Here is a 57,671-nt window from a genome sequence, read left to right on the forward strand (position 1 = left end):
TTTATCAACTACCCCGATATTGATTCCCCACTCGTGCATTGCCTCGTAGCAGAACCAATACACATTTATCACTACAAATAAAATAGAGAGCGCACGCATAAAGTCCATCACTTTAGCCAAGCCCCTCAAATCATCTTCATTTTGCATAATCGTAAAAATTAAATTGTTATTATTTCAAATCTTATAGCTGCCTGCCATACCTACGCTTTTTCTTTTTCTTGCGCTTTATGGTCGGCTGCTGATTGTCCTGCCCTCCGGTTTCGGGGGTAAGGACAGAGAACAGGCTGCTTGCTGCATCGTCCACCGTAGAGTGGCCGGACTGCGGTTCAGGTTGTTTGTTAGTAGGCGGTTGATTGTTGGGGCGTACATCATCAGACGGTTTCGGCTGCCGGGTTTGCAGATCCTCGCGGGGCGAATCATCTGCGAACCGTTCGTTAAGAACATTTGCCGAAAACTCCTTACCCAGACGCGAACCGTTCAATACCGCCCGCTCGTTATGGTCGATAAACGTAACCCCGAATATGCGTCCTTCATCGTTGCGGCGAAGCACCAAGTCAATGCCTTTCTTTTGCAATGCCTCCCGGAACTCGCTTTCGGTGCGGGCAGTTGCAAGTGAGGCGGCAACCACAATACGGGTACGGGCTGGTATGCCGTCCGCCTTGATTGTTTCTTTCGATGTACCGAACTGTTTTTCCAACACCTCGATGCCGAGAGCCTTGCCGAACAGGGAGGATTTTAAGGGCTTACCGACACGGTTGCCCTCACTATCCAATGCCGAGTAAACCAATCCCCGGTAAGGCTTGCCCTTATTCTCCCCTTTGATTTCCTCTACTCCTATATTATATAAAGAAAGCAGGGCGCGATATTCTCCGAGCGTTTGGAAACGGTACATTTCCGAAAGTGGCTTGATAACGTTTGCCACTTGTTTTTTTAAGTTCCCCTGGCTAACGTTTACCGGAGCAAACTGCCACGCCTCGCCCTGCTTCTGACCGTTGGCGGGAATCAGGTTATATTCCTTTTCCAACTCCCGCCGGATTTTGTTACTGCGGTCTTTTTCGAAGCTGTCGGGAACAAGCGTACCATCGGGACGAACACGGGTCGAAACGATGTGGATGTGCTGGCGGTCTATGTCCTCATGTTTGAAAATCATGTAAGGCTGCGAGCCATATCCCAACCGCTCCATATACTTTTGCCCGATCTCGGCAAGCTGGCTGTCGGTCAGCTTATCGTCCGGGTGCGGGTTCAGTGAAATATGGATAACAGGTTTTTTAGTAGTGATATGCGAAGGCATAAAACGCTCAAAATCCTGCATACAGGCGGTGGCATTGAACGCTCCATCGGTAGGTTCAATCACTAAATTAGTTGCCAAAACCTTACCCAAACCCCCGTCCACTTTCTCCTGATTGTAGGAAAGTGCGCCGTACAGATTACTCCCGTGCGAGATTTTTGCCACCATTTTTTAGAGGTATTTCGCCTTAAACTGCTCGCATAGCTGCATCACTTCGCGCCCGATTCCCGCCAGCTCTACGGTCGCTTTCTCCAATTTATAGAGCAAAGCGAGGGCTTTTTTCTCCCCGAAATTACTGTGGAGTTCCTTTACAATCTGGTTGTAATTCACGCCAACGCTTCGGAATTGACTGTGTAATGCGGTCAGCTTTGCAGTAAACTCGACAGCCGATGCGTCCGTTTTTACCACCCGGAACTCATCGCCAAAGATGCGGGCACAGATAAAAGCAGACAGCGAACTTATGCCCGACTGCTCGAACATGGCAAGAAATCCGGCGTGCTGTGTGTCCGTCAGGTTCACTGTCAGCCGATGTTTCGCCGGGTCGTTCTTCGGGGGTCTGCCCCCCTTTCCCCGTTTGCGGGGTTCTCTTTTTTCTTCGTTCATAACATTAATCTTTTAGTGGTTATATGAACGCTACGGACGGTTCAGACCGTCTTCATTTTTCCCGACTTCGGAGAGGAAAAACCCCTCTGGAAGAGCAAGAGGGTTGTGTTGCAAAAAACGAAGTTTGCCGCAAACAACACATCTTGCTATTTGCCAAAATGCAAATACGTTTTGCCCGCAGGGGGCATCTTCCAATCCCGAACTTTCGGGATATAAGACTGCCCTTCGCCGGGCAATTTATGAGTGCCGAGCCTGTCTTAAAAATCGGCATGAATACCCCGTAGCATTTCATGCTGCAAAGTTACGTTGATTAAATAATACGCTGTATATCAGCAGGTATAGACAATCCCGGACAGAAGCTACCACCCCTCGAAAATATAGTTCAAGTATGAAAAAGAAGGCGTTTATTTGCCCCCGGAAAGTGATTTGGAAAGAATAAACAGAGGTAAAAAATCAGGTGTGTTCCAAAGATTAAATGCAGATATGTATAAATGAAAAATTGTCTGTTTGAACAAAGGAACAAGTACACAGGATTTCCAAAACGCACGATTTTATTTGAAAATATAAAAGCATAAAAATCTGAAAGCGTGTTTGTGTTTTTAAGATTTTGAAAGCATACGATTTCAAACAGGAAGATAAACAAATATGTATGCAGGATAAGGCTTGCAGAAATAAATACAGGTATGAACAAACATTATCATAATCAAATAAATGTCTAATTAAAAAATTGTGAACATGAAAAAAGAACCGAAGTATGTAGCGTTCAGTACGCAAAAAGGGGGAGCAGGTAAAACCACCCTGACCGTTTTGGTCGCAAGCTACCTGCACTATGTGAAAGGCTACAACGTAGCGGTGATCGACTGCGATTTTCCGCAACACTCAATCGCCGACCTGCGCGAGCGGGATTTTAAGATGGTGGACGATGACGAGTATTACAAGGGAATGGCTTACGAACAGATTACCCGCTTGGATGGTAAGAAGTTTTACCCGGTCGTAGAGAGCAGTACGGAAGAGGCGTTGAATGATGCCGAGGCGTTATGCGAGGAAGAAGAATATGATTTTATCTTCTTCGACCTACCCGGAACGCTTAATAACAAGGATTTGGTAGTAGCCCTTGCCAATATGGATTACATCATTGCCCCGATCGCTGCTGACCGCTTCGTATTGGAAAGCACACTTAACTACCTGATCGCTGTGCGGGACACAATCGTTAATCCCGGAAAATCCAATATCAAAGGGATGCACCTGCTTTGGAATCTTGTCGATGGGCGCGAAAAGTCCGACCTCTACGAAGTTTATGAGGCTGTAATAAAAGATTTAAGTTTTCCGGTTATGAAAACCTTTGTCCCCAACAGCCTTCGTTTCCGAAAGGAACAATCCATCAGCCACAAAGCCCTGTTCCGTTCAACGATATTCCCGGCGGATAAAGCTCTGGTCAAAGGCAGCAACATTGATGCTCTTACGGATGAATTACTGGAAATCCTAAAGTAATCGGGCTATGGCAAAAAGAGCAGATACAAGCGGGTTAGACAAAGGTGCTGTAATCAGTTATGCCAAACCCAGCGTCCGGGAAAAGGTTTTGAAGCCTTACGATCCGTCATCCAGTGAACCTGTGCCGGAAACGGAGCAAGTGCCGGAGTTGCCGCAGGAAACAGAGGTAGAAACCGAACCAGTGAAAGAGAAAGAGCAGCCCCGCGAGGAACCGAAACGGCGGGAGAATAAGGTGCAGGAATACGAAAGCCTGTTTTTCAAGGAAGCCGCCATAAAAACCCGGAACGGAAAAGTCGTGTATATCCGCAAGGAACACCACGACCGGATAATGAAAATTGTCCGTGTGATCGGCGAGAATGAATTTTCCCTGTTCAATTATCTGGATAACATACTGGAGCATCATTTCGCCACCTATCAAGATGAGATTACCAAATTATACCGTAAGAAAAATACGGATGTATTTTAAGTTATTACTATGGAACGATATATCATTTCAGCAATCATGCTATACGCATTGGTTGTCGCTATTTACCTGCTTCGGGAACGGATGCAAAAACGAAAAAAGAATGCAGCGAAAAATTCCGGTTTCAATCCGTTTCGCTCCTCCCCGAAAGAAGATATAGTCGGTAAAAGCAAATTTGACCTTAGACAATCCCGGACAGAAGCTACCACGCTGATTAATAACGAAAAAGGGATTGAAAATGAGCCTATATTTGCTGACGAAAACAAAAAAGATACTCCGGTAACACCCCCTTTGGTTGAATCGGAAATAGTCTTATCAGCAGAGAATATGACGGATGAAAATTCAAACGAAATCAATTTAGTTATTGAGAACACAGCCCCCGAATTTGAGCCGGAATATAACAATGAGGATATAGACAAAGAAGAAACAGAGGACGAAGATACCGAAGGGGTTGCCGGGGTTTCGATAGCTCTCGGACTTGGCTTCGATGAACTGGCGGGGATGGTGCGGACGGTAGAAACTGCTGATGCTGCAACATCCGAAGAAAAAGAAGAAGCCGGGCGGGTACTGGTCGAGATACGAAAGACCGAAATGTTCGATCAGGTAGTTGGCGATGAACCGAAGAAAAAAGTAGTGTCCGCACTAATGGACGATTACTTCTCCGCTTTCCACCGAAAGAAACGGGAAGCGGGAGAAACGGACGAACCAATAGTAAAAGCACCGAAAGATTTTAATGTACGCGGGTTTGCGTAAGATGTAAAACAAGTAAAAGAACAAAGCAAGATGAAAGAAAGGGATTACGGTTAGCTACACTGCCAACCACTAAAAGATCAAGTTAAACAAATTATTCATTTCCGGTACAGGGAACTATTCCACCCCCTGTACCATTAATCAAAAAATCGTATGACAAAGAAAAAAATTCTTATGTCGGCAGCATTCATTTTCGCTGCCGTATCATCCGCCTTTGCACAAGGTAACGGTATCGGGGGTATTACCGAAGCTACCAATATGGTGACTTCGTATTTCGATCCCGGCACAAAATTGATATACGCCATCGGAGCCGTTGTCGGCTTGATTGGCGGTATCAAAGTGTATAACAAGTTCTCTTCGGGCGACCCCGATACATCGAAAACCGCCGCCTCATGGTTCGGTGCGTGTATCTTCCTGATTGTCGCCGCCACCATCCTTCGCTCCTTCTTCCTTTAAGGGTCGCAGACCCTTTATTATTCAACAAATAAGAATAAAGAAATGGAGCATAATATTAATAAAGGCATAGGCAAGAGCGTGGAATTTAAGGGCTTGAAAAGTCAGTATCTATTCATCTTTGCGGGCGGTCTGCTGGCTGTATTCGTGGTTTTTGTGATTATGTATATGGCAGGTGTCGATCAGTGGGTCTGCATCGGCTTCGGCGTTATCGCCGCCTCTGTGTTGGTGTGGCTGACTTTCAACCTGAATGCTAAATACGGGGAACACGGGCTTATGAAGATGCTGGCAAAACGCCAGCATCCCCGCTACCTGATAAACCGCAAAAATTCCCGCCGCTTGTTCAGCCGACCTAAAAAGAAGGAGGTGCGCGATGCGTAATATAATGAAAGCGGCTACTATTGAGAGCAAGTTCCCACTCTTGGCAGTGGAACACGATTGTATCATCAGTAAAGACGCGGATATAACGTTAGCCTTCCGTGTCGATCTGCCGGAACTGTTCACCGTTACCAGTACGGAGTATGAAGCCATACACTCGGCTTGGGCGAAAGCCATTAAGGTTTTGCCCGATTATTCGGTTATCCATAAACAAGACTGGTTCGTAAAAGAAACGTATAAACCCGAAACAGATAAGGAAGATATGAGCTTCCTGTCCCGCTCATTTGAACGCCATTTCAACGAACGACCCTACCTGAACCATAGCTGTTTCCTGTACCTGACAAAGACGACAAAGGACAGAATGCGTATGCAGTCGAATTTCTCATCGCTTTGTCGTGGGAACATTATCCCCAAAGAGGTAAACAAGGACACAGCCACACGGTTTTTGGAGGCGGTCGGACAGTTCGAGCGTATTGTAAACGATTCGGGATTTGTAAGTCTTACCCGCCTATCTTCGGATGAGATTACGGGAACGGAAAACGAACCCGGACTGGTAGAAAAATACTTTGCCCTCTCGCTGGACGATACAACCTGTCTGGAGGATATGGAACTCGGAGCGGACGGGCTTCGCATCGGAGCAAAGAAAGTATGCCTGCATACGATTTCCGATGTGGAGGACTTACCCGGAACGGTCGGGACGGATATGCGGTATGAAAAGCTATCCACCGACCGGAGCGACTGTCGGTTGTCGTTTGCAGCACCGGTAGGGTTGCTGCTCTCGTGCGACCATGTATATAACCAGTACATTTTTCTGGACGATTCGGCAGAGAACCTGCGGAAATTTGAAAAGAGTGCAAGAAATATGCAGTCGCTTTCAAGGTACAGTCGTGGAAACCAAATCAATAAAGAATGGATCGACAAGTATTTGAACGAAGCGCACAGTTTCGGGCTTACTTCTGTCCGGGCGCATTTCAATGTGATGGCGTGGAGTGAAGATGCGGAGGAGTTGAAACATATCCGAAACGATGTCGGTAGCCAGCTTGCCCTTATGGAGTGCAAGCCGCGCCATAATACAACGGATGCGGCAACACTCTATTGGGCAGCGATGCCCGGCAATGCGGGGGATTTTCCTTCGGAGGAAAGTTTCTATACATTCATCGAACCCGCCTTGTGTTTCTTCACCGGGGAAACCAACTACAAAAGTTCGCTTTCTCCTTTCGGCATCAAGATGTGCGACCGGGTAAGCGGTAAACCCCTCCATGTGGATATATCGGATTTACCAATGAAACAAGGGATAACCACCAACCGGAATAAATTCGTGTTGGGGCCATCCGGTAGCGGTAAATCCTTTTTTATGAACCATATGGTGCGCCAATATTGGGAACAAGGTACTCATGTTGTGTTGGTCGATACGGGTAACTCCTATCAGGGTCTTTGTGAAATGGTACGCCGGAAAACCAAAGGTGAGGACGGCATCTATTTTACCTACACCGAAGAAAACCCTATCTCTTTTAATCCATTTTACACAGACGATTACAAGTTTGATGTAGAGAAAAAGGACAGCATCAAAACCTTGCTTTTGACCCTGTGGAAATCCGAAGATGATAAGGTAACAAAGACCGAAAGCGGGGAACTCGGCAGCGCGGTATCGGCGTATATCGAGCGCATCCGCTCTGACCGGAGTATCGTACCCTCATTCAATACATTCTACGAATATATGCTGGGCGACTACCGCCGGGAACTGGAAGAAAGGGAAATCAAGGTCAGCAAAGAGGATTTTAACCTCGACAATATGCTTACCACCCTTCGCCAGTATTACCGGGGCGGACGTTTTGACTTCCTGCTCAACTCCGAACAGAATATCGACCTTTTGAATAAGAGCTTTATCGTCTTTGAAATTGATTCGATTAAGGAAAATAAGGAACTTTTTCCTGTGGTAACAATCATCATAATGGACGCATTTATTCAGAAAATGAGGCGGTTAAAGGGTGTGAGAAAACAACTTATTGTTGAGGAAGCATGGAAGGCTCTTTCTTCGGCAAACATGGCTGAATATCTAAAATATATGTACAAAACTGTCAGAAAATATTTTGGGGAAGCCATTGTCGTAACGCAGGAGGTGGACGATATTATCGCTTCGCCCATTGTGAAAGAGGCGATCATCAATAACTCCGACTGCAAAATCCTTTTAGACCAGCGAAAATTCATGAACCGCTTTGATGTGATCCAATCGCTTCTCGGTCTGACCGACAAAGAGAAAGGGCAAATCCTGTCTATCAATATGGCAAATCATCCGAACCGGATGTATAAGGAAGTCTGGTTCGGGCTGGGTGGCGTTCAGTCGTCGGTCTATGCGACAGAGGTTAGCGGCGAAGAGTATCTGACGTACACAACGGAGGAAACCGAGAAAATGGAAGTGTTCAAAAAGACGGACGAACTCGGCGGGGACTATGAACTGGCGATTAAGCAGATTGCAGAAAGTAAACGCAATTAAAATGAAAAGCCATGTTCAGCAAATGTAATCCAACTGACCCTTGCGCCGTACATCAGGATTTTAACCTGTGGGAGATTACGGGACGTTGGGTAAGCCCGGACGGTGCGCCTGCGGTAACTATTTACCGCAACACTTCCCGCAAGCGGGGAGGCATCCGCCTCTGTCTTACTTACAACAACCCGCAGGTAGTCTGTGATTGCACGGTGTACTGTGTGTTCGGTCTGTATTACATAGACCTGTACGGGCGTATCGGGCTTGCCTATGACCGGGAGCGGGAGGTACTCTTGCTTTCCGCTTTCGGTGAATATGTCCGGGTAGAGGATTAGCCTTTCGGGCTACTCCTTAAACCCAAGTAAATAACAATTAAAAAATTATAGCAATGAAAAAGATTCTTTTAAGCCTTGTATTAGCCGTTAGTTTCTTCGGCTTTGAGGCAAAAGCACAGTGGGCGGTTATCGACCCCTCGAACCTTGCTCAAAATATACTGACGGTTTCCAAAACAGCGAACACGGCAACCAATGTAATCAACTCATTCAAGGAAATGCAGAAGATTTACAATCAGGGTAAGGAGTATTACGACAAATTACAATCGGTGCATAACCTTATCAAAGATGCCCGGAAAGTAAAGGAAACGGTAGAGTTGGTCAGTGAAATATCGCAGATATATTCGACCAACTTCAATAAGATGCTGACGGATAAAAATTTCACTCATAAAGAGCTGGAAGCCATATCCAACGGCTATTCCAAGCTATTGAAAGAAAGCGGGAACCTATTGTCGGATATAAAGAATATCGTTTCGACTTCCAACGGTCTTTCCATGACCGATGCCGAGCGTATGGCTATTATAGACGAGATACATTCGCAAATGATTGAGCATCGCAACCTGACGCGGTACTTTTCCAAGAAAAGTATCTCCGTGTCTTTTATCCGCAGTCAGGAGAAGGGTGATATGGAGCATGTACGCGCCCTGTATGGTGATCCATCCGAAAGATACTGGTAAGCCATGATGTTGTTAGCAATAGATTTTGAGAACCTGCACCAGATTTTACGGAATCTGTATCAGGAAATGATGCCCCTGTGCGGTGATATGATCGGCGTTGCCAAAGGGATAGCCGGCTTAGGAGCGTTGTTCTATGTGGCTTCCCGCGTATGGCAAGCCCTTTCACGGGCAGAACCGATAGATGTATATCCGCTGCTTCGTCCTTTTGTGATTGGCTTGTGCATTATGTTTTTTCCCACAATCGTACTGGGTACGATCAATGCCGTTATGTCGCCTGTGGTAAAAGGAACACATACCATACTGGAATCGCAGATAGAGGATGTAACGGCATTACAGGCGGAGAAAGACGGGCTGGAATATGATGCGAGGGTACGTGAAGGCAAAGCATGGCTTGTCGATGACGAGGTGTACGACCGGAAAATGGAAGAGTTGGGAATATGGGAAATGGGCGAGATTATCAGTATGTGGGGTGAACGCAAATGGTATGATATGAAAATGTGGTTCCGACAGTTAGTCCGGGATTTCTTCGAACTGCTGTTCAATGCCGCTGCCCTTACGATTGACACTTTACGCACCTTTTTCTTAGTGGTGCTGTCAATCTTAGGGCCGCTGGCATTTGCCCTCTCTGTTTACGATGGTTTCCAATCTACACTCACCAACTGGCTTTCCCGCTATATCAGCGTGTATTTATGGCTGCCTGTTGCCGACCTGTTTTCGGCGGTGCTTTCCAAAATACAGGCACTCATGCTGCAAATGGATATAGGACTGTTGAAAGACCCGTCCTACGTGCCGGATGGCAGTAACGGGGTTTACATCATCTTCCTTATCATCGGCATAATCGGGTACTTCTCGATACCGACCGTTGCGGGATGGGTGATTCAAGCCGGAGGCGGTAACGCTACACGCGGGGTAAACTCGGCTGCAAGTAAAGGGGCTGCCCTTGCCGGAGGTGTAGCCGGAGCCGCTGCGGGCAACGTAGCCGGAAGATTACTCGGTAAAAAATAGACACACAGTGTCTTTTATTAATTCAAAAACGAACAAATAAAATGGAGTTCAAAAGTTTAAAAAATATAGAAACATCATTCAAACAGATACGCCTTTTCGGGATTGTGTTTCTGGTGTTGTGCGCCGCAGTTACGGGTTATTCCGTATGGTCGTCGTACAGCTTCGCCGAAGCGCAACGCCAGCGTATCTATGTATTGGACGGGGGCAAGTCTTTAATGCTTGCCCTCTCGCAAGACCTTTCGCAGAACCGACCTGTCGAGGCACGGGAACACGTTAAGCGGTTTCATGAATTGTTCTTCACGCTCTCACCCGACAAAAAAGCCATCGAAAGTAATGTAAACAGGGCGTTGTTCCTTGTAGATAAAAGTGCTTTCAAATACTATCAGGATATGGCTGAAAAAGGGTACTACAACCGTATCGTTTCGGGTAATATCAACCAGATTGTACAGGTGGACAGTATCGCCTGCAATTTCGATGTGTACCCCTATACGGCGGTAACATACGCCCGGCAGATGATTCTCCGGCAGTCGAACATGACCGAACGAAGCCTTATCACCCGCTGTAACCTGATTAACTCGGTCAGAAGTGATAATAACCCTCACGGTTTCACTATGGAGAAATTCGAGATCGTGGAAAACCGGGACATCCGGGTAACGGAAAGGTAGGTGGGTTATGTTACAGAAAATCATCGGGCGTGTAAACGAATGGCTGGAAGACCGCTTGCGAAGCCTTGTCAGGCCGTTAAGCCCTGACGCACGGGTAATCGTAATCGTTACCATGCTTATTGTATTTAGCAGCTTGTCTATCTACATGACCGTTTCTTCGATTTACAATCTCGGTAAAGATAAGGGAAAGGAATTGCAGATAGAACAGATAGAAACCCTGAAACTGGAATAGCAGCAAAGGGACAGTATTAACCATCAAAACAATTTTTATAATGGAACAGGAGAATTTGAATAAAGGAACGCCGCCGGAAACGGAAGCTATTCCCGAAGTACAACCATCCGCACCGGACAGTAAGTCGGGAGCGGGAAAAGAACCTCCGAAGTCGCCACCCAAAAAGGAAGTGACGATGGCGGAGAGGCAAAAGCGTAAGAAAATGCTCATCATGCCGCTTTTCTTCCTGATTTTCGGCGGTGCTATGTGGCTGATCTTCGCTCCGGGGGAAAAAGACGATACGAAGGTCGAAGGCTTGTCAGGCTTGAACGCCGAATTACCCGTACCCAAAGACGAGGGTATTGTCGGGGATAAACGCGATGCCTATGAGCGGGAAGCCATGCAACAGAAGGAACAGGAACGGATGCGCTCTTTGCAGGATTTTTCAACCATGTTCGACCAAAACGAAGAACAAAAACCGGAAGAATCCAATGAGCCGGAATATTACGAAAGTCCGTCTGCACGGCAAACAGTACCGGCAAATAACCTGCAAGCCTCCGCAAATGCCTATCAGGATATTAATAAGCAGTTGGGGTCGTGGTACGAAGAACCTGCTGGGCAGAGCGCACAGGAACTCGCTGTCGAAGAGCGCATGAGTGAACTCGAACGCAAACTGGAAGAAGCCGAAGCGCAAAAAGCCACAGAGGACGAACAGACGGCACTACTCGAAAAAGCCTATGCGATGGCGGCAAGGTATATGCCACCACAGGCAGGACAAGCCGAAAGTAGTAATGCGGTTCCCTCTACAAAAGACAAGGTAAACGTTCAACCCGTAAAGCAGGTGCGACACAACGTAGTATCACTGCTCTCTGCACCGATGTCGGACGATGAGTTTATCGAATCGTTCAGTCAGCCCCGCAATATGGGATTTTTCACAGCCGCCGGAAACGATGAGGTGAAAGATAAGAACAGTATCCGCGCCTGTGTGAACCAAACCGTAACGCTGACAAGCGGACGGGAGGTGCAAATCCGGTTGTTAGAACCAATGCAGGCAGGGAGTATCCTTATTCCTGCAAACAACATTATCACAGGCTCATGCAAAATTGCAGGTGAACGGCTCGATATAGCGATTAACTCCATACAGTATGCCGGAAACATTATTCCGGTTGAAATATCGGTGTACGATACGGACGGGCAACGAGGCATCTTTATTCCCAATTCGGACGAAGTAAAAGCGGTGAAAGAAGTTGCCTCTACATTGGCATCGTCAGCCGGGACAAGCATTATGATTTCGGATGATGCGGGCAGCCAGCTTGCCGCCGATATGGGAAAAGGGCTTATTCAGGGGGCATCGCAGTATGTGAGCAAGAAAATGAGCGTGGTTAAGGTTACGCTGAAAGCCAACCACCGCTTATTGCTCCTACCAAAAGAGAATTAATAAGACCACTAAAAAATCAATGTTTAACAAATTAAGAATTAAAAGTATGAAACGAATCTTTTTGATGCTCGCCTTAATTGTGAGCGTATTTGCAGCCAATGCGCAGGAAGTACAGACAGTAACCGAAGAAACGGCTACCGTAATACAGACCAAGCCCACAACGGGCGACTACTATCAGGGCTTTACCCGCCCGCTGACGTTCGACCGGATGATACCACCGTATGCACTTGAGGTAACGTTTAATAAAACCGTTCACGTTATTTTCCCAGCACCGATTCGCTATGTCGATTTAGGGTCGGCAGATCTTCTCGCGGCAAAAGCGGACGGAACGGAAAACGTGTTGAGAGTGAAAGCCGCTTTACGGGATTTTAGCCGGGAGAGTAATCTGTCCGTCATTACCGAAGATGGAAATTACTACACGTTCAACGTAAAATATGCGGACGAACCGGTAAAGCTGTCCGTTGAAATGACCGACTTCCTGCACGATGGGGAAGCTGTTAACCGACCGAATAATGCCCTTGCCGTCTATATGCAGGAGTTAGGGCAGGAATCGCCTCTGCTTGTCAAGCTGATTATGCAGTCTATCTATAAAAACAATGACAGGGAAATAAAGCATTTAGGCAGTAAACGTTTCGGCATACAGCATACGCTAAAAGGAGTTTATACCCATAACGGACTGTTGTACTTCCACCTGCAACTGAAAAACTCGTCCAACGTGCCGTTCAATATAGATTTTATCACATTCAAAATTGTAGATAAGAAAGTAGCCAAGCGTACCGCCATTCAGGAACAGGTGATCTGGCCGCTTCGCGCCTATAACAATTTGATGGTAATAGGTGGTAAGCGCACAGAGCGAATGGTTTTCACACTACCGAAATTTACGATACCCGATGATAAAATGCTTGTTATCGAACTGAACGAGCAGGAGGGCGGTCGCCACCAGCGGTTCACAGTCGATAATGCCGATTTGGTACGCGCAAAGGTTATTAACGAACTGAAAGTGAAATAGCCATGAAGCGGTTATCTTTTATCATGGCGTTTGCGTTGTGCCTGCTCTTTACAGACCAGGCACACGCCCAACGTCAATTACCGGGTATGCGGGGCATACAGGTAACAGCAGGAATGGTGGACGGTATATACTCGTCCGCATTGGATAACGAAGCCGGATATTATTTTGGTGCGGCAATGGCTACCTACGCAAAGAACGGCAACAAGTGGGTGTTCGGTGCGGAGTTTATGGAACGCTACTACCCGTACCGGACGATCCGTATTCCGGTTTCGCAGTTTACCGCTGAAGGCGGATATTATCTGAAAATCCTGTCTGATCCGTCAAAGACTTTTTTGCTGTCGTTGGGAGGTTCTGCCCTCGCAGGCTATGAAACATCGAATTGGGGCGAAAAGACTTTGTATGATGGTTCTACGCTCCGGCACAAAGACGCATTTATCTATGGCGGGGCTATCACGCTGAAACTGGAAACCTATCTGACCGATCGTATTGTGCTGCTCCTGACAGGGCGCGAACGCATCCTTTGGGGCAATTCTACCGGACATTTTCATACACAATTCGGATTAGGACTGAAATTTATAATCAATTAATAATTAATATGATGAAAAGAATAAAGAGTTTTTTCGGGATAACAGCGTGGCTGGTGGCGATAATGCTACTGGCCTTAGCCTGTTCTGACGATATGGATATTAATAAGGTTTACGCATTTGATTTGGTTTGTATGCCAGTTCAGAAAAAAATCGTTCAGGGAGAGGTGGCGGAAATCCGTTGCCAGATCGTAAAGGAAGGGGATTATCAGGAAACGAAGTTTTTTATTCGGATGTTCCAGCCTGATGGCGTTGGGGAACTGTGGTTGGACGATGGGCGGGTATTGTTGCCTAACGACCTTTACCTATTGGAAAAAGAAACGTTCAGGATGTATTACACTTCGCATTGTACCGACCAGCAGGTAATTGACGTGTATATCGAAGATAATCACGGGCAGGTGGTACAAAAGACTTTCTCGTTTCAGAATGACAAGGGAGAGGAAGAGGATTTACAAACAGGAACGGAATAGCCATGATGACGATGATGTTTATCTCATATATAGCTACATGGCTTAATATCATGTATGCTTTAATCACGGCTCCTACCGATGTGGAGTTATGGGGTGAAGAAATTGAGTAGATAATATAATCAAGTAAACGCCCGAATCCGGGCGTTTACTGCATCCATCATTGACTATGAAATATATACTAATCTTCTTTATCACCTTGCTGCATCTACCTTTATGGGGGCAGCCAGATGATTCTCTAAACAAAAAACCGGAGATAGAAAGGTGCATGGAACAGGTTTATTCTGCAAATGAATTTCAGTGGATAGCGGATTCGTTGCAACTATCTTTTGGCGAACTATGCAATTATCCTGTTATTTTCCCGATTAAGAAAGCGCAACGTATTTCATCGGGTTTTGGAATGCGGGTTCATCCTGTTTACAGGGTGCGGAAGTTCCATACAGGGATTGATATTTCAGGCGTAAAAGGCACTCCTGTATATGCCACAGGTAACGGAATAATAGTTCGCAAGGGGTATTGTTCGGGATATGGAAATTATATTGAAATCAAACACGCAGGCGGTTTCCATTCATTCTATGCACATTTAAGCAGGACAATGGTAAATGTAAGAGATTCGGTAGGAATAGCCCAACAAATTGCTTATGTGGGTAGTACCGGAATAGCAACAGGTAGCCACTTGCATTATGAAATTAGGAAGGGTAAATACTACTTGAATCCGACCGGATGGTGTTACCTGTTGTTTGAAATATGGAAAAACAAATAATTATACTTTGTACTGTTTTGAAAATATGTATATTTACGGACGTTCTAAAATAATAATCAGGTCATTATGAACTATATCGAAACAAACCTACAACCCGGAGAAGAAATAAAATATGTTGCAAAGTTACATTTCTTCCTGTTCGTACAACCGATAGTATTACTACTTATCGGTGCTTTACTGGCATCAAGTCCCAAAGAAATATCAGCTATGACCCACTATGCGGGGCTACTGATTTTATTTTTCGGTATTGTGTCGCTTATGCAAAGGTTGCTTGTTAAAATAGGTTCGGCTTATGCCGTAACTAACAAGCGGGTGATACTTAAAACGGGTGTAATCAGCCGCAGAGTGGTAGATTTAGTACTGGCAAAATGCGAGGGTCTGCACGTCAAACAAAGTGTTTTAGGCAGAATATTTAACTTCGGAGCGATTACGGTTACTACCGGAGGCGTTACAAGTTCTTATCCGTTTATTGCCGATCCGCTTGCTTTCCGGCGGGAGATAAATACACAAATAGGATAATAGGATGGATGATAGGATTAAATTCATAACAGATATAGACACACTCGTTAAGCTCCGTTTCGATTATATCTCGACAGAAATTGATTTGAGTACAACTGATAAGGCGAAACTTGAACCTAAACTGCGGGAGTATTTCAAGGAATATGTATCGGAAGAAAAGTTTACTGCTTACGCTATGGAGATTGACGGAGAAATTGTTTCGGCAGCATTTCTAATCATTGATGAAAAACCTCCGGGACTGAATAACCTAAACGGCAGGTATGGAACGATAATGAATGTATTTACCTATCCCGAACATCGGGGCAAAGGTTACGCAACTTCTGTAATGAGTTCCTTGATTGTCGATGCCGATAATATCTTTGTTTCGGTTCTCGACCTTTATTCAACTAAAGCCGGGAAAGGGTTATATGAAAAACTCGGCTTTAAGGAAGTTGAATATTCTACAATGAGATTATATACGAACGAATAAAGACGATTCAGGATAACTTATTGAAAAACATCTGACAAATAATTTCGTCAGATGTTTTTTTATGGGTATTTTTGCAACCTATACTCAAGATGAGTATGTGAGAAAAGAGATGCAAATGAAAAGAAGTTTTGATATATACAAAATGTCTGATAGTAGAGAACGTAAGTTATGGAAAGAATCCATAATTGTATTTGATTCCTCTGCTCTTTTGGATATTTATTTTCTCCCTAAAGCTACAAGAGAGAAAGTTTTTGAAAATCATTTTAAGAAAAAGTTAGAAGGGCGTTTATGGATACCCTCACACGTTAATTTTGAGTATTATAAGAATAGAGAACAAATTATCAAGAAACCAATAACCGAAAATTATCAACCACTGAAAGATGAGGTTCTTGGAGCAATTAAAAAATCTATTTCAGCTATAATAAAAAAAACGAATGATTTTAAAAATAGAACAAAAAACGATGATAGACATCCTTACTTAAAGCAAGAAGATATTGATAAATATTTAACGGTACTTGAATCATTAAAGAATGATACTGATTCTTTTGAAAAAAGCATAGTGAATCAAATTTTGGAAATAGAGAAGGAAATAGAAGATCTTCCCAATAATGATGACGTATTAAAAGCAGTCGAAGAATATTTCCAAATAGGTCGCGAATATAATTTTAATGAAATAGTAGAAATAACAAAAGAGGGTAAACACAGGTATGAACACTCAATACCTCCGGGCTATCAAGACAAAAAAGACAAAAAAGGATTCCAAATTTTCGGGGACTTAATAATTTGGAAACAAATAATTGAATATGCGTCAGAAACACAGAAACCTATTTTATTTATATGTAATGACCTAAAAGAGGATTGGTGCTATTTAGAAGATGATGTAACTGAAAAAAGGATTAAAAGTCCGAGGGAGGAATTGATAAAAGAAATATTTGATGAAGCAAATGTGGATTTTTGGATGTATAATTTATCTCAATTTCTATATAAATCCAATAAACATCTTTTTAGTTCTGACGAAGAAGTCATAGACAGTGATAAAATATTACGATTTTCGCGCCTGATACAAGAGAATAAGTTTTCCAAGAAACCCAAAAGCAGAAGCCGTGTAATACACGAAGAGTTTTATGAATGCAATGAGTGTGATGGAAATAATGATGGCTTTGGCAATTATGTTGATTATTGGACAGAAACATCTATAATCAATGAGTATCCATCCTCGCATCGTAATTCCAAGTTCGATTCTGCCTATACGGGAGCTTGTGAATGGTGTAATACTTTACATATTGAATGTCCTTGTTGTCATTCTGTAACAGCTATTAATATCCATCAATATGATGAAAAAGTAGAATGTGAAGGTGGGTGTGGAATCTTTTTCTTTATAGAGTCTGATCCAAGTCATCACAATATGGATAATTATGAAATAAAAATTATAGACCATAGAGCTGAAGAATGTTCCGCTTGTGGAGAAGAATACATTGACGATGGTGGAAATACAGGAGTGTGTAAAAAATGTAATGAGGAATATGGCACAGAAAGATAAAATAAGGAGCATAGAAAAACCAGAGATGCCAATAGGCACTCTGCATGGGCAAGATATAGATGATTTCTTCAATAAGAGTATTGCTTATCATAAAGAAGTCTTTGAAAATACGCTTTCTGAATATGAGCCATTTGATTTATATAGTAACTGGAAAACATTCGTAAGAAATCTTGATGAATTTATCAATATACCTTTTGAGATTGACATAGACGATAAAAAAAAATATTTATCATTAGGTTTAAATCTAATGGAGGAAAATAATCTTCCTAATTTTAAATATATACTTGATCTGTTAGAAAACAAATTCAATAAGAAGATCAGTCAAAGATTCATGCAGATAGCCATGATGAGTTCTGCGATTAATGCATCATATATTAAATGTGGAGTTTATAATCTTCAAGGAAATAGTCTTAATTTAGACAATATAGAAAATGCAATAGATTTTTTCCAATCAAGAAGGTTATATTATGTCTCTGTGTTGCCTTTAATTCCTCAAATGGCAAAAGGTTCAAAAAAAATAAAGTATATTGACTTACTAAATTTTTTCCAGTATTGTATTGACAGTTGTTTGGTTGGAATAACATCTGCGTATTTTAAACTATTGATAAACAAGTGTATTTCTGATTATGAAATAACTTCTGATGGAACTATAGCAAAAGGCAATTTCGATTTTTCACATTTGGAGAGTTTTTTCTTAGAACCCGAAAGGTTATCCCTCCTTGATCAGTTAGAACTAAGACCAGATATTGTTATTCAAAAAACAATGCTTCCTAAGAGCGATAATAAGATATTTTCTTTTAGTGAGACAGCTAATGCAATGTCATTGTATGAAGGTGCATTTCATAAATACAAACTTGATAAAAGCTCTATTTTTAAAGAGCTAAGTTTGTTTTTATATGACATAGCTATATACATAGAAGATGATTTTAATATTGTAATAGAAGAAACTGACTTTGAGAAAATTTCTCAAAAATATAAATCATTGAAGTTATCCATTCAAACCACGGATTATTTTGTTGCACTTAACAGCAAAGCACCTTTTCAAAAAGTTGGCAATTATTATTTCTCTACTGTGGTTTTACTTACTCGATTTGTGACAAACACTCTATCAACATCTCTTTTAAAAAACAGAACTTTTCAAATACATTCAGGATTTGTTTTTGAAGATAAAGTAGCAAGCATATTAAAGAAGTTTAATTTTGAATTGACTGATATAAAGAGAATTAATAGAAAAGAATTTGATTTAGTAACAATTAAGAATGGGGAGATATATAATTTTCAATGCAAAAACAACTATTATGATATTTCAACAGTAGATTTGGATTACAACAAAATAGCTAAACTAAATAATAGGCTTTGCAATTATTATGAAAAAGCACTGACAAAGGAAATCAATCGGGAGAATTTAATAAAGGATAAACTGGGCATACAGCAGATTTATCATTTCGTAATTTCAAGATACCCAGTAATAACAAGAAATGAAAAAATTATCAATTTCAATCGACTTGAAAATTGGCTGATTGACAAGAATTTAATTTAGTCCCCTATTTTGCTTAGCATCAAAAATGAGAATGTTTCGTTTCAATGCAAAGGCAGAAACATCGGACACGGCTTTTTGCTTCTTTTTCTCCCGCATAAAGTCTTTCTGTTCGCTCATGGAAAAAGAAGTCCGGGCAAAGTTTCCCTGCCCGGATATGAGTTCTTAAAATCGTTTTCAAGGGCATTTATAACCCATTTTCGACCATATATTGCAACCGCCCCGCCACCCACTCGATAGAAGGATTGTGCGGATAGTGGAACGTCCTACGGCTTATATTCTCAATAATGAGCCGTTCGGTGCGGAGTTGTACGCTACGGCAATCGGGGTCTATTTCGTGTAAAAGTTCCTCCAGCTGGTAATACTGTTCCTGCGTGGCAATTATCGGATTGCCGATATATGCGTCTATTCTCATACCTCGCTAAATTTATCTATTTCACACTCTATTATTACGACCTCCGCATCATGGCGGTACAAGCCGTTTTCTTTGGCGTGGTCGATTGCTTTTACTTCGGTGCTGAATATGCCGAAAAATACACGGCTTGCCCTTGTACGGTGTACGTCCGTCTGAAATAATACAAATACTGTTGTCATAATCGGGTAAAATTATGGAGCGGGATTTCTCCCGCCCCTGTTAGTCATTCTGTTTATACTGCTGTGGCTACCTCTGCCTTTTTGCCTTTCGGGGGTACGGTTACAAGGTGTACCGTTCCCGCTGTCGGGGTTGGTATTACTTTAGGCTGTTCCGCTACTTTGGCGGTCAGAGCGGTGGCTTTCTTTGCCTTGTCTGCCGTTTTTCCGACCGTTTTAGCCGTATTTTCAGCTTTGGCGGGTTGCTCTGTCTTTTTTGCTTTGGCATCCGCTTTCATCTGTTTTTCTGCTTTTTTCAGCCCTGCAATACGTTCGTCCAATCGGGCGTTTTTCTTGCCGTAGTCCTCGGCATGGGTCGCCTCGATTTCTGCCGTTTTCTTGGGTAGGTGCTGTTTGGCAAATGCCAACAATAACCCGCCTTTCGTGTCGGCAACGGTTGCCGTCCTGTCGGTTAGGTGGCTATACAGGTAGTCGCGCCGTATCACGGTCTTTTGTTCTTCGGTAAGGGTAGAGGCGATTTGTAGCTTTTTCTCTTCCGTCAATCCGTAATAGTCATTTTCTTTCAATCCTACGGCTTTGTAATGGCTACGGCGCAATTTCGACAACATGAAAAAGTACATAGCGGTTTCCTCGTCTGCGGTAAATGCCGACTCCGGTAGTTCATCGGTGCGCAAAAGTTCCTTTACTCCCTCGGCGGTTTTCTCCGCCTGTAATTCGGTGTTACGTTTCTTCTTGGCGGTAAGGTCAGCTATTAACTGCTCGTTGCTCTTAGTGTCTTTGCTCGCTACCTCTTTGTAATGGAGTTTTACACCCTTGTCGCCGATTTCAGCGTACACACGGATTTTGCCCTGTTCTTTCAGTTCGTCAAGGTGGGCGGTTTGCTTGCTGTATCGTTCCTGTTCCTTGCCGTATTTATCCTGCGCTTTGGCAAAATCTTCGGGTTTGGCGAAATCGGCAGACTGCGGAACGCTCGGAGCGGTCGGGTATCGGCTTAGATTGTAGGTGTGTACGTTCTTAAATTCGTACCCGCCTTTGCGTACCTTTTGGGTCGCCTCGTTTTCATATCCGTACTGTTCCCCGATAAAAACAAGTTTCGGGTCGGCAAGGGCTACGGCTTGCGCCTGTTCTACGAGGTAAGCCGTATTTTTGGCATCGAGGCACTTTTTATCCGCACATCTTCCGCACCCGCTCCCTGTGGCGAATAGGTCGAAGTTTGTAGAGTTGTGCGGACATTTCAAACATGGGGTCTTGTCGAAAAGGTAGTTTTCGAGGTGGTTTGTATAGCAGGATTGTATTTTGCCGTCCAAAACTCCTGCGGAGATACTGCACCATTCGCCCTGTCCGTCCTCGCCTAAGCGGTCTTTCAGTATTTCAGCCTGTATTTTCTTATCGTACTTGCTTATCACTATCCCCGCCGATGCGGTTAGCTTACCCGCTTTTACGAGGTTGGCAATGCCTTTAATGAGTTCGCAAAGTTTCAGCGTTTGGTAAACGTGCTTTTCGCTCTTGCCGAATTGCAGGGCAAGGCTTGCCACATCGTACCGTTTTGTATCTATAAGGCGTTTGTAAGCCTTTGCCGCCTCCATTGGTGGCACATCTTCCCTTTGCAGGTTCTCGGAGATTGAAAGGTCATACGCCTGTTCATCGGTTGCCTCCCGCACAATAGCGGGAATTTCGGCAAGTTTCAGCATACGGCAGGCACGGAAACGGCGTTCCCCGCAAATGATTTCGTAATGTTCGCCTTTCTCGCCTTTACGCCGTAACGTAATGGGCTGTATCAGTCCGTGAACGGAGATGCTTTGCGCCAACTCTTTGAGCGCATCGGCATCGAACGTCTTTCGGGCGTTGTAGTTGCTCGGCTCTATCAAGTCGGACGGAATGTTTACGGCTTTCTTTACGCCGTTTTCGAGGGTTCTTACCACTACTGCGGTTACTACTTCGTTTGCTTTCTCTGCTACTGCTACGGCTGTGCCGTTGTTCTTAATTGCTGTCATGATTGTAATTATTAAAATGATTCTTGATTTTGTTTATTGATTTTTTCGGATAACCACTTATCCAGCCTCATTCGGCACTCGGTAAGGGTCGGCATCACTACGCTAAAAAGTTCGCCGTCTGTATCCCGATAATCGTATTGGAAAAGCCACTTCCCGCGAAAATCTTTGTACTGTTCGTAATTTTCCTCTCCTGCGGGGCATATTGATACTCCGTGCAGGTTCATTTTAGGCGGTGTCATATTATTGTCGATTTTTAGGGTTATTGGCGCAAATGGGGCAAATAACAAGGATTTCCAAAATGTCGTTATCTTCTTTGTCGGTTACATCGAAACTGCATCTAACGCTGTCGCATCCGCATTTTCGGGGGTTATGCTCGAATGAAAAACTATTGTTCGGATAGCTGTTTGCATACTCGTTTAACGAGCCTAACGAATTGAAATACTTTGGTTTCATGTTTTTATGTTTTAGAAAATTAATACTATCAAAAGGAGAATAAAGCCAACGATAACGGCAAGAGAAATAAGGCAGGACAAAACGCCTTTAATGATTGCCCACGCTAAATAAATCCCTGCGACAACCGCCACGAACGACCAACCCCAAAGGGCAAAACCCGCAACCACAAAAGCTATTTTCAAAATCGAACCTATGCTGATTGGAAGGTTTGAGAATCGTTGTTTCCTGTTTTTTTCTGCTGTTCGTATCATAATTCTGACTTTTTTTTTAACGCTATGCCGTATCGGAGCCGGTTATGAGTGATCGAGTTTCAGGGGCAGAGAAAGGTAGTGTTTAGCCGATGCCAGTTTTTCAGGATAAAATACGCTACGTCCAGCATGGATGTTGGAAGATTTTTCATGAAACCGCTTGCGGCTCGAACTTGCCTCGGCGTGAAGAACACGGAAATACTTTCGCGCATGAAATCGAACACTTCATCGGCGTAATTGGCATTCCCGCTAAAAGAGGAAGAAATTATAAGATACGGGCAGTAGAAAAAATTCCCTTTTACTCCCGGATAGTCTGAACAGGGAGTACAAAAAGCGGCTTATTTTGACCGCCGCCGGAATCAGTTTGCACTTTAGGTATAGACAAGTGCAGACGAAAGCTACCAGCCCGAAAGGGATTGATATATGGTGTATTTTAATGACTTACCTTTGTTTTCCCGTAATCATAGTATAAACGAAAAAGGTAAATTACTATGGAGATAATAAATATAGAAGCCCGCACTTTTGAGGTTATGTTGGAGCGTTTTGAATCGTTTGTTCGGAAAGCCGAAAAACTGGTTGACCGGAATAAAAGCAAAGAGCTTGACGGTTGGCTGGATAATCAGGATGTATGTCTTATTCTGAATGTCAATCCCAATACATTGCAGTATCTGCGAGATAAAAGGAAGCTGGCTTATACGAAGTTTAATCGAAAGATGTACTATAAGCCCGAAGATGTGGAGAGGTTTATCAACAATCTGAAATCGGAGTAATTATGAGTACAGAACTTGTAACTAAAGATAATGAGCGGATAAAATCTTTATTCTGTTCGCTCGATAGATTGTTGGACAGAATCGAAACTGTAATGACAGGGTATGAGCCGTCTTTGAACGGAGAACGTTTTTTGACCGTTGCACAGGTATCGGAAAGGTTGAAAATCAGCCGGAGGGCATTACAGGAATACAGAACCAAAGGCAAAATCCCTTACCTTCAGTTGGGTGGCAAAACCTTATACCGGGAATCGGATATTCAAAAATTGTTGGAACAGAACTATCGCGAGGCATGGGAATAATAACCCCACAGAAAATGCCGGATTTAATTCAAAAGGGCTACCAGAGTAATTTCCGGTAGCCCTTTTAAGTAAGTTTGCTACATTGCTTTTCGCCGTTCAATCAGCTTATCCATATCTTCGGATATTTTCATATCTGTTACTTTCGCATAGACCTGTGTTGTCGAAATATTGGTATGTCCCATCATTTTGCTGATACTTTCTATGGGAATACCCTCTGAAAGTAAGAGCGTTCCGAATGTGTGGCGGCTTTGATGATAGCTCATATTACCCTTGACACCGGCAAGAAAACCGATTTCAGTAATGCAATACCATATCTGGTCGCGGTTAGGCAATGGGAATACAGGCTTCGTATCGTCTTCCGTATTGTAGAGCGACAGGATTTGTTCGGCAACCGGATGTAAAGGGACGTAGGCTTCAACCTGTGTCTTTTTCCGATGGATTCTGATAAAGGGTTTTCCTTCTGCCGTTCGTCCGATATGGCGGGGGTACAGTCCTTTCAAATCGACATAAGCAAGTGCCGTAAACGCAGAAAAGATAAAGGCTCTGCGAATCAACTCCTGAAACGTATTAGGCATCGGTTTTTCCATAATCAGCTTCAATTCATTCCTGCTTATGTGCTGTAATTTGGGCGGTTCTTTCTTTTCATATTTCACATCTGCAATCGGATTAAATCGGAGAATCTCTTGATCAACGGCAATGTAAATCAATCGGTTCAGCCATGTAAAACAATGGTTGATATGCCCCGACTTATATTCTTTGGCTTTTAAAAAGAGCTTATAACCTTCGCCGAACTCTTCGGTAATATCAGTAAAGGCAATATCTTTCATTTTCAAGGTAAGAAGATATTCCCGTAAGTTATTTTGAGAAATCTTAGACTGGCGGTAGGTAGAAGTAGAGTTTATTTCCAATGAACGTACCCTTAGCCGTTCACGTTCTGCCTCGCCAGCCAATAATAACATAGTGGGGATAGTATGTATTTCGAGAATCGCATTTTTGAGTAAGTCCACACTGACAACACCATATTTTTTTAGCGTGTTCTCGTAGGTCTGTTCAATACGCTGACGAAATGATTTTAGCTGGCCGTTTACCTTTTCGTCTTTGACTTCTCCCTTTTTACTTTTCCAATCTTTGGGGTTACAGAAAATACCTGTTGTGATTACGGTTTGTTCGCCATCAACAGTAATGCGGCAAAATATGGCGGTTGTACCGTCTTTTTTTACTTTACCCCGGTTTATGTAGAATAATGTTTTAAATGTAGATCGCATAATTGTAATGTTTATTGATTATTATAGAACTAATTTTAAATCTTTGGTTGCCTCGATGTATTTGTCCATATCCTCAAAGAGTTTTTTCGGGGTAACACGGGCATAAATTTGAGTGGTCTTTATATCGCTATGACCGAGCATTTTTGATACGGTTTCTATGGGAACTCCGCCTTCAAGCGTAATCAGGCTGGAAAACGAGTGCCGCCCCATATGATAGGTCAGCGGCCCTGTCATTCCAATTAGCTGGCGTATGCTTTGGAGATTCCATTTCAGAGCGTTATATTCCATTTTAGGGAATAGGGTTTCTCTTGATGGATTCTTATACTTTTCGATTAGCTCGATGGCTTCGGGAAGCAGCTTCACCCGGCACAACTTGCCGTTCTTACCGCGTTGATATTTGAGCCATAAATCGCCCGCATCGTCTTTAGACAGGTTGTCGTTGGTTATAAATATTACATCGACGTAGGCAGTCCCGGTATAGCACGCAAAAAGGAACATATCACGGGTGGTAATATGCGACCAGCGGTGTTCTTCAAACTGTAAATCTCGTATCTTCTCAAATTCTTCACGGCTTAGGGTGCGTGGTGGATTAACTTTTTGCTTTAGCAAAGGATAGTTTACAAAGTAATGCCTGTCGGAATGCCCCTCTTTAAAGGCAATCCGGCAGATTTTCTTCAATATTGCCAAATAGTGGCGCACGGTTTCTACACCTAAATTTCTTTCAAGAATGAGATAATCTTGAAATTCCCGGATAAACTGTTCATTCAGCTGACTGAATGCAAGGTCTTTGACGTTGTAGTTTTTGCTGACAAACTCGCCTAATCTTCTCCGGGTGTAGAGGTAATTGGGGATTGTACGGTGGGAAACATCTATTCCGACACGTGCCCTTACCTCTTCAATATGGCGGTCGAAGAGCCGGAACAGCGTCATTTGTGTAGCTATACCACCTTGAAACAGGTTCTTTACATCTGTGGCATCGAACGGTACATTTCGTTCGGTTAGCATATTGTAAGCCTCGTTGATACTAAGCAACAGCTTATCAATCTTTCCGTTGGTTTCGACTGCTTCCTGACTTTTCCCGTTCAAACGGCTGGCTCGCGGATTCCAAAGCGAGAGGGTACAGGAGAGTTTACTACTGAACTGCGCGACGGTATCGCCGACAGTTATTCTTCCCATAATCGGGGTCTTTCTTGACTTGTCAAGAACACTCTTTTTCAGGTAGAGTAATACCTTGAATTTTTCATTTTCCATACGCTTATATTTTGTGGGTAAAGTTACCCGCTTTATAAGCGCTCTTAATCATGTAAAATGCAGCATATCAGCGCAAAAGAATAAATCTGATTACCTGTTTTCTCTTGGAAACAGACAGGCTAACGATTTGGTAACTGAAATGTAGCGCAAATCTGCTTCGGGATAAACATTTCAAATAGCCTTAGAATAATGCAAACCTGTTCATCTCAAATATGTTACCTGCCGAACTGCTTCAATCTGCGTTAGTATAATTTACTGATTTTTATACACACAGCAAGGCATACTTTTTCAACTACTATTTGTCTGGATAATGGATTACCTATTGAGACCTTATCGAAAATGCTTGGACATTCTGATATTAAAATAACTCAAGCGTATGCTAAGGTATCTAATCGTAAAATAGAAGAAGACGTAAATAAATTAAATTCCGTTTTGCAATAGGTAATTATATATATTGCCAGAGTAAGATTGCAGTTTTGATATTTTATATATAAACTGACTTCAATTAGTAAATAGTAATAGCTCGGAATTGTCCGAGCTATTTTATTAGGTATGAATTGAAAGAACATAGATGAAAAGTAAAATTGAGAAAGGAATAATAACAATGAAATATATGCAATTAAAAGCAACTATTTCTTCTATTTTATTCTTTCAAAGGATATGACATTGGTATAAATAGTATATTTTTCATTAGTTTTGGGATTGTACTTAGAACTGATATTGTTAAATTATCTAATTAAACGTTCCATGTTTCTACTTTACCCTCAGAATTGATTAAGGATGAGTTTGGGATTCTTGTTTTTTATGTGTAATAATTGTGTCGATGTACTTTGTTAGATTTATTCCTGATTATGTATTTATAGAGTAGAATATTTGTAGTGTTGTGGAAAATATGGAATTAATTAGTGAAAAGTACTCATAAATCCAGTTTCATAAATTCATGCATTATTTTTCTAATTGATATTATAAGAAGTTTGATCTTTTAAAATTGAAAGTCGATTTTTTCAAATATTATTTGTAATATTGTACTTAATATTAACAATATACATAATAAAATGCGTATCAATCATGTACATATACGAAATTTCAGAAAATTGAGAAATTGTCGTATTGATTTCGATGAGAATCAAACAATCTTTGTAGGAGCTAATAATAGTGGGAAAACATCTGCTATGAGTGCTATTATATGGTTTTTAAAAGGAAAAGATAGATTTACAACTAGAGAGTTTACTTTAACTAATTGGATAAAGATAAACGAACTTGCAGATAAATGGCTTGTATTTGATGAAGTAGATCCCTTGTTACTGACCCCCAATCAATGGGATGATATTGTTCCGTCACTTGATATTTGGATAGATGTAAGCGAATCTGAAGCTTACCAAGTATATAAAATAATACCTTCACTTACATGGAAGAAAGATTCAGTAGGAGTACGTTTGCGTTTTGAACCAAAAGATATTAAGTCTCTTTATGCGGATTACAAAAAAGAGGTTATGAAAGTACGTAATTTACAGGCTTCTCCTGAATATAAAGAGACAAGAAATTTGAAACTTTATCCTCAAAATATGTGGGATTTTTTAAATCATAATCATAATTTATTAGCTTATTTCAATATCAAATATTATGTGCTTGATTCAGAAAAGATAAATCACGAATTGGAGTCTGAGGTACAAGTTACCCCTGATGATTCTCTCGAAGAAAATCCGTTAGTGGACTTAATTCGTATTGATAGTATAGAGGCATTTCGTGAATTCTCCGATCCTATGGGGAAAAATGAAAGTGATATAGATACACTTTCAAAACAATTACAGGCATACTACCGTCAAAACTATACTGATGAGACTATTATAGAGACGGGAGATTTGAAATTAATGGAAGAATTATCTAGGGCCAATACCTCTTATGATTTGAAGTTACAGAAAAGTTTTTCTATGCCAATAGGTGAACTATCCAATATAAATTATCCAGGATTCCAAAATCCTTCTATTAGTATTAGGAGTAATGTTAATATTGTTGATTCTATTTCTCATGATTCGTCAGTACAATTCTCTATACAAGGTAAACCAGAATTATCACTTCCTGAGAAGTATAATGGATTGGGATTGAGAAATCTCATTTCTATATATCTAAAACTTATCCAATTTCGGGAACAATGGACGAGAAATAGCAAAAATGAAGAAGATGTGAAAAAATCAATAGAACCTATACACCTTGTTTTTATCGAAGAACCAGAGGCACATCTTCACGCTCAAGCACAACAAGTTTTTATACGAAAAGCATTAGAGGCACTGACTAATGCTGCTGAAAATAATGCATTGAAAGAAAATCCCAATCTTACTACTCAATTAATTGTGAGTACGCATTCTAATCATATAGTAAACGAAGTAGACATGAACTGTTTGCGTTATTTCAGACGTGTTTTAGACGAAATCATTGGTATACCGGTTTCTAAAGTCGTTAATATGTCCCGAACATTTGGAGAAAATGAAAACGATACAAAAAAATTTGTAACTAGATATATCAAACTTACGCATTGTGACATTTTCTTTGCTGATGCAGCAATACTCGTTGAGGGGGCAGCAGAAAGAATTCTTATGCCTCATTTTATTAAGAGGGAAGGTATGGATAATTATTATATTTCTGTTATGGAAATAAACGGAAGCCATGCACATAGATTTAGCAGCCTTTTAAAAAAGCTCAATATTTTGACAGTAATAGTAACTGATATTGATGCTCAGCAAGAAGTGGAAGAAGATGGTAAGAAGAAAAAAAATCTAGCCTTCCCCAAAGAAGGCAAAGTCAAACGACCAATAACGATACTATAAAACATTGGATTGGAAAGAATGAAATAGATGATTTATTAGAATTACCAGAGACAGATAAAATAAAGGATAATGTACATGTGGTCTATCAGACTGGGGTTGATGTTGTGTGGATTAAAGAGAAAGAAACGATATATCCATATACTTTTGAAGACTCGTTAATTTTCACTAATCTTGATTTGTTTCGTGGAGATGAGAAGTTGAAAAAACTTGGTACGGTTACTACTTTTTATAATTATTTGCATAGTATAAAGGACCTGAAAACATTCCATATGAAGATCTTTGATAAGTTAGAATCTTCTTCCAATGTAAAAGCTGAATTTGCAAACACATTGTTGTATGCGGAACAATTTGAGGCATTACAGACTCCTGCCTATATTAGAGAGGGGTTGGAATGGCTAAAATCATATTTTGAATTTAATCATAAATAATATGGGACATAATATAGATGAAAAGGTAGATTTAACTCTTGAGGCTTGTATTTCTCCAAATTCACGTAAGAGTTTTTTTCTTTTTGCTGGTGCGGGGTCAGGTAAAACTCATTCATTGGTTAGATTGTTAAATAAGATCAAGGACAAATGGGAGAAGCAACTAAACCTTGAAGGACGTCATATAGCAGTAATAACCTATACAAATGCTGCTACTGATGAAATTCTCAACCGTCTTGATTATAGTCCACTGTTTCATGTCTCGACTATTCATAGTTTTGTATGGGAAGTTATAAAGCATTATCAAACTGATATAAAGAAGTATTATATTGCATTTAAAGAAGTCGAGAAAGCTGAAATAGAATTGAAATTGGAGAAATCCAAGAGTAAATCTGGAAAAAATTACAATAATAATTTGGAAAAACTGGTTGCCATAAATGAAAAGATAATAAAAGCATCTGATATTAATAGATTTATATATAATCCAAATGGTAATAATTATGAACACAATGCTTTAAGTCATGCGGATGTTATAAAAATAGGTGCTAAAATGATAGTAGATAACGAGCTTCTCCAAAAAATTATAGCGCAACAATATCCATTTTTTATGATTGATGAGAGTCAAGACACAAAAAAAGAATTGATAGCTGCCTTTTTTGAAATTGAAAGAAATGTTGATGATAATTTTACACTTGGACTATTTGGGGATCAAAAACAACGAATTTATACAGATGGCGAGGAGCGAATTGTAGAGATTATTCCCCAAGAATGGGAAAAACCTATTAAAGAGATGAACTATAGATGTGCGAAACGCATTGTTGAATTAGCAAATAAGATAGGTTGTCAAATAGATGTGTATGCAAAACAAAGCCCTCGTGATAATGCACCGGAAGGTACTGTTCGGTTATTTTTAATCAAGAATAAGGATGATTTGAACAAAATTGAGTTAGAATCAAAAGTGATTCAAATGATGGCTGATATTACTGGAGATCAGATGTGGAATAGAGATGCAACAAATGTAAAGGTACTGATATTGGAACATATGATGGCTGCACGAAGATTGGGTTTCGCAGAGTTTTTTGATGTGATGCATGAAGTAGATAAATATAAGCAGACCCTGTTGCAAGGATTGGTTAGTGATATGGATATATTCACAAAGCTTATATTTCCGCTTGTTGAGAATGTGCTGAAGAATGATAATTTATCTGCTCTAAACTTACTGAAATTACATTCTCCTTTGCTGAGGGAATTACCTCAAAATAAAGCATTTCAAATATTAGATAAGTGCAAAAAGGTAATAGATATTCTTGCAAATATGGATTTTAATGTGGTTACAATCAGGGAACTTATCACATATGTCTGTACAACACATATTTTTGTAGTTCCAGAAATACTAAAAAGAGCTTCAAAAATGGTATTAAATGATCTTACAGAAGATGATAAAGAGGATATGGATATAGTTTGTTCTTGGATCAAAGTGATGGATTTACCTGTTAACCAAATAAAACGTTTTGATGATTATGTAAATCGTCGTACAATGTTTGATACACATCAAGGTGTGAAAGGACTAGAATTCGAACGTGTACTTGTTGTTATTGATGATAATGAATCAAGAGGATTTCTTTTTAGCTATGATAAATTGTTGGGAGTAAAACCATTGTCAGATGGTGATATTAAAAATAAGGAAACAGGTAAGGAAACAAGCATGGAGCGAACTACTAGACTATTTTATGTGACATGTACTAGGGCTCGTAATTCCTTAGCTATAGTTATGTATACAAATGCCCCTGAAACAGCTAAAGAGACGGTACTTGTAAATAAATGGTTCATTGATGACGAGATTATAATAATAAATTAATTTGTTAATTATTGTATATGGCTATGTGGGGTGTTTTATCGATGGATTTGCTTGAACCTTATTAATATATATGCTAATTTTTATGGTATATTTTGTGGGAAGTAGTCTTAAGGGTTGATATGCAGTGTTTTTCTGTCTCAATATATAAAAAACAAAAAGAACCTTATAAGTTTGCAGATTGAGGAAAAATGATTAATTTTGTGTTGCTAGAACAACAAGCATTTAAGCAAAGCGATGATATTGAACAATTGTCAATTCAATGTCTTTTTGAAATATTGAAGATAATACAATTAGAATCAGATACTTAGCTCGGTGGTTCGAGTCCCGTCCGCACCGCATTAGGAAATAAAAAAATCCTCTGATTTACTGGAAATCAGAGGATTTTTTTATTTTGAAGATAGCGATTATTCGCTATCTTTTTTTTCCATCATATCCCCATTTCACATAGATGGCTCCCCATGCAAATCCTGCTCCAAATGCAGTAAGAATTAGATTATCTCCTTTTTTGAGTTTATCTTCAAAATCCCAGAGGCAGAGTGGGAGAGTGCCGGCGCTAGTGTTACCGTATCGTTCGATGTTGACCATGACCTTTTCGACAGGAACTTCCAAACGTTGTGTTACGGCGGTGATAATACGTTGATTAGCCTGATGAGGAATTACCCAGTCGATGTTGTCTTTGCTAAGATGGTTTCTTGCAATGATAGATTCACAGGCATCAGCCATGTTGGATACTGCATATTTGAATACAGTACGTCCTTCCTGATAGATATAATGCATTTGATTATCCAATGTATAATAAGAAGGAGTACATACAGAGCCACCCGCTTTAATGTGCAAAAAAGGCAATCCCTTACCATCTGTTCTTAACACAGCATCCATAATGCCAAAATCTTCAGTAGTAGGTTCAAGCATGACAGCTGCTCCGCCATCACCGAAAATCGGACAAGTTGCACGGTCGGTATAGTTTATTATTGACGACATCTTTTCAGCGCCTACAACTACCACTTTCTTATAATTTCCAGAACGGATAAAATTGGCTCCAGTTTCCAGTGCATATAAAAAACCGCTGCAAACAGCTTGCATGTCAAAAGCAAAAGCTCTTTTCAATTCCAGTCTTTCACATAAAATAGAAGCCGTGGAAGGAAAGCGGTAGTCAGGGGTTGTTGTAGCTACAATTATCAGATCAATATCATCCGGATTTGTTTGAGTACGTTTTATTAACTGTTTGACAGCTTTACGAGCTATGTAAGAAGTTCCCAGTCCTTCCTCTTTCAAAATACGTCTTTCCTTAATGCCAATACGCCCCATAATCCATTCGTCGGTAGTATCTACCATTTTGGAAATCTCATCATTGATCAAGATGTAATCGGGTACATATCCTCCGACTCCTGTAATTACTGCGTTTATTTTTTCCATTCGTTTTATCTAGTTTTGGTAAATTGAATAAGGAGGTTCATTCGAAAATCAAAAATGCGGGCGCAAATATATGGAAAAGAGACCGAATTCCAATAGTAGTTTGTGAAACTGTAGCCTTTTTAATTAATAAAAAGGAATATTTGACCAAATTTCGTCTAAATTTTTAGCAAGCAACTTTTGTTTAAACGAATGTATTGTTGTAAATGATTGGTTCATAGGTAATTGTGAATATTGTTCCGGTATTGCTAACTACGAAGTTTGTCAAACAACTCGTCATTGTATAAAGATGACTTATTGGTTAGAGACTATTTAAATTTTATGCAAATCATATTTTCGCTTCCTTTCTTGTCTTGCAGGTTCAAGATTTTCTTGATGACTTGCAAATGTGTGTTCTTCTAAATCCATACTGCCATCGGTAATGTATGGTAATAGTCAGTCATTCATCAAGAAAAATATTGTATATGTGAAAATATACACAGCGATATGATAACCGGCAGAAGCTGCAGTACGTGCCAGATGCAGTGCAAATGCTGTTTTACCTACCGCAAGACGGGCAGCAATAACGATCTCCTCACCGGGTTGCCAGCCGCATGTTATCCAGTCAAGGTCGGCAAATCCTGTAGTCAGTCCTGGAGCACTGTTCTTGTTGCTGGCCACGCGGGCCTCTATCAACTTATAGTGTCCTCTATAAGTTGTGATGTGGAACGGAGATGTTCAGCTGTACCACATTCATTTTCCAATCGGTCGAGGAGGGTATGGGCATCTGCCAGCGTATCGTCTATATCAGTTATACTGATAGTTGGGAAAATAAGCCACTGCCATCTCGGACAGTACGTGGCAACCGTGAAGCAGCCAGTCAAAAGATTGATTATCCATTGTTTAAAATATTTTAGTACGCCGCAAAATTATGACTCGTTTCATTGGATGGAAAAAACGTTTTTCTGATGCTGGTAATTTAAATGTAAAATAAGTATGAATATTTTTAAATAAAAATCTAATTATTTAAACAATCTTCTCTATATTTGCATTCGAAATTAAATTTTATATGGCAATTTTGTCGATTAATAATCAGTAATATCAAACCATTTATATATAACTAAATTTTATAATTTTGAAAGGATTAGAAATAATAAAAGATCGTTTACAACGAAAGCGGGAACAGTACATTCATCAGGGAGAGAAAATAGAACAAATGAAGTGTACAATGCAAAACACTGGTGAGGAAATTGAGCAACTGGAATATGTGCTTAGTGAGATGGAGCATATAGCGGATGCAAATCGTGCGCCACGAGTGGTTCCAAATGCCAGGGTGGAGGAGGTGTTTGCATATCTCTGCCGAGTGTTTGAGTTTTTGCAGCACCGTTTAAAATTGCATTTCAAATATAAATTGGCATGCGAAGTCATCTTTGCCCGCTATCAGTTTAAAAGTCGGTTGCATACTCCCGGACGGGAATATTTGAGCTTTGCCACTATACTGACTTACTTTAAACGTGAAAGAGGAATGGCGTATGGGTGATTTCAAAAATATCGAAATATAGAGATAATAGTATGAAAAACAAATGTTTTAGGAACAGAAATGACGAATTTGATATTTTTTCCTTATTTTTGTGTGTCCATTTTTGAATGATATGATGCAGATAATACGATTAAAAGGAAAAGACAAACATTTATATCGGCTTTTGGCGCCGATGGTGATGGATCCCGAAGTGATACGCGCAAACAATAATTACCCTTTCAAGACGGGCGAAGAGTATGTGTGGTTCATTGCGATTGAAGACAAAGAGGTAGTGGGCTTCGTCCCCGTGGAACAGAAAAGCCGGAAGAAAGCTGTAATCAATAATTATTATGTGAAGGCAGAAGGCACCGTACGGGAGGAAATCCTGTCGCATCTGTTGCCCGCCATTGTTGCGGAATTCGGCCCCGAGAGTTGGTTACTCAATTCGGTCACACTGGTACAAGATAAAGAAACATTTGAAAAGTTTGAATTTGTATCCATGGACAAGAAGTGGACACGGTATGTTAAAATGTATAGATGACTTATGGCGAAAAAGAAAATAGCAGGCACAAAGAATGTATATGAATTAGCACAAGAACGACTGAAAGTTATATTTAATGAATTTGATAATATATATGTGTCATTTTCCGGAGGTAAAGACAGTGGGGTATTGCTGAATATGTGCATCGATTATATCCGGAAGAATAATTTGAAGATACGCTTGGGGGTTTTTCACATGGATTATGAAATCCAGTATAAAATGACTATTGACTATGTAGACCGGATGCTGGAGGCCAATAAGGATATTTTGGATGTATACCGGGTATGCATCCCTTTCCGTGTGGCTACCTGCACCTCGATGTATCAATCTTTTTGGCGTCCGTGGGAAGACAGCAAAAAGAATATATGGGTTCGTTCCATGCCTAAAAAGGCAATGACCAAAGAAGATTTTCCTTTTTATAATACAACGATGTGGGATTATGAATTTCAGATGCGTTTTGCGCAATGGATACATAATAAAAAAGATGCAGTGCGCACTTGTTGTCTGATCGGGATTCGTACACAGGAAAGTTTCAATCGGTGGAGATGTATCTATATGAGTCGTAAATTCCAGATGTATCATAAATATAGATGGACTTCAAAAGTGGGGAATGACATTTATAATGCCTACCCTATTTATGACTGGAAGACAACGGATGTATGGACTGCCAATGGAAAATTCCAGTGGGATTATAATGTTTTATATGATCTTTATTATCGTGCCGGAGTCAATCTGGAGCGTCAGCGTGTAGCAAGTCCCTTTATTAATGAGGCCCAAGAGAGTTTGCAGCTTTACCGGGTGCTTGATCCCAATACCTGGGGTAAAATGGTGGGAAGGGTGAACGGTGTGAACTTTACCGGTATGTATGGTGGTACTCATGCAATGGGATGGCAGTCGGTGAAACTTCCTGAAGGATATACATGGCGCGAGTTTATGTATTTTTTGTTGTCCACTCTGCCGGAGCGGGCGAGGAAGAATTATCTCCGGAAACTTTCAGTAAGTGTGAATTTCTGGCGGACAAAGGGCGGATGTCTAAGTGATGCCACTATCCAAAAGCTGATTGATGCGAAGGTGCCGATTATCGTTATGGACAACAGTAACTACAAAACGTTGAAGAAACCGGTGCGTATGGAATATCAGGATGATATTGATATTCCGGAGTTTAAGGAAATACCCACGTATAAGCGGATGTGTGTCTGTATCCTCAAGAATGACCATGCCTGCAAATACATGGGATTCTCGCCAACAAAAGAGGAGATGAGTAAAAGAAGTCAAGTTATGGAACAATATAGAATCATAGTATCATGAGTGTAGATAAAAGCCCTGTTTACGAAGTAAAAGCAGTACCTGTAGAAAAAGTATATGCGAACGATTATAATCCGAATGTCGTAGCACCACCTGAAATGAAGTTGCTGGAACTTTCTATTTGGGAAGATGGTTTTACGATGCCTTGTGTATGCTATTATGATAAGGAGGCGGACAATTATATCCTGGTAGATGGCTACCATCGTTATACAGTATTGAAAACTTCCCAACGAATCTATAAGCGTGAAAACGGCTTATTGCCGATTGTGGTGATAGACAAGGACCTGTCTAACCGTATGAGTTCAACAATCCGGCACAACCGTGCCCGCGGAATGCATAACATTGAATTGATGTGTAACATTGTTGCGGAGCTTGACAAGGCAGGTATGTCCGATCAATGGATTATGAAAAATATCGGTATGGATCGTGATGAATTGTTGCGCCTGAAACAAATTTCAGGACTTGCCGATCTGTTTGCCAATCGCGAATTCAGTATTCCTGATGAGGTGGCTCCTACGGAAACAGAACGCAAAACCTTATAATCTGATAGCTATATATATACAGGAATTGAACATTTTGTCATTTAGGCACAAATTATACAAGTTATCAGACTGCTTTATTGTATAAAATGGTCGTTGATCTTGCTTAATTTGTGCCTGAATTATATCTAAATGACATAAAAAACTATTAGCACATCTTGTTAGTGTGGTTTCAATAAACGAAACTCTTTTCTTTTAAATGGTGCGCATATCGCAAAAAAAACTTCCCGTCAACATTCTTCTTTTATAATGCGTAATCCCTTCGATTGTAAATAGCATTAATAGTCTTACTTCTGGAATCTGATTATCTGTATCAGAAATGAATACAATTTTGTATCTCCTTTAATATTCCGAAATTTGCAATATGAGATTTGGATAAAATTAGGTATCGCCAAGAATGAGGTGTTTAAAAGGTAATGAGAGAGAGTAAGAGATATATAACTATTTTTTTCTATTTGATTCTTCTTCTATTTATGGCTGGATGCGAGCATGATGTAAGCACAATAGGTCAAGAGAATGAAGAGGAAGCACTGAAAGAAAAAGTGCAAATAGAGATTTTTGCCAGGGCAAAATCGTACTCTCTGCCTCCGACCAGAGCTTTGGAAAGTGAGGTCGGTAAAACTCCATGGATACTGGTCTTTAAGGGACAGGGTGCGGGAGCCACCTTTATAGAAGCTGTACAGGCTTTTGAAATGATAAGCAAGCGATATGTGTTATTGACTAAGCAGCCTGCTGGTAACAAATACCAATTACTGATACTTGCTAATCCGTTGGATCAGTTCTATTATGGAAATGCATCTACGGGATATGATTTTAACCAGGCAGCTTTGCTTTCCAAGTTAACTCCGGGAGTGACTACTTATGGAGAAGCTTGTAGCAAGTTACTGACTAAACCATTGGATAGTAATCCACTTACTACTGTACCGTATAGTGGAGATGAAGAGACGATTCCGATGAGTCATCGATTGGAAGTGGATCAAATAGACAATACGACGAAGATAGCCAATACTGATGGAAGTTCATTATTGCTTACCCGTGTGGTTGCTAAGATTGTCATTGTCAATAAAGCATCTAACTTTATTTTGAAGGGAGTGACCGCTGTCATGAATGTGCCCCGGCAAGGTAAATTGCATGATGCTGATGGGATATTAATGAATAATACAACCAATTTGACAGAGTACCGGTATGATGCTGCTTACTCACTTCCCGTGGTAAAAGCGGAAACGATTGCAACCGACGTGCAGAGTACAGAGAAATTCCCTATATATATGTACGAGTCCGATGTGCAGAATAATACATATCTTATTATTCAGGGTACTTATGACAATAAAGACTATTATTATAAGATGTCACTGCTCAATAGTAGCCTGCAGGCGATGGATATAGAGCGTAATCATTCATACACATTTACGATTAATAGAGCTAAAGGACCCGGATATGATACGGTAAGTGATGCAAAAACTGCGAAGCCATCTAATACAGATCTTGATTTTGAGATTATGGTAGATGATAGTGAATCTTATGAGATCCTAGCCAATAATGATTATTATTTGGGTGTAAGCAACTCGGTTTTTATAGCCTATTACAGTGGTGAAAATATGGAGGATTATGATGCTTTTAGTGTGATTACTGATTGTACAAAGGATTTTCAGGATGCTCGAACAATAACAGATAATAAACTGGAAGTATCAGGAGCCTTTCAGTTAAGCGGGCCATTTAAGGTGCCGATAGTAACTTCCAATGGAACAAATCCGGTAATAACACCGGTAACAGTTGGAGTCACTAACCAGTTGATGGGTTATGAAGAGGGAATTGATGATAAGAAAAATGCGTATATAACATTAAAACTTGGAAACTTGGAAAAAAAAGTTCATATCAGACAAAGAAAAGCGATTTCCGCAGGAGGAAGCACACTAAAGTTTATGCCTACTAATAATACCGATCCGGTAGTAAGCGAAATAAACTATTTCTGTCTTACTGGCCAGGTAGAAGAGGGGACTGACAATCCTAAGGAGTGGATTCGTTTATACTCTTCTGTAATGCCGGAAGGACATACAGGAGAAGATCACATTATCGTAGAAGACGGGAGAATATATGTGGAAGTGTTACCTAATACAAATGCAACTCCCAGATCCGGTATTGTGCATCTAACCACCATGGCATCTGTTGGTGGGGTTAGTTTAAACTCTGTGCAACGTATAAAATTAGATATTACTCAATTAGGGCAGTAAACAGTAAATGTGTTATTAATGAAGAAAGTAAGTTTACTCATATTATTCATGCTCGGATGTATTCTTTTCGAGAGTAAGGCACAGAAAGTTGCGCTTAAAAGCAACCTTTTGTATGACGCTACCACGACCATGAACTTAGGGCTGGAGCTAGGATTGGCACGTAAATGGACATTGGATATTCCGGTCAACTATAATCCATGGAAGCCTTCCGACGGCAAACGATTACGTCATTGGGGAATACAACCCGAAGTTCGTTATTGGTTTTGTGAACGCTTCCGCCGTACGTTTATTGGAATACACGGACATTATGCGGATTTCAATGTGGGAGGATGGCCTGATTGGTCTTTCATCAGCGAAAATATGCAAAAGAATCGCTATCAGGGACATTTATACGGAGGTGGTTTTTCTGTGGGACATTCCTGGATTCTGAAAAAACGCTGGAGTATTGAAGCATCTGTTGGAGTGGGGTATGCACATATTGTATATGATAAATATCCCTGTACCACTTGCGGTACGAAGGAGAAGGAAAGTAGTAAAAATTACTTTGGACCTACTAAAGCAAGTGTGTCGCTTATTTATATAATTAAATAGAATGATGATGAAAAGAAATATAAGTTTTATCGTATGTATGTTAGTGGTTTGCAGCCTGAATATAAAGAATGTGATGGCACAATCCCGCTCTTATGAGGGCAACATTGCTGTGAAGCCGGTTCAACTGGAACAAAAAGGTAACTTTCTTCATATCGATATAGACTTTAGCTTGAATAATGTGAAGGTCAAATCAGCGCGCGGAGTGGATCTTATTCCCCAACTGGTATCTCCGGAACGTACGTTGAATCTTCCAAAGGTATCTATTAAAGGTCGTGATGAATATCTGGCTTATGAACGTGAACTTGCGGTAATGAGTGCCAAAGAGAAGAAGACCTATGAGAAGCCTTATGTGGTGGAAAAAGGAAGCAAATGGAGAAATGATACGATTCGCTATCGGTATGTGGTGCGTTTTGAGCCTTGGATGAAAGATGCGCGTCTGGATGTGCAGCGTGATGAGTGTGGTTGTGGTGAAACAGCGCTGATGGATGTGGAGCAGTTTGATAAGGTTACGTTGGAACGTGTATTATTGCCATACGTGGTATCACCTCAATTGGCATATTTGCAACCAAAGGCTGAAGAGATCAAACGCCGTGATATACAGGCAGAGTGTTTCCTTGATTTCGAAGTGAATAAGGTGAACATCCGTCCTGAATATATGAACAACCCTCAAGAGTTGGCTAAAATTCGCAAGATGATTGATGAGTTGAAGTCTGATCCTAGTGTAAAGGTTAACCGCTTGGACATTATAGGTTATGCTTCTCCGGAAGGAACATTGGTTACTAACAAACGCCTGTCCGAAGGACGTGCTATGGCACTCCGGGAGTATTTGGCATCCAGATATGATTTCGCTAGAAACCAATATTATATCATCTTTGGCGGTGAGAACTGGGAAGGTTTGGAAGAAGCACTGAATACAATGGAAATGGAATATAAAGATGAAGTGCTGGATATTATAAGGAATATACCTATTGAGAAAGGAAGAGAGACTAAGTTGATGCAACTTCGTGGGGGAGTGCCCTACCGGTATATGCTGAAATATATTTTCCCGAGTCTTCGTGTTGCTATCTGCAAAGTGAATTATGAGGTTAAGAATTTTAATATAGATGAAGCGAAAGAGGTTATTAAAAGCCGTCCGCAGAATTTAAGTCTGAATGAGATGTTTCTGGTGGCTAATACCTATCCGGTTGGTTCGCAAGATTTCATTGATATATTCGAGACGGCTGTCCGGATGTATCCGAAGGATGAGATTGCTAATATAAATGCCGCTGCTGCCGCTTTATCGCGCAATGACCTGTTATCGGCAGAACGCTATTTAGATATGGTACACTCAAATACTAATTTATCAGAATATAATAATGCCATAGGGGTACTAATGCTATTAAAAGGAGAATATGAGAAAGGAGAAAAGTATTTAAAAATAGCCTCCGAATCGGGTTTGGAAGCTGCCGGACATAATTTGGAAGAATTGGCTAGAAAGAGAACAAATGCAGCTGAAATTGAAAAGAAAAATAGGGATAAATAAATTAATTACAAACGCTTTTATTAAATTGTAAAAAACAATGAAGAAAAAAAACTTTTTTATGCTGGCACTTGCTGCTATTGCATTTGCAGCATGTAGTAATGAGGACATCGTTCCTGGTGGGGAGAACGGGACTGATGTAACGAACTCTGATGGAGATGCATGGGTGGCTTTAACTGTACAATCAACTAAAACACGTGCACTGAACACCCCCAATCAAGAAAATGGTACACCTGATGAAAGTACGATTACTAAGGTTTACGCAGTTTTCTTTGATGGGCATACTGATGCAAGTGTTGTAACGAAAATTGTAGATTTTGGAACAGAGGATATTAATAACCTGCCGAACAGAACAAATGCTTTTAAAGTACCTTCTACTTCTGTAGCTGTGTTGGTTATTGCTAATCCACAGAATTTGGGTCGGACTATTCAAGAAGGTGACACTTATGAAAATGTAAATAAGGTAATAACGCTTACGGCAGAAGCTGGAGTGACTACTGGGGTGGCAAAATCGGGCGGGTTTGTGATGACAAATGCCAAAGGCGATCTGGAACCTTCAGATACTGATGGGAAACCAAAAGTCTTGACTTTATACAATACGCCAACAGCAGCGACAAGCTCTCCTCTGACTATTAGAATTGATCGTATATCAGCTAAAGTGCGGGTATATGTGAAACCTGATGGTGGTGAAAAACTTAGTGAAACTGCAACTATAGACTCGGATGAGACAGAGTGGTATTTGAATATAACAAACAAGAAATTCTATCCTGCATCAAAGAGAATGAAAACAGCCATGAATACGTGGACTCCTTATGATCAGTATAGTCTTGGTTCATACAGAGTAGATCCGAATTTTGGAGTAGTCAATGATATTGGCGCATGGGATGATGATGATCAAACGGTGTATGCTGGAAACTATTTTTATGTGTCATCTGCTACTAAAAAAGAAGATATAGATTGGAATGAAGTAAATACGTCTGTTAAATATTGTCTTGAAAATACCCAGAATCAAACTGATGTTGTAAACTTCAATATGCATGCTTATACAACGCAAGTATTGTTGAAAGTCGGTTATGCTCCCACTACCATTACTAATGAAGATGGTTCAAAAGTGACTTTAGCTAATGGAACAGATTGGTTTAATATGAATGGTATATTCTATACTCAAGCTTCAATATTGACTTATATTGAAAAGGAATTGGCTAGTAAATATAAACATGATAAACCGTCTGAATATGCTACGGATATAACAGATGCTTATAATGGGTATATAAAGGAACTTCTTAAGACCGAAGTTACGATTCCTACTGATAAGGATGGTGCTAAAACTGCAGAAGAGATGGCAGCAGAACTTAAGTTGGAATTTAGTAATCTTGCTGCCCAGGTTTCAACGGCAAGTAAAGGAGGTAAGAATCTGAAAGGTGTTGAATACTATTCAGAAGGTATTTGTTACTATAAAATCATGATTAAGCATGATGATAGTCCTACCATCATGAATAAGTTAGGTGAATTTGGTGTAGTTCGTAACTCTGTTTATGATATTACTGTAAATAAAATCAATAATCCGGGTTATCCAATCATCCCCGATCCGGATCCTAATACACCGGATGAAGAAGAAGACCGTTACTTATCTATCAAGATTGAGGTTAATCCATGGACTTGGTACAGTCAAGTTGAACCACTATAATTTGAAATTCATTGTTTTAATATAATTAGAGGTAAAGAGGGGACGCTCTCTTTACCTCCAAAACAAACAATAGAAAATAGAAAACAAACAATAGAAAACTTTATAGTTTGATAGAATTAGAAGAATAGAAATATGAACCTAAAAAGCCTTGTACGTCATGTCACCTTCGGGATTCTCATCATTAGCTCCTGGATAATGACTTCTTGTGATAACTTTAATGAAGACTTGCCGGAATGCCGTTTGTTTGTAAAGTTCAAATATGACTATAATATGGAATTTGCAGATGCTTTCCATACACAGGTTGATAAAGTAGAGCTTTATGTGTTTAATAAAGACGGAAAGTTTTTATTTAAACAGGCAGAAGAAGGAAGCTCATTATCGACGGGAAATTATCTGATGGAGGTAGCATTGCCTATAGGCGAGTATCAGTTTATGGCATGGGCAGGTGCACGTGATTCATACGATATTACTTCGTTAACTCCCGGTGTCTCTACGATTACTGATCTACGATTGCAGTTGAAACGTGAAGAGTCTTTTATCATCAATAAAGAGTTGGAAACGCTTTGGTATGGTGAGATTATCGATGTAAACTTTACAGGGAAAACTCATCAGACAGAGACGATTAACCTGATAAGGGATACAAAACGGGTACGTTTTATATTCCAGGGTTATACCAATGATTGGGAACTCAACGTGGATGATTATGATTATGAGATTCGGGAATCCAATGGGTATCTGGGGCATGATAACTCTTTGTTGGAGGATGATATGCTTAGTTTCCAACCTTATCGCAGAGATCAAGTGAATTCTTCTGCTGCTTCAGTAGACCTTAATACGATGCGGTTGATGAAGGATCGAAAAACCCGGTTAGTGGTGACGGAGAAATCTTCTGCAAAAAAGGTATTCGATATCAATCTGATTGATTATCTTGCTATGACTAATATGGAGGATAAGAAAATCGGAATGCAGGAATATTTTGATCGCCAAAGTAACTACCATATCGTTTTCTTCATCTCTGATTCATGGCTTGCCATGAGAATCGTGATTAACGGATGGACTGTTTATTCGCAGACAGAAGGAGAACTGTAATATCAACAAATAGGGAGAAATCCCAGAAAGAATACATTAGTATAATAAGGGACAAAAAAAGAACCGGCTAAGTTAATTAACTTAGCCGGTTCTTTTTTACAAGGTATCAATTATACTTTTTTGATTTTGTAGGAATATGATACGCTGTGCTTCTCCGCTTTCCGAGATCAGAGTGGAGTGACGTTTCAAAGATAGAATCCAGTCACGTTGCATCTGACAGATATGCGGGCTTTGTGAATCCATCGAATTGATTGAATATATCCGCAATAGACTAATCTGGTAGTTCAGTTTTTCGATGTAGCTGTAAGTCGCTTCAAAGTTTATATTGGATAAATAGAAATACACTTTCCGTCCTTCGCTAAATTCTCCTTTACTTGATAACGTTTCTATATACGTCAGTAGTTGATATAGTTCTTCTTTTAGGTTCTCTACATCATTCGGTGTAATCATGTGCAAACTGGCAAAGTACTTAATCTCATTGACGAAAGAATAGAAAATACTGGTGTCCCAGATAAAAAAGGTTTTGGGACATTGCTTCACACTTTCACTCAACTTCTTATGCGCCTGCACGATTTTCTTCTCTACGCGCATATCCTCCAAAGAGTGTGGAGTCTTGATTTGTCCATGCTGATAAATCCATCGGCTAAGACGAAACTTAGACAGATTCTCGAAAGAAGAATAAAGCGTAAAAGGTAAAAGATTGGAAGCCGTATATATTTCCGTGCTATTATCTTCTTTTACAAAATCAAATATCTGTAGATAACGATTAAGTATTTCGTAATAGCTATCTATCGCATTAGAAGAATGATGCAGGTTGAGGTCGAAAGTCACCTTGTTAGAATGGTGATCGCCGACTACCTGATCGATAGAAATTCCCAATTTGTGAGATATGATGGCTACTTCTTCTATCGAAAAAGATACCTCACCCCGAAGTCTGCGGTATACAGCTTCTTTGCCCATACATAGGATATCCGCCAAATTACTGGCAAGATTTTGCCCTTTGGGAACCCTCTCTTTCATAACTGTTATTAATTCATTTAGAATACCATTTTTCATTGTCTGTTCCTCGCATTTAATATTAATAATCACTGTGATACATTTTATGCAAAATTAAAGCTTGTAAGTGAAAGATTAGTGTGGAAAAACGGCTATGAGTTGTGTGCTCATTTTCTGATTGGAAAGAAAAAAAAAGAGTGGGGGCATATAATGAAAAAAAGTAGATAATGTGGTTATCTACTTTCATTTATTGTAATTCTATAATTTACTTGCTTCTGTTTTACGAAAAAATGGAAATTAAAGAGTATCAATGATTTCCCGTTGTTGCTTAAAAAAATGAATACGTTGCATTTCACCACTTTCGGATATCAGAGTGGAGAATTTCTTTAATGACTGAATCCATTCTTTTAAACTATGGAATATCTCATGATCCAGGGTAGTCAAAGAATTGATGGAATAAACACGTATCAGGCTAAGCTGTAGCGAATTGGTTTCCACATAACTGTATGTCGCCTCAAAATTGATGTGAGACACATAGATACGGACCGTATTGCCATCTTTGGTTTTTCCTCGTGTAGCAAGTTCTTCCAGTTCGTCTGTAAGCAGAAACAATTCCTCTTTAATCTGCATTTTCGCTTCATCCGAAATGAGATGAACGTCAGAGAAGTATTGGATGTCATTGATGAGATGCTGAAAAATCATGCTATCCCAGATATAATCTATAGAATGAATATGACGGGTCATATCTACATAATCTTTCTGGATATTGAGCAATTTCGCAGGAATCTCCAATTCATCGAAATTGTTACACTGAATATATTTGTTTTGGTACATCCATTTGAAAAAACGGAATTTAGCCAAAAGATCATGTTTCAGATAGAGAGTCTGGGGAATAATATTAGAAGAAGTCCCCATGGTAGACTCCGGATCATCCTGCATTGTATTAATCAATGATACATATTTATATAAGGTATTATAGTAACTTTCAAACGGATCATCATAATCTACGATATTTATGTCGAACATTGCATTCGATTTGAAGCTGGTTCCTATAATCTTATCCAGCGATATGCCAAGTTTCCTTGAAACAAGAGCTGCTTCCTGTAGCGTGAAAGGTACCTCACCACGCAATCTTCTATATACGGCTTCTTTACCTATGTATAGTGTGTCCATTAACATATCTGCCAGTTTACCTTTTGCCGGAAGCTTTTCTTTCATCGCCTCTATCAGGTTTGTATTAGGGTCATTTATCGTCATAATAGTCTAAATAAAATGTACTTTTGTATTATAAACATTTCACTGTGGCAAGTTGTTTCGGAATTTGAAACTATTTAAATCTTCTTTTTTTTAAAATATCATCTCCGAAAATTGTTTATTTTAAGCAAATCGGTTACATTTGTGTCCATAAACAAAACGAAGGGACAGCGTCTCTTTAGTAAACAATAGAAAAACTTAGAATGAAAAGAATATTGGTAAGTGGCGGAGCCGGTTTTATAGGCTCTCATCTCTGTACTCGGCTTATAAACGAAGGTCACGACGTGATATGCCTGGATAATTTTTTTACGGGTTCGAAAGATAATATCATTCATTTGATGGATAATCATCATTTTGAGGTGGTGAGGCATGATGTCACTTATCCTTATTCGGCAGAAGTAGATGAAATATATAATTTGGCATGTCCCGCATCTCCTATCCATTATCAACATGACCCGATTCAAACAGCTAAAACATCTGTGATGGGGGCTATAAATATGTTGGGATTAGCAATGAGGCTGGATGCCAAGATTTTGCAAGCTTCTACGAGCGAGGTATATGGAGACCCGATCGTTCATCCGCAACCGGAAAGCTACTGGGGAAATGTGAATCCGGTAGGTTACCGGTCTTGTTATGATGAGGGGAAGCGTTGCGCAGAAACGTTATTTATGGATTATCACCGTCAGAACAGTGTGCGTGTGAAGATTATCCGTATTTTTAATACGTATGGTCCGCGAATGTTGCCGAACGACGGCCGGGTTGTTTCTAATTTTATTCTTCAAGCGTTGAATAATGAGGATATAACTATATATGGTGATGGAAAACAAACACGTAGTTTCCAATATATTGATGATTTGATTGAGGGAATGATAAGAATGATGAATACGGAGGACGGATTTACAGGACCTGTGAATTTGGGGAATCCGAATGAGTTCCCAGTGTTGGAACTGGCGGAAAGGATTATTAGTCTGACCGGCTCATCTTCGAAAATTGTATTTAAGTCTTTGCCGGATGATGATCCGAAACAGCGACAACCGGATATTACATTGGCTAAAGAGAAACTGGGTTGGCAGCCTACCGTTGAACTGGAAGAAGGGCTGAAGCGTATGATTGAATATTTTAAAAATGTCTGAAGCATAAAAAAAGAAAATTATGAATATGGAAATTAATCCTTCCGAATATAAAGTCCTTATTGTGGACGATGTAATATCAAACGTCCTTTTATTAAAGGTACTTTTGACCAACGAGAAATTCAAGATTGTGACTGCCGGTAATGGAACACAGGCGTTGGAACAAGTGAAGAAGGAAAATCCGGATCTAGTATTGTTGGATGTGATGATGCCGGATATCAGTGGATTTGAGGTGGCTCAACAAATGAAAGCGGATCCCGAAATGGCTGAAATTCCCATTATCTTCCTGACTGCTCTTAACAGTACGGCAGATATCGTCAAAGGATTTCAGGTGGGTGGTAACGATTTTATCTCAAAGCCATTCAACAAAGAAGAGCTGATTATTCGTGTGACACACCAGATTTCGTTAGTTGCAGCGAAAAGAATCATTGTTGCACAAACGGAAGAGTTGCGTAAGACTATTATGGGACGTGACAAGCTCTACTCTGTGATTGCACATGACTTGCGTTCGCCTATGGGATCCATCAAGATGGTATTGAATATGCTGATTCTAAATCTGCCAAGCGAAACGATTGGTGAGGAGATGTATGAATTGCTAACGATGGCCAATCAGACAACTGAAGATGTATTCTCATTGCTTGATAATCTGCTGAAATGGACGAAGAGCCAGATTGGTAAACTAAAAGTGGTTTATCAGGATATTGATATGGTAGAAGTGGTAGAGGGCGTAAGTGAAATCTTTACGATGGTAGCCAGTCTGAAGAATATTAAGATTGTACAGGATGTACCTGTGGAAAATATGGCTGTCCGTGCTGATATTGATATGATTAAGACGGTGATCCGTAATTTAATCAGTAATGCGATTAAGTTTAGCAATGAAGGTTCGGAGGTAGTGGTGTCACTGGCAGAAGAAGACGGTATGGCAATCGTAAGTGTGAAAGATAGCGGTTGCGGTATTGATGATGAAAATCAGAAGAAGTTGCTGCATACCGATACTCATTTCAGTACATTTGGTACAAACAATGAAGAAGGTTCGGGACTCGGATTGTTATTGTGTCAGGACTTTGTTGTTAAGAATGGCGGTAAACTTTGGTTTACTTCCAAGAAGGGAGACGGGTCTACATTTAGTTTCTCAATCCCATTGTTGGAGAAATAAGATAACTTAGATAATACGACTAGAAATAATAAGGGCACGGTTTGCATGAATATGTAAATCGTGCCCTTATTTAATGGTATATTCTATTTTCGGTCTATCGTTTGCAGATAGCCTTAAAATCGCAATACGAACATTTTTTAGTATCTTCTGTCTGCGTAAAAGGCTCTTCTTCGCTGAATATTTCTTCTAATAATGCTTGTAGGCGTTCACGGAATTCATCTTCAAAGAAAGCGAAGTTGTTTACCGGTATTTTCGGTTTACGGGGTTCTCCCATTTCGATAACAGGCGAATAGTTTTCTGATGCTGCCCGGTGGATGTAGAGCAGGGCAGGAGCTACCATTAACGATTGTTGTCGGCTCATGATAGCGGCATACAGAAAAGTCTGGAAGATATAGTTCGGGCGTGTTTCCGATGGGGTGAACAGTTGTTCGATATTAGCAGGTATTTTAGGACTTCCTCCTGTCTTGTAGTCAACAATCCGCAGGGTACTTTCTTTAGCATCCATACGGTCGATTGTGCCACCCAGACGGAGAGTGAACGGTCCTTGTCCTGTTTGTATAGTTATCTCTTCTGAAACTTTCTTTTCCATAGCGACCATTTCGAAAGGAGTATATTGAAGGTCGTTGCGCAGCAATTGTTTCAGATAGGAAACAATTACTTTGGAGTTAATAAGTTGTATGCCGTTATATTCCGGTTTTTCTTCGGGAGAAACCTTGAATAATTCTTCTTTGAAGGCTTGGTCAACGTAGCTTTGTAGTTTCACATCATTGCGTAATAAGCGTTCAAGATCTTCTTTCTGTATCGTTTTTCCGGCTGCAGTCAGGTCAGTGTATGCCGATTGGGCGGAGAGGTGGAAAATGGTTCCGAATAGAGCGGAATCAATTTCAGCACTAACTTCGTCCGGTGTTTTCAAGCCCGCTACATAGCGGTAGTAGAATCTCAACCGGCAATCCAGATAAGCATTAAGGGCAGAAGGAGAGAGAATCACTGAATTTGGATGAGTGCTATCGTAAGCACGATAGAGTCGTCTTAATACTTCAGGTGTTTTTTCTACTCGTATCTCTTGGGTACTTTGCGGAGATTGTCCGGCTTCCAGATACTCGCGAGTGATATCATGCGGACCTTCTACAAGTAACTGCAGCATGAAACGGGATTCTTCTCCACGGTTGAGACCGTCCGAAGAAGTATTGTAGAGTAGCGTGATATTCTCTGCCCGTTGTATCAGTCGATAAAAGTAATAGGCATACACTGCATTTTTGTGTTCGATAGTGGTCATGCCGAATGCTTTCCGGAGATTATAGGGAATAAAAGAGGAATCTCCTCCGGATTTTGGAAGTTGTCCTTCGTTGAGAGACAATATAATGAGATTCCGGAAGTCCAGATTACGTGTTTCCAATACTCCCATGACTTGCATTCCAATAGCAGGTTCTCCGTGGAAAGGAATGTTAGAAGATGTCAGTACTTTGGTAATCAGTCGTTTCAGAGTATCGGTGCGTATATTTAACTCTCCGCTTTCAATCAAACTGTAGAGACGGTTGATTTTGGTATGGCTTTGAAAGAGCGATTCTCTATATAGTTGATTGAAAATATCGTTGTATTCTCCTTCTTTCCGATAAATGGTTGAAATGTATTTGATTAATTCGATCAGATAATCGCATAGTTCTTTTATACCATTACGGGGAGTGAAGAGGGTAGTTAGGAAATCATCCTGTTTAAGTTCCGACGGGAGTGGATAAAAACGATTTGTTTGGGTCAGTTCACGTTCCAGGGGACCGGCATGGGATGATAATTGCTGGGTATAGGGATGTTTCAATATGGCGGATACTGCCTCATAAGTGAATCGGCCGGTGTCGGAGCGGTAACCATTGGTTTGTAGTTCCATTGCGGCATTGATAAAGCTATAAACAGGAGTTTGTGCCAATGGGAATCCCATGGTGATATTGACATTTTTCACTTCCTGCGGAATGGAGTGAAGCACGGGGAGTAGCAGAGCTTCATTGCAAAGTACTACAGCATTTTCTTTTTCCTTTTCTTCGGCAATTTGTGAATGATCGTCTGTCATCGCCTTAATCCATTCGGGAAGGAAACGTGCCTGGGCATTCTCGGTAGAAGCGGAAATATAACGTATTTTCTTCGGTTCTTTGAAGGAGTTGAAAAAGTTTTCCGGGAGTTCGTTCGGAAATTCCTCGAGATTACGTTTCAGGAATTCTCCGGCCTCGTGTTTTTTGATTTGTTGGGTGTAGAAAATATCATAGTCCCAATAGAAGAGTGCCTTGCCTGCATCTTTCAGTTTGCTGAAAAAATCATTTTCTACCTTGTTCAATACATTGAACCCGACAAATATGTATTTGTCGTATTTGAGTTGGTCGGTATCGAGCTGTTCGATTACGTTCCGGTAGAGCATGCCTTCGTAAGCAATGCCTAACTCTGTCAGGTTCGTCCGATAACGATGGTAGATAGTACCTAGCTTATCCCAAAGGGAAATAAATTTTTCTTTTAGTTCGGTCCGTTTTTCAATGGAGAAATTCTGAAAAAACTGTTGTATGGCTTCTTCCTGCTCTTTGTCGAGGAATTCATAGTCGTCCATCAGATTTTTCAAATCTTGTAGATTACTGAATAATTTATCGGCATCGACCATATTCTTATCTACATCATCAAAATCACTAATCAACAACTCTCCCCAGAAGTAGAAATCATCCAATGTTTCCTGGCTCTGTGTTTCCTCTTTGAATACTTTATAAAGTTCGCAGACCAATCGAATAGGATCGCCGCTTTTCTGTACGGATAGTTTCTGAAACAGGTCGCTGATACTCATGGCAGCCGGTGACCAGATCGGTTGATCGGATTCTCCTGCTAAATATTCATTGAAGAACAAGTTAGCACGTTTATTAGGGAAAATGAGTGCTGTACGTGACAGGTCATTTCCTATCTTGGTATATAAATCATGAGCGACTAGTTGGAGAAATGATTGCATATTGATTAAGTTTTTCTAATTCATATATTTATTGTAGTCGGAACATAACAGGAACGGTGAAATAAACAGCAACTTTAGTACCATCTTCCAGTTCTCCCGGTTTCCATTTAGGCATTTGATTAATGACACGTAAAGCTTCTTTATCCAGATAAGGATCTACACCACGTAAAACTTTTGGCTTGACTACATTTCCTTCTTTATCAACGATAAACTGAATAATAGTACGTCCCTGTACACCATTACCTTCTGTTCCTGTATTAGGGTATTGAATATTTTTTGCAAGAAATTTCATGAGAGCTTGCTGGCCTTCAGGAAAATCGGGCATAACAGGCACTTTCTCGTAAACGTCAGGATAGTTTATACGAGTATAAGTGATTCTCAATTCCGGGCCATACATCGCACTGAATGAGAGCATCAGATTGTATGTCACTTGTACTGTCTCATTTGCCAACATGCCGGGTGTCCAACGAGGAATGAGAGACATGACTCTTAATATTTCAGCTTCAACTTTGGGATGTATCTTGCGAGTAATCTTTGGATTGATAACTTGTCCGTCATGATCTATAGTGAATTTTACATCAGTGTATGTATTATTAGCAATACTATCTATTTCTGAATAACGAAGATTTTCTTTCAGAAATTCTATAAATTTTTCTGTTCCTCCGGGAAATTCCGGTAGCTTCTCCGGACCATAAAAGGGAGCTTCCCCTTTCATGTCTTTTTCTTGTATCAGGCTGTCAGCAGTAATGGTCCAATTCATTTTAGGGCATTGTAGTGTTTCTGCGTTCAATGAAGTAGGAGGTATTATTGTAAGTATGCCAGTTGATAGTCCAAACAGAGTGATGGCCTTACCTACACGGCGTTTTCGTTCAAGCTGTTGCTCCAGATATCGAACTTCTGCTTCGCATTTGGGGCAAGTACCCAAACAATCTCCCTGATACTGACATTCAGAAGTAATGAATTCAATATCATTCGCTTCGGCTATCTGCCGACGAATCTCTTTTAAAATTTTGCAAGTTTGCTTTCCACGTTTCATGGTATTATCTATATTGAAAAGGAGATATTATTGTTTGGCTCTGAATACGATTGGAACTGTATACCTTACAGCTACAGGTTTTCCCATTTGAGTTCCGGGCTTCCATGCTGGCATTTTTTTTATAATTCTCAATGCTTCCTTATCATAAACCGGATGAATCCCACGAGCAACTTTTGCATCTATAATCTTTCCTTTTTTAGTAATAGTGAACTGGACAATAACACGTCCTGAAATACAAGGCCCGTCTTGAGGATAGTTTGTATTTTTGGCTATATATGCCATTAATGCTTTTTGACCTCCGGGAAATTCAGGCATTACCTCTACCATCCCAAACATAGCCTCTTCTTTTTTCAACGACAAGGCTTTTAGCTCCTCTGCAGTAATGGTGGTTCCTGCTACCTGATGTCTTTTTTCTGTTTTTCCACCCGTAACTTCAACTTTAGGAAGTGAATCACAACTGTTACTTAGACTGTCCTTTATCGCTTCTTGTCCATATAGAGGAGAAGAAATCAATGCAGCAGATAGTCCAAGAGATACGCCCACTATTTTTACATTTAATCCGGACCTTTGGCGGTTGAGAAGTTGTTGTTCCAAAGAACGAACTTCTGCTTCGCATTTGGGGCAAGTGCCCAGACAGTCTCCCAGATATTGACATTCAGAGGTGATGAATTCAATATCATTCGCTTCGGCTATCTGCCGACGAATTTCTTTTAAAATTTTACAGGTTTGTTTTCCTCGTGCCATGGCATTAATCATTAGGGGTTTTATAGGTGAATCGGTCGAATTGGGTGATTCCCATTTCTTTCAAAAGCTCTATGCTGTAGTCTACATCTTTCTCCGTATTATAAGAAGGAATGAGCGGTGTTCGAATGATAATTTTCCCGGTTTTGCCTTCTTCGATTAAATACCGGAGATTGCATAAAACCCTTTCATTACCTTTTCCGGTATATCGCTGATAAATGTCATTATTCATGTCTTTGATGTCGACGATATAATTATCTACAATAGAAATCAACTCTTCTACATTCTGTAGTGGAACATTGAGAGACGTTTCGACAGTGATTCTCCATTCCGGTCCGCAAAGTTGGCGAAACTGCCGGATGAACTCGTTTTGCAATAATGGTTCTCCACCTCCAAATGTGACTCCTCCGCAGCTCGCCAGAAAGTAAAGTTCGTCTTTGCGTACTTCCTCATAGAGTTGGTTACAATCGTATCTCTCCCAAACGCCATCAGGCTGTAGAGAAGTTGGATTGAGACAATATTTGCAACGCAACGGACAGCCATGGAAAGCAACTAATGTTGTAACCCCTTCACCGTCAATCGTTAGTCGATGGCGGGCAATGCCGATGAGAGGAATAGCTTTCATACTTTTTCTATTTTTTCTTCATCCACATACCACAAATAGCCGGTGATATTTTTATATCCCATCTTGGTAAGAAGTTGCATATATCCTTTCACTTGTTTGTTATATGTAGGATTTTCCTTACCAAACTTGAAATCGACTACAACAACCTGATCGTCTTTCATCATTACACGGTCCGGACGACGGGTTTGCAAAACTCCTTTTTCTTTATAGATAATAGCACATTCATTAAACAGTGTCCATTTTCCAGAATACCAATCTTGAATTTCAGGAGAAGAAAAAGCTTTCTTTGCAACTTCACGAGCCACTTTTTCTTTCTCGTCATTTCTGATAACTCCTTCAAAAATAAGCCGTTCGATGGCCGGATCGATATCTTCTGCTGTTTCGATGACAGAAAATAAAGTATGTAACATACGTCCGCGATTGATAAAGCGGTCGTCCGAATCTTCTTCTTCAATGCCCTGAATGAAGTCAGCAGAGCGGTTGGACTGACGAAATTCAATATCATGCCGCATGGATTCCATCCGGATAGGGAGTTTTTCTGGTTTCTGGGTTAGCTTGTTTGTGGATGTCTTTATTCTTTCTTCTTCGGAAGGGCACAGTTGTCCTTGCTCGTAACAGTCTTCTTCCCAGTCAATCCCTTCTTCTTGGGCTACTATCGGTAGGGTGTTTGCCAATAGTTCGGACATGGTGCCTTTTTGGCTTTTTCTGCTCCAGATAATAAGGTTTTTCCCTGCGCGGGTAAAAGCAACGTATAGTAGATTGAGATTATCTACCCAAAGTTGAAGACGTTCTTGCAGGTACTCGTTACCATAAATCGATTCTGCCATTTGAGTGGAATAATTAATAGGAAGAATATCCAATGCATTGAACGGTGTTGTTTGTGGGGCGCACCATACGAGCTGATTATTGGTTTCATTCTCCAGCTTCCAGTCGCAGAAAGGAAGGAGTACGGTATGGAATTCCAATCCTTTGGATTTGTGTATGGAGAAAATCCGGATACCTTCTACTTCTCCACTTGGAATTGTTTTACTGCATAATGTTTCGTCCCAATGCCGGATGAATCCGTCCAGCTCGGAAGAATTGCTTTGCAGATAATCGGTCACGGCATCAAAGAAAGCGAATAAATAGGCATCCTGATCTTTGATAAGATTCATCTCGAATATACTGAAAAGTTCTTCTAAAAGCTCATAGAGAGGCATTAGTCTTAGTTCCTTTATCCTTTCCAAAAACGCTGCGGGAAGATAATTCTCGGCAGGGAGGAGTAGGAGAGTATTCCAATCCAGTCCTTTCTGTAAGACCTCGTTTTGATAGGCTACGGCCAGTTGGGCACGAGCTATTTTATTGTTTTCATCGGAAAGGAATCGTAGTGCATTCAGCATCATACAAATGGCAAGAGAGGCATCCAAGCGGAAAGCTTCGTCTGATACCACTTTATAGTGTAGCTCCTTATCGAAGTAATCGGCGATTCGGGGAATACTTTTATTTTTCCGTACCAGGATGGCTATATCATTAAGTCGTACTCCAGAGGTGAGGAGATGTTTTACTTCTTCTCCCAGACTAATTAATGTCTGCTCGGTATAATCATGTTCTTCGTCGGGTTCGAGAAAAGATACTTTTACATATCCTTTTTCTGTACTTCGTGGAGATTCCTGCACAACGTCGGCATAGGCTTTCTGCAGATCCTCACAATCCTTGCCTAACTGTTGTTTATATACTCCGTTCAGATAGTTGGCGGCAGCTGTGAAGATTTGGTTATTAAACCGGATCACATTGGTTTCACTTCTCCGGTTGGTAGCTAATGTCTTGACGCGGATCGGGAAATGTTCGATGTGGTCATTCAGGCTGTTGAGAATTCCCCAATCGCCATTTCGCCAACGATAAATGGATTGTTTAACGTCTCCTACAATCAAACTGTCTGCTCCTTGAGACAATCCTTCTAATAAGAGCAATTTGAAATTTCCCCATTGCATCCGGCTGGTATCCTGAAACTCATCTATCATGACGTTATGGATATTCGTTCCTATCTTTTCGAATACAAAAGAGGAGTCACCGTCTTTCACCAGCTGATGGAGCAGGGCATTCGTATCTGATAATAGAAAACGATTGTTGTCGTGATTCAATTGACGTACTTCTTCATCGATATTGGCGAGGAGTTGCACTTTGTTGAGATGTTGCAGGGATAATCGGCAACTATTCAGTAACAAATTATTCTTGGAACGTAACTTTTCAGCATCTTCCAGAATTTGCATGAGACTGGAGTTGGCTAAATTAATGATGTCCGCGTAGCGGGGAGAAGTCTTGGTTGCCCAGTTCTTTGCGTCTTCCAGACATTTTTCTACTGTGGCATTACGGATATCATTGCCTAAAATACCATTATTAAGTTTACGAAAATAACTTCCGATTCCGCGTGAACCGTTTTTCAGATCATCAGCAGTCAGTGCGTGTCCATCCAGTTCTCCTTCGAATTGGTCGTAGAATCCTTTCATTTGCTCCAGAATTTCCGTTTCCAGAGCTTTCAGTTGCTTGCGATACTCTTTGATGGTATCCGGGTTTCGTAACCGTTGCCGGAGTCCTTCTCCCTTTTCAATATAACCTTCATCGAAAATATTGCGTCCGAAACTTTTTACTTCATCCGATACGTTCCAACGTTTATCATCGGCAATCCGCTCGTTGATATAATCTAGCAACCATGCGAGGACGGGAGAAGTGGGTCCTAGTTTCTCAATCATGCTATCTACAGCGTCACTAAGAACTTCGGTGTTATTTAACTCGATATTCAGATTCGGGCTAAGTTCCAGTTCCCGTGCAAGATTGCGCATGACAGATTGAAAAAATGAGTCGATAGTCTCTACCCTGAACCGGCTGTAATCATGCAGCATATAGCTAAGGGCGACGCCTGCCGCTTCCCGTATCTCCTGTTCGGTTTTTCCTGTCTCTTCTTTAATTCGGTTGAGGTAGGCTTCGGAATCTTTATCGCCTATCTGTATGCCGTAAAGCTGACTAAGAATGCGTTCTTTCATTTCTGCTGTTGCCTTATTGGTAAAGGTGACAGCGAGAATTTGCCGGTAGGCGCGGGGATTGAGAATTAACAGTTTGATATATTCCACTGCCAGGGTAAATGTCTTACCCGAACCTGCGGAGGCTTTATAGACTAAAAGTTCACTCATGTTTCTGTTTATGGGATATACTCGATTTTAGCAACAATGACCCGTATGTCCTCCGGTTCTTTCCCTGCCTTTACCAATGCCTGATGAAAGTTTTTGGGGAAGAACATGAAGAATGTATCCGGAGTGGAATCTACATATTTTATTTTCTTGGCTTTGTAGAAAGTAACATCCGGTTTGTATTCAGTGATAGGCTCTGCATATTCTGTTGAAGTAATTCCGAAACGTTCGGTGCCTTTCACTACATATTGCAGATCGATACCATGGCGGTGTGCTTCGATTTTACGTTTACTGACATCTTGTGTTGTTGCATCCTGTACATTGATGTAACAATGTTCGCCATCCACTTCATATCGTCCAGCAGGCATATTCGCAAGGTCGTGGGTAGCTAGCCATTGGAAAGTCTTGTCCCACACTTTCTGGTTCTTATGATATTGTGACGCAAATTCCTGATAATCGGTTGTTTTATGAGGCATTGCCTTCAGTCCGTTTGCCCATTCTTGTTTTTGTGTCCATTGACGGGCCTGCTTAAGAGTCCAGTTATCAGCGGATTCTTGTGAACACACGTTTTCAGTGAAGAAGAAAAGAAAAAGTCCGATAAACAGGCTTGAACTACTAAATACAAATTTTGATTTCATGATTGTTCGAAAAAATTAGGTCCGAAAATAAGTATGAATAAAGGTAGATAGTCTTTTAAAGCTACTCGCAATAACTTTAAGGCTTGTCCAATCCTGTAATTAATCGTTTGTGGAGATACATTCAGCTTCTCGGCAATTTCTTTATGCGTCAGATGTTGATTGCGGTTCATCTCGTAAGCTTCGAGATATTCTTTCGGAAGTTTTTTTAGTGCTTCTTCATATAAACGGAAAAGCTCATCACTCAAATAGAAGTCCGGGTTATTGAACTCACTATCATATTTATCAACGATTTCCTGATGAACTTTTCGTTTGATCTCAAAATGGGAAAGACGGTTGAGAGCTTTGTTCTTGACAATCGTAAAAAGAAGTGTTTTGAGTGTCAACTCTTCCATAAGAGTGCAACGATTTTCCCACAGCCACATCATCGTTTCTTGTACA

Annotated in this window: 56 protein-coding genes and 2 pseudogenes (2 of these 58 only partly in view); 37 read left to right on the forward strand and 21 right to left on the reverse strand. The window is 40.5% G+C overall.

Going from position 1 to position 57,671, the window contains the following annotated elements:
* The 3 genes in view from mobC to mobA are tightly spaced (at most 34 nt apart) and all read right to left on the reverse strand, a layout consistent with a single transcriptional unit that may run on beyond the window.
* Window positions 1–147, reverse strand: partial view of a conjugal transfer protein MobC gene (gene mobC, locus NQ505_RS17035; RefSeq protein ID WP_008999444.1) — the 5' portion only. Its footprint begins 1,863 nt before the window's first position; the window shows 147 of its 2,010 coding nt (coding positions 1–147); the start codon lies at window positions 145–147; the stop codon falls past the left edge of the window.
* A gap of 34 nt (window positions 148–181) precedes the next feature.
* Entirely contained in the window at window positions 182–1,456 is a 1,275-nt protein-coding gene (gene mobB / locus NQ505_RS17040) for a conjugal transfer protein MobB (protein ID WP_008999445.1), read from the reverse strand.
* Between the two features lie 3 nt (window positions 1,457–1,459).
* On the reverse strand, window positions 1,460–1,891 hold the full coding sequence (gene mobA, locus NQ505_RS17045; protein ID WP_008999446.1) for a conjugal transfer protein MobA: 432 nt from the start codon (window positions 1,889–1,891) through the stop codon (window positions 1,460–1,462).
* Between the two features lie 735 nt (window positions 1,892–2,626).
* Between mobA and NQ505_RS17050 the strand changes: the two genes are divergently transcribed.
* The 20 genes from NQ505_RS17050 (at window position 2,627) to NQ505_RS17145 (ending at window position 19,130) form a co-directional block, all read left to right on the forward strand.
* Window positions 2,627–3,382, forward strand: a complete 756-nt coding sequence (locus tag NQ505_RS17050; protein WP_008999448.1) for a ParA family protein — start codon at window positions 2,627–2,629, stop codon at window positions 3,380–3,382.
* A 7-nt stretch (window positions 3,383–3,389) separates the two neighbouring features.
* Window positions 3,390–3,848: a DUF3408 domain-containing protein gene (locus NQ505_RS17055; protein WP_008999449.1), complete on the forward strand. Its 459-nt coding sequence runs from the start codon at window positions 3,390–3,392 to the stop codon at window positions 3,846–3,848.
* A 9-nt stretch (window positions 3,849–3,857) separates the two neighbouring features.
* Window positions 3,858–4,598 (forward strand): hypothetical protein, encoded by a 741-nt coding sequence (locus NQ505_RS17060; protein ID WP_008999450.1) that lies wholly within the window; start codon window positions 3,858–3,860, stop codon window positions 4,596–4,598.
* A gap of 150 nt (window positions 4,599–4,748) precedes the next feature.
* On the forward strand, window positions 4,749–5,051 hold the full coding sequence (locus NQ505_RS17065; RefSeq protein WP_032853573.1) for a DUF4134 domain-containing protein: 303 nt from the start codon (window positions 4,749–4,751) through the stop codon (window positions 5,049–5,051).
* 42 nt (window positions 5,052–5,093) lie between these two features.
* A complete protein-coding gene (locus NQ505_RS17070) occupies window positions 5,094–5,429 on the forward strand; it encodes a DUF4133 domain-containing protein (protein ID WP_008999452.1) in 336 nt (111 codons plus the stop codon).
* Window positions 5,422–7,920 (forward strand): TraG family conjugative transposon ATPase, encoded by a 2,499-nt coding sequence (locus NQ505_RS17075; RefSeq protein ID WP_008999453.1) that lies wholly within the window; start codon window positions 5,422–5,424, stop codon window positions 7,918–7,920. Before NQ505_RS17070 ends, NQ505_RS17075 begins: the two co-directional genes overlap by 8 nt.
* 11 nt (window positions 7,921–7,931) lie before the next feature.
* The gene (locus NQ505_RS17080) at window positions 7,932–8,246 is read left to right on the forward strand and encodes a DUF3876 domain-containing protein (RefSeq protein ID WP_008999454.1); all 315 of its coding nucleotides are present in this window, start codon (window positions 7,932–7,934) and stop codon (window positions 8,244–8,246) included.
* 53 nt (window positions 8,247–8,299) lie between these two features.
* Window positions 8,300–8,920, forward strand: a complete 621-nt coding sequence (locus tag NQ505_RS17085; RefSeq protein ID WP_008999455.1) for a DUF4141 domain-containing protein — start codon at window positions 8,300–8,302, stop codon at window positions 8,918–8,920.
* 3 nt (window positions 8,921–8,923) lie between these two features.
* A complete protein-coding gene (traJ, locus tag NQ505_RS17090; RefSeq protein WP_008999456.1) occupies window positions 8,924–9,925 on the forward strand; it encodes a conjugative transposon protein TraJ in 1,002 nt (333 codons plus the stop codon).
* A gap of 41 nt (window positions 9,926–9,966) precedes the next feature.
* On the forward strand, window positions 9,967–10,590 hold the full coding sequence (gene traK / locus NQ505_RS17095; protein WP_008999457.1) for a conjugative transposon protein TraK: 624 nt from the start codon (window positions 9,967–9,969) through the stop codon (window positions 10,588–10,590).
* A 7-nt stretch (window positions 10,591–10,597) separates the two neighbouring features.
* Window positions 10,598–10,822, forward strand: coding sequence for a TraL conjugative transposon family protein (locus NQ505_RS17100; RefSeq protein ID WP_008999458.1), 225 nt, complete (start codon window positions 10,598–10,600; stop codon window positions 10,820–10,822).
* Between the two features lie 40 nt (window positions 10,823–10,862).
* Complete coding sequence (gene traM, locus NQ505_RS17105) at window positions 10,863–12,239, forward strand: conjugative transposon protein TraM (protein ID WP_008999459.1); 1,377 nt, start codon at window positions 10,863–10,865, stop codon at window positions 12,237–12,239.
* Between the two features lie 46 nt (window positions 12,240–12,285).
* Complete coding sequence (traN, locus tag NQ505_RS17110; protein ID WP_008999460.1) at window positions 12,286–13,248, forward strand: conjugative transposon protein TraN; 963 nt, start codon at window positions 12,286–12,288, stop codon at window positions 13,246–13,248.
* A 2-nt stretch (window positions 13,249–13,250) separates the two neighbouring features.
* The gene (locus tag NQ505_RS17115) at window positions 13,251–13,835 is read left to right on the forward strand and encodes a conjugal transfer protein TraO (protein ID WP_008999461.1); all 585 of its coding nucleotides are present in this window, start codon (window positions 13,251–13,253) and stop codon (window positions 13,833–13,835) included.
* An 11-nt stretch (window positions 13,836–13,846) separates the two neighbouring features.
* Window positions 13,847–14,302 carry a DUF3872 domain-containing protein gene (locus NQ505_RS17120; protein ID WP_410492474.1) on the forward strand — a complete coding sequence of 152 codons (456 nt, stop codon included), beginning with the start codon at window positions 13,847–13,849 and terminating at the stop codon, window positions 14,300–14,302.
* Window positions 14,303–14,468: 166 nt separating this feature from the next.
* Window positions 14,469–15,062 (forward strand): M23 family metallopeptidase, encoded by a 594-nt coding sequence (locus NQ505_RS17125; RefSeq protein ID WP_032853633.1) that lies wholly within the window; start codon window positions 14,469–14,471, stop codon window positions 15,060–15,062.
* Window positions 15,063–15,128: 66 nt separating this feature from the next.
* A complete protein-coding gene (locus NQ505_RS17130) occupies window positions 15,129–15,581 on the forward strand; it encodes a PH domain-containing protein (RefSeq protein ID WP_008999465.1) in 453 nt (150 codons plus the stop codon).
* A gap of 4 nt (window positions 15,582–15,585) precedes the next feature.
* Complete coding sequence (locus NQ505_RS17135) at window positions 15,586–16,050, forward strand: GNAT family N-acetyltransferase (RefSeq protein WP_008999466.1); 465 nt, start codon at window positions 15,586–15,588, stop codon at window positions 16,048–16,050.
* Between the two features lie 61 nt (window positions 16,051–16,111).
* The gene (locus NQ505_RS17140; RefSeq protein ID WP_008999467.1) at window positions 16,112–17,590 is read left to right on the forward strand and encodes a PIN-like domain-containing protein; all 1,479 of its coding nucleotides are present in this window, start codon (window positions 16,112–16,114) and stop codon (window positions 17,588–17,590) included.
* Window positions 17,574–19,130, forward strand: coding sequence for a hypothetical protein (locus NQ505_RS17145; protein WP_259825627.1), 1,557 nt, complete (start codon window positions 17,574–17,576; stop codon window positions 19,128–19,130). The genes NQ505_RS17140 and NQ505_RS17145 overlap by 17 nt, the downstream gene beginning before the upstream one ends.
* 184 nt (window positions 19,131–19,314) lie before the next feature.
* Here the strand turns inward: NQ505_RS17145 and NQ505_RS17150 are convergent, their stop codons facing one another.
* The 5 genes from NQ505_RS17150 to NQ505_RS17170 form a co-directional block, all read right to left on the reverse strand.
* Window positions 19,315–19,542: a hypothetical protein gene (locus NQ505_RS17150; protein WP_008999468.1), complete on the reverse strand. Its 228-nt coding sequence runs from the start codon at window positions 19,540–19,542 to the stop codon at window positions 19,315–19,317.
* Window positions 19,539–19,721: a hypothetical protein gene (locus NQ505_RS17155; protein WP_008999469.1), complete on the reverse strand. Its 183-nt coding sequence runs from the start codon at window positions 19,719–19,721 to the stop codon at window positions 19,539–19,541. Before NQ505_RS17155 ends, NQ505_RS17150 begins: the two co-directional genes overlap by 4 nt.
* A gap of 53 nt (window positions 19,722–19,774) precedes the next feature.
* On the reverse strand, window positions 19,775–21,712 hold the full coding sequence (locus tag NQ505_RS17160; protein WP_008999470.1) for a ParB/RepB/Spo0J family partition protein: 1,938 nt from the start codon (window positions 21,710–21,712) through the stop codon (window positions 19,775–19,777).
* Between the two features lie 11 nt (window positions 21,713–21,723).
* Window positions 21,724–21,951: a DUF3873 family protein gene (locus tag NQ505_RS17165; RefSeq protein ID WP_008999471.1), complete on the reverse strand. Its 228-nt coding sequence runs from the start codon at window positions 21,949–21,951 to the stop codon at window positions 21,724–21,726.
* A gap of 225 nt (window positions 21,952–22,176) precedes the next feature.
* On the reverse strand, window positions 22,177–22,416 hold the full coding sequence (locus NQ505_RS17170; protein WP_008999473.1) for a hypothetical protein: 240 nt from the start codon (window positions 22,414–22,416) through the stop codon (window positions 22,177–22,179).
* 488 nt (window positions 22,417–22,904) lie between these two features.
* Here NQ505_RS17170 and NQ505_RS17175 point away from each other — a divergent pair, with 488 nt between their 5' ends.
* Together NQ505_RS17175 and NQ505_RS17180 are read left to right on the forward strand one after the other, a co-directional pair.
* Window positions 22,905–23,183, forward strand: coding sequence for a helix-turn-helix domain-containing protein (locus tag NQ505_RS17175; RefSeq protein WP_008999474.1), 279 nt, complete (start codon window positions 22,905–22,907; stop codon window positions 23,181–23,183).
* 2 nt (window positions 23,184–23,185) lie between these two features.
* Complete coding sequence (locus NQ505_RS17180) at window positions 23,186–23,482, forward strand: helix-turn-helix domain-containing protein (RefSeq protein ID WP_008999475.1); 297 nt, start codon at window positions 23,186–23,188, stop codon at window positions 23,480–23,482.
* A gap of 77 nt (window positions 23,483–23,559) precedes the next feature.
* On the opposite strand, the gene NQ505_RS17185 is transcribed toward NQ505_RS17180, so the two are convergent.
* Both NQ505_RS17185 and NQ505_RS17190 read right to left on the reverse strand, forming a co-directional pair.
* The gene (locus NQ505_RS17185) at window positions 23,560–24,747 is read right to left on the reverse strand and encodes a site-specific integrase (protein ID WP_008999476.1); all 1,188 of its coding nucleotides are present in this window, start codon (window positions 24,745–24,747) and stop codon (window positions 23,560–23,562) included.
* A gap of 21 nt (window positions 24,748–24,768) precedes the next feature.
* Window positions 24,769–25,998 (reverse strand): site-specific integrase, encoded by a 1,230-nt coding sequence (locus NQ505_RS17190; protein ID WP_008999477.1) that lies wholly within the window; start codon window positions 25,996–25,998, stop codon window positions 24,769–24,771.
* 267 nt (window positions 25,999–26,265) lie between these two features.
* On the opposite strand from NQ505_RS17190, the pseudogene NQ505_RS17195 reads away from it, so the two are divergent.
* The 4 genes and pseudogenes from NQ505_RS17195 to NQ505_RS17210 all read left to right on the forward strand — a co-directional run.
* Window positions 26,266–26,439: pseudogene (locus NQ505_RS17195) on the forward strand (tyrosine-type recombinase/integrase); the annotation flags it as partial.
* Between the two features lie 614 nt (window positions 26,440–27,053).
* A complete protein-coding gene (locus NQ505_RS17200; RefSeq protein ID WP_232293012.1) occupies window positions 27,054–28,823 on the forward strand; it encodes an ATP-dependent endonuclease in 1,770 nt (589 codons plus the stop codon).
* A 77-nt stretch (window positions 28,824–28,900) separates the two neighbouring features.
* Complete coding sequence (locus tag NQ505_RS17205; RefSeq protein ID WP_232293013.1) at window positions 28,901–29,251, forward strand: hypothetical protein; 351 nt, start codon at window positions 28,901–28,903, stop codon at window positions 29,249–29,251.
* 1 nt (window position 29,252) lies between these two features.
* Window positions 29,253–31,106 carry a UvrD-helicase domain-containing protein gene (locus NQ505_RS17210; RefSeq protein WP_008999478.1) on the forward strand — a complete coding sequence of 618 codons (1,854 nt, stop codon included), beginning with the start codon at window positions 29,253–29,255 and terminating at the stop codon, window positions 31,104–31,106.
* Between the two features lie 411 nt (window positions 31,107–31,517).
* Here the strand turns inward: NQ505_RS17210 and NQ505_RS17215 are convergent, their stop codons facing one another.
* Both NQ505_RS17215 and NQ505_RS26245 read right to left on the reverse strand, forming a co-directional pair.
* Complete coding sequence (locus NQ505_RS17215) at window positions 31,518–32,522, reverse strand: beta-ketoacyl-ACP synthase III (protein WP_259825628.1); 1,005 nt, start codon at window positions 32,520–32,522, stop codon at window positions 31,518–31,520.
* 471 nt (window positions 32,523–32,993) lie between these two features.
* Window positions 32,994–33,310: pseudogene (locus NQ505_RS26245) on the reverse strand (DnaB-like helicase C-terminal domain-containing protein); the annotation flags it as partial.
* 320 nt (window positions 33,311–33,630) lie between these two features.
* Between NQ505_RS26245 and NQ505_RS17225 the strand changes: the two are divergent.
* The 9 genes from NQ505_RS17225 to NQ505_RS17265 all read left to right on the forward strand — a co-directional run bounded on the left by NQ505_RS17225 (window position 33,631) and on the right by NQ505_RS17265 (window position 43,519).
* Window positions 33,631–34,038 (forward strand): hypothetical protein, encoded by a 408-nt coding sequence (locus NQ505_RS17225; protein WP_032853577.1) that lies wholly within the window; start codon window positions 33,631–33,633, stop codon window positions 34,036–34,038.
* Window positions 34,039–34,150: 112 nt separating this feature from the next.
* Window positions 34,151–34,558, forward strand: coding sequence for a hypothetical protein (locus NQ505_RS17230; RefSeq protein WP_008999482.1), 408 nt, complete (start codon window positions 34,151–34,153; stop codon window positions 34,556–34,558).
* 3 nt (window positions 34,559–34,561) lie between these two features.
* Entirely contained in the window at window positions 34,562–35,866 is a 1,305-nt protein-coding gene (locus tag NQ505_RS17235; protein ID WP_008999483.1) for a DUF3440 domain-containing protein, read from the forward strand.
* Window positions 35,863–36,405 carry an IbrB-like domain-containing protein gene (locus NQ505_RS17240; RefSeq protein WP_008999484.1) on the forward strand — a complete coding sequence of 181 codons (543 nt, stop codon included), beginning with the start codon at window positions 35,863–35,865 and terminating at the stop codon, window positions 36,403–36,405. Before NQ505_RS17235 ends, NQ505_RS17240 begins: the two co-directional genes overlap by 4 nt.
* Before the next feature lie 413 nt (window positions 36,406–36,818).
* Entirely contained in the window at window positions 36,819–38,633 is a 1,815-nt protein-coding gene (locus tag NQ505_RS17245) for a DUF4906 domain-containing protein (RefSeq protein ID WP_008999485.1), read from the forward strand.
* 18 nt (window positions 38,634–38,651) lie between these two features.
* Window positions 38,652–39,224 (forward strand): DUF3575 domain-containing protein, encoded by a 573-nt coding sequence (locus tag NQ505_RS17250; RefSeq protein ID WP_008999486.1) that lies wholly within the window; start codon window positions 38,652–38,654, stop codon window positions 39,222–39,224.
* Window positions 39,225–39,228: 4 nt separating this feature from the next.
* The gene (locus NQ505_RS17255; RefSeq protein WP_032853637.1) at window positions 39,229–40,746 is read left to right on the forward strand and encodes a DUF3868 domain-containing protein; all 1,518 of its coding nucleotides are present in this window, start codon (window positions 39,229–39,231) and stop codon (window positions 40,744–40,746) included.
* Between the two features lie 37 nt (window positions 40,747–40,783).
* Window positions 40,784–42,430: an Mfa1 family fimbria major subunit gene (locus NQ505_RS17260; RefSeq protein WP_008999488.1), complete on the forward strand. Its 1,647-nt coding sequence runs from the start codon at window positions 40,784–40,786 to the stop codon at window positions 42,428–42,430.
* A gap of 132 nt (window positions 42,431–42,562) precedes the next feature.
* Complete coding sequence (locus NQ505_RS17265; protein WP_008999489.1) at window positions 42,563–43,519, forward strand: FimB/Mfa2 family fimbrial subunit; 957 nt, start codon at window positions 42,563–42,565, stop codon at window positions 43,517–43,519.
* Between the two features lie 96 nt (window positions 43,520–43,615).
* Here the strand turns inward: NQ505_RS17265 and NQ505_RS17270 are convergent, their stop codons facing one another.
* Together NQ505_RS17270 and NQ505_RS17275 are read right to left on the reverse strand one after the other, a co-directional pair.
* A complete protein-coding gene (locus tag NQ505_RS17270; RefSeq protein WP_259828387.1) occupies window positions 43,616–44,575 on the reverse strand; it encodes a hypothetical protein in 960 nt (319 codons plus the stop codon).
* 237 nt (window positions 44,576–44,812) lie between these two features.
* Window positions 44,813–45,772 (reverse strand): hypothetical protein, encoded by a 960-nt coding sequence (locus tag NQ505_RS17275; RefSeq protein WP_008999491.1) that lies wholly within the window; start codon window positions 45,770–45,772, stop codon window positions 44,813–44,815.
* Window positions 45,773–45,972: 200 nt separating this feature from the next.
* Between NQ505_RS17275 and NQ505_RS17280 the strand changes: the two genes are divergently transcribed.
* Both NQ505_RS17280 and NQ505_RS17285 read left to right on the forward strand, forming a co-directional pair.
* Window positions 45,973–46,902: a UDP-glucuronic acid decarboxylase family protein gene (locus NQ505_RS17280; protein ID WP_008999492.1), complete on the forward strand. Its 930-nt coding sequence runs from the start codon at window positions 45,973–45,975 to the stop codon at window positions 46,900–46,902.
* A gap of 19 nt (window positions 46,903–46,921) precedes the next feature.
* The gene (locus NQ505_RS17285) at window positions 46,922–48,055 is read left to right on the forward strand and encodes a hybrid sensor histidine kinase/response regulator (protein ID WP_008647350.1); all 1,134 of its coding nucleotides are present in this window, start codon (window positions 46,922–46,924) and stop codon (window positions 48,053–48,055) included.
* A gap of 94 nt (window positions 48,056–48,149) precedes the next feature.
* Here NQ505_RS17285 and NQ505_RS17290 read toward each other — a convergent pair whose 3' ends face one another.
* The 7 genes in view from NQ505_RS17290 to NQ505_RS17320 are tightly spaced (at most 28 nt apart) and all read right to left on the reverse strand, a layout consistent with a single transcriptional unit that may run on beyond the window.
* Window positions 48,150–51,029: a PD-(D/E)XK nuclease family protein gene (locus NQ505_RS17290; RefSeq protein WP_008999493.1), complete on the reverse strand. Its 2,880-nt coding sequence runs from the start codon at window positions 51,027–51,029 to the stop codon at window positions 48,150–48,152.
* Window positions 51,030–51,057: 28 nt separating this feature from the next.
* Window positions 51,058–52,065, reverse strand: coding sequence for an energy transducer TonB (locus tag NQ505_RS17295; RefSeq protein WP_008999494.1), 1,008 nt, complete (start codon window positions 52,063–52,065; stop codon window positions 51,058–51,060).
* A gap of 27 nt (window positions 52,066–52,092) precedes the next feature.
* Window positions 52,093–52,809, reverse strand: coding sequence for an energy transducer TonB (locus NQ505_RS17300; RefSeq protein ID WP_008999495.1), 717 nt, complete (start codon window positions 52,807–52,809; stop codon window positions 52,093–52,095).
* A 4-nt stretch (window positions 52,810–52,813) separates the two neighbouring features.
* Window positions 52,814–53,431 (reverse strand): radical SAM protein, encoded by a 618-nt coding sequence (locus NQ505_RS17305; RefSeq protein ID WP_008999496.1) that lies wholly within the window; start codon window positions 53,429–53,431, stop codon window positions 52,814–52,816.
* Entirely contained in the window at window positions 53,428–56,598 is a 3,171-nt protein-coding gene (locus NQ505_RS17310; protein WP_008999497.1) for a UvrD-helicase domain-containing protein, read from the reverse strand. Before NQ505_RS17310 ends, NQ505_RS17305 begins: the two co-directional genes overlap by 4 nt.
* An 8-nt stretch (window positions 56,599–56,606) precedes the next feature.
* On the reverse strand, window positions 56,607–57,233 hold the full coding sequence (locus NQ505_RS17315; protein ID WP_008999498.1) for a YhcH/YjgK/YiaL family protein: 627 nt from the start codon (window positions 57,231–57,233) through the stop codon (window positions 56,607–56,609).
* Window positions 57,230–57,671, reverse strand: partial view of an RNA polymerase sigma-70 factor gene (locus NQ505_RS17320; protein WP_004300457.1) — the 3' portion only. The gene runs 167 nt beyond the window's last position; 442 of the gene's 609 nt are visible here — the last part of the coding sequence; its start codon lies beyond the right edge, outside the window; its stop codon occupies window positions 57,230–57,232. Before NQ505_RS17320 ends, NQ505_RS17315 begins: the two co-directional genes overlap by 4 nt.

It is taken from the genome of Bacteroides sp. D2 (genome assembly GCF_025147085.1).
Lineage (GTDB): Bacteria > Bacteroidota > Bacteroidia > Bacteroidales > Bacteroidaceae > Bacteroides.

Excerpts from the sequence above, each read along its gene's own strand:
- NQ505_RS17200 (WP_232293012.1), top strand. The coding sequence starts at position 27,054 with ATGCGTATCAATCATGTACATATACGAAATTTCAGAAAATTGAGAAAT.
- NQ505_RS17180 (WP_008999475.1), top strand. The coding sequence starts at position 23,186 with ATGAGTACAGAACTTGTAACTAAAGATAATGAGCGGATAAAATCTTTA.
- NQ505_RS17240 (WP_008999484.1), top strand. The coding sequence starts at position 35,863 with ATGAGTGTAGATAAAAGCCCTGTTTACGAAGTAAAAGCAGTACCTGTA.
- traK (WP_008999457.1), top strand. The coding sequence starts at position 9,967 with ATGGAGTTCAAAAGTTTAAAAAATATAGAAACATCATTCAAACAGATA.
- mobB (WP_008999445.1), bottom strand. The coding sequence starts at position 1,456 with ATGGTGGCAAAAATCTCGCACGGGAGTAATCTGTACGGCGCACTTTCC.
- NQ505_RS17165 (WP_008999471.1), bottom strand. The coding sequence starts at position 21,951 with ATGACACCGCCTAAAATGAACCTGCACGGAGTATCAATATGCCCCGCA.
- NQ505_RS17255 (WP_032853637.1), top strand. The coding sequence starts at position 39,229 with ATGATGAAAAGAAATATAAGTTTTATCGTATGTATGTTAGTGGTTTGC.
- NQ505_RS17075 (WP_008999453.1), top strand. The coding sequence starts at position 5,422 with ATGCGTAATATAATGAAAGCGGCTACTATTGAGAGCAAGTTCCCACTC.
- NQ505_RS17175 (WP_008999474.1), top strand. The coding sequence starts at position 22,905 with ATGGAGATAATAAATATAGAAGCCCGCACTTTTGAGGTTATGTTGGAG.
- traJ (WP_008999456.1), top strand. The coding sequence starts at position 8,924 with ATGATGTTGTTAGCAATAGATTTTGAGAACCTGCACCAGATTTTACGG.
- NQ505_RS17160 (WP_008999470.1), bottom strand. The coding sequence starts at position 21,712 with ATGACAGCAATTAAGAACAACGGCACAGCCGTAGCAGTAGCAGAGAAA.
- NQ505_RS17235 (WP_008999483.1), top strand. The coding sequence starts at position 34,562 with ATGGCGAAAAAGAAAATAGCAGGCACAAAGAATGTATATGAATTAGCA.
- NQ505_RS17305 (WP_008999496.1), bottom strand. The coding sequence starts at position 53,431 with ATGAAAGCTATTCCTCTCATCGGCATTGCCCGCCATCGACTAACGATT.
- NQ505_RS17125 (WP_032853633.1), top strand. The coding sequence starts at position 14,469 with ATGAAATATATACTAATCTTCTTTATCACCTTGCTGCATCTACCTTTA.
- NQ505_RS17140 (WP_008999467.1), top strand. The coding sequence starts at position 16,112 with ATGGGTATTTTTGCAACCTATACTCAAGATGAGTATGTGAGAAAAGAG.
- NQ505_RS17135 (WP_008999466.1), top strand. The coding sequence starts at position 15,586 with ATGGATGATAGGATTAAATTCATAACAGATATAGACACACTCGTTAAG.
- NQ505_RS17100 (WP_008999458.1), top strand. The coding sequence starts at position 10,598 with ATGTTACAGAAAATCATCGGGCGTGTAAACGAATGGCTGGAAGACCGC.
- traN (WP_008999460.1), top strand. The coding sequence starts at position 12,286 with ATGAAACGAATCTTTTTGATGCTCGCCTTAATTGTGAGCGTATTTGCA.
- NQ505_RS17280 (WP_008999492.1), top strand. The coding sequence starts at position 45,973 with ATGAAAAGAATATTGGTAAGTGGCGGAGCCGGTTTTATAGGCTCTCAT.
- NQ505_RS17150 (WP_008999468.1), bottom strand. The coding sequence starts at position 19,542 with ATGAGAATAGACGCATATATCGGCAATCCGATAATTGCCACGCAGGAA.
- NQ505_RS17210 (WP_008999478.1), top strand. The coding sequence starts at position 29,253 with ATGGGACATAATATAGATGAAAAGGTAGATTTAACTCTTGAGGCTTGT.
- NQ505_RS17275 (WP_008999491.1), bottom strand. The coding sequence starts at position 45,772 with ATGACGATAAATGACCCTAATACAAACCTGATAGAGGCGATGAAAGAA.
- NQ505_RS17070 (WP_008999452.1), top strand. The coding sequence starts at position 5,094 with ATGGAGCATAATATTAATAAAGGCATAGGCAAGAGCGTGGAATTTAAG.
- NQ505_RS17130 (WP_008999465.1), top strand. The coding sequence starts at position 15,129 with ATGAACTATATCGAAACAAACCTACAACCCGGAGAAGAAATAAAATAT.
- NQ505_RS17170 (WP_008999473.1), bottom strand. The coding sequence starts at position 22,416 with ATGATACGAACAGCAGAAAAAAACAGGAAACAACGATTCTCAAACCTT.
- NQ505_RS17085 (WP_008999455.1), top strand. The coding sequence starts at position 8,300 with ATGAAAAAGATTCTTTTAAGCCTTGTATTAGCCGTTAGTTTCTTCGGC.
- NQ505_RS17230 (WP_008999482.1), top strand. The coding sequence starts at position 34,151 with ATGATGCAGATAATACGATTAAAAGGAAAAGACAAACATTTATATCGG.
- NQ505_RS17300 (WP_008999495.1), bottom strand. The coding sequence starts at position 52,809 with ATGGCACGAGGAAAACAAACCTGTAAAATTTTAAAAGAAATTCGTCGG.
- NQ505_RS17155 (WP_008999469.1), bottom strand. The coding sequence starts at position 19,721 with ATGACAACAGTATTTGTATTATTTCAGACGGACGTACACCGTACAAGG.
- NQ505_RS17145 (WP_259825627.1), top strand. The coding sequence starts at position 17,574 with ATGGCACAGAAAGATAAAATAAGGAGCATAGAAAAACCAGAGATGCCA.
- NQ505_RS17295 (WP_008999494.1), bottom strand. The coding sequence starts at position 52,065 with ATGAAACGTGGAAAGCAAACTTGCAAAATTTTAAAAGAGATTCGTCGG.
- NQ505_RS17055 (WP_008999449.1), top strand. The coding sequence starts at position 3,390 with ATGGCAAAAAGAGCAGATACAAGCGGGTTAGACAAAGGTGCTGTAATC.
- NQ505_RS17310 (WP_008999497.1), bottom strand. The coding sequence starts at position 56,598 with ATGAGTGAACTTTTAGTCTATAAAGCCTCCGCAGGTTCGGGTAAGACA.
- NQ505_RS17290 (WP_008999493.1), bottom strand. The coding sequence starts at position 51,029 with ATGCAATCATTTCTCCAACTAGTCGCTCATGATTTATATACCAAGATA.
- NQ505_RS17080 (WP_008999454.1), top strand. The coding sequence starts at position 7,932 with ATGTTCAGCAAATGTAATCCAACTGACCCTTGCGCCGTACATCAGGAT.
- mobA (WP_008999446.1), bottom strand. The coding sequence starts at position 1,891 with ATGAACGAAGAAAAAAGAGAACCCCGCAAACGGGGAAAGGGGGGCAGA.
- NQ505_RS17065 (WP_032853573.1), top strand. The coding sequence starts at position 4,749 with ATGACAAAGAAAAAAATTCTTATGTCGGCAGCATTCATTTTCGCTGCC.
- NQ505_RS17270 (WP_259828387.1), bottom strand. The coding sequence starts at position 44,575 with ATGAAAAATGGTATTCTAAATGAATTAATAACAGTTATGAAAGAGAGG.
- NQ505_RS17245 (WP_008999485.1), top strand. The coding sequence starts at position 36,819 with ATGAGAGAGAGTAAGAGATATATAACTATTTTTTTCTATTTGATTCTT.
- NQ505_RS17060 (WP_008999450.1), top strand. The coding sequence starts at position 3,858 with ATGGAACGATATATCATTTCAGCAATCATGCTATACGCATTGGTTGTC.
- NQ505_RS17050 (WP_008999448.1), top strand. The coding sequence starts at position 2,627 with ATGAAAAAAGAACCGAAGTATGTAGCGTTCAGTACGCAAAAAGGGGGA.
- NQ505_RS17190 (WP_008999477.1), bottom strand. The coding sequence starts at position 25,998 with ATGGAAAATGAAAAATTCAAGGTATTACTCTACCTGAAAAAGAGTGTT.
- NQ505_RS17185 (WP_008999476.1), bottom strand. The coding sequence starts at position 24,747 with ATGCGATCTACATTTAAAACATTATTCTACATAAACCGGGGTAAAGTA.
- NQ505_RS17315 (WP_008999498.1), bottom strand. The coding sequence starts at position 57,233 with ATGAAATCAAAATTTGTATTTAGTAGTTCAAGCCTGTTTATCGGACTT.
- traM (WP_008999459.1), top strand. The coding sequence starts at position 10,863 with ATGGAACAGGAGAATTTGAATAAAGGAACGCCGCCGGAAACGGAAGCT.
- NQ505_RS17215 (WP_259825628.1), bottom strand. The coding sequence starts at position 32,522 with ATGGAAAAAATAAACGCAGTAATTACAGGAGTCGGAGGATATGTACCC.
- NQ505_RS17285 (WP_008647350.1), top strand. The coding sequence starts at position 46,922 with ATGAATATGGAAATTAATCCTTCCGAATATAAAGTCCTTATTGTGGAC.
- NQ505_RS17120 (WP_410492474.1), top strand. The coding sequence starts at position 13,847 with ATGAAAAGAATAAAGAGTTTTTTCGGGATAACAGCGTGGCTGGTGGCG.
- NQ505_RS17260 (WP_008999488.1), top strand. The coding sequence starts at position 40,784 with ATGAAGAAAAAAAACTTTTTTATGCTGGCACTTGCTGCTATTGCATTT.
- NQ505_RS17115 (WP_008999461.1), top strand. The coding sequence starts at position 13,251 with ATGAAGCGGTTATCTTTTATCATGGCGTTTGCGTTGTGCCTGCTCTTT.
- NQ505_RS17250 (WP_008999486.1), top strand. The coding sequence starts at position 38,652 with ATGAAGAAAGTAAGTTTACTCATATTATTCATGCTCGGATGTATTCTT.
- NQ505_RS17265 (WP_008999489.1), top strand. The coding sequence starts at position 42,563 with ATGAACCTAAAAAGCCTTGTACGTCATGTCACCTTCGGGATTCTCATC.